Source organism: Alkalibacillus silvisoli, assembly GCF_039521975.1.
GTDB classification, from domain to species: Bacteria; Bacillota; Bacilli; order Bacillales; family Alkalibacillaceae; genus Alkalibacillus; species Alkalibacillus silvisoli.
Genome location: NZ_BAAACZ010000003.1, coordinates 115,343 through 173,013, shown reverse-complemented (window position 1 = coordinate 173,013; position 57,671 = coordinate 115,343). Strand labels below are relative to the sequence as shown.

Annotated in this window: 54 protein-coding genes, 1 CRISPR repeat array, 1 riboswitch and 2 other annotated features (2 of these 58 running past the window's edge); of the genes, 27 read left to right on the top strand and 27 right to left on the bottom strand. The window is 37.1% G+C overall.

Features of this window, described 5'->3' with window-relative positions:
- Positions 1-1,838, bottom strand: partial view of an aconitate hydratase gene (locus ABDZ63_RS01590; protein ID WP_343781328.1) — the 5' portion only. Its footprint begins 124 nt before the window's first position; the window shows 1,838 of its 1,962 coding nt (coding positions 1-1,838); the start codon lies at positions 1,836-1,838; its stop codon lies beyond the left edge, outside the window.
- Positions 1,839-2,093: 255 nt separating this feature from the next.
- Here ABDZ63_RS01590 and ABDZ63_RS01585 point away from each other — a divergent pair, with 255 nt between their 5' ends.
- Complete coding sequence (locus tag ABDZ63_RS01585; RefSeq protein WP_343781327.1) at positions 2,094-2,201, top strand: putative holin-like toxin; 108 nt, start codon at positions 2,094-2,096, stop codon at positions 2,199-2,201.
- A gap of 37 nt (positions 2,202-2,238) precedes the next feature.
- Here ABDZ63_RS01585 and ABDZ63_RS01580 read toward each other — a convergent pair whose 3' ends face one another.
- From ABDZ63_RS01580 to ABDZ63_RS01560, 5 genes are all read right to left on the bottom strand, one after another.
- Positions 2,239-2,817 (bottom strand): GNAT family N-acetyltransferase, encoded by a 579-nt coding sequence (locus tag ABDZ63_RS01580; RefSeq protein ID WP_343781326.1) that lies wholly within the window; start codon positions 2,815-2,817, stop codon positions 2,239-2,241.
- Positions 2,818-3,263: 446 nt separating this feature from the next.
- Positions 3,264-3,413 (bottom strand): hypothetical protein, encoded by a 150-nt coding sequence (locus ABDZ63_RS01575; RefSeq protein WP_343781325.1) that lies wholly within the window; start codon positions 3,411-3,413, stop codon positions 3,264-3,266.
- Between the two features lie 155 nt (positions 3,414-3,568).
- Entirely contained in the window at positions 3,569-4,075 is a 507-nt protein-coding gene (locus tag ABDZ63_RS01570) for a PadR family transcriptional regulator (protein WP_343781324.1), read from the bottom strand.
- A 4-nt stretch (positions 4,076-4,079) separates the two neighbouring features.
- A complete protein-coding gene (locus tag ABDZ63_RS01565; RefSeq protein ID WP_343781323.1) occupies positions 4,080-6,545 on the bottom strand; it encodes an FtsX-like permease family protein in 2,466 nt (821 codons plus the stop codon).
- Positions 6,514-7,233 carry an ABC transporter ATP-binding protein gene (locus tag ABDZ63_RS01560; RefSeq protein ID WP_343781322.1) on the bottom strand — a complete coding sequence of 240 codons (720 nt, stop codon included), beginning with the start codon at positions 7,231-7,233 and terminating at the stop codon, positions 6,514-6,516. Before ABDZ63_RS01560 ends, ABDZ63_RS01565 begins: the two co-directional genes overlap by 32 nt.
- Positions 7,234-7,887: 654 nt before the next feature.
- Between ABDZ63_RS01560 and ABDZ63_RS01555 the strand changes: the two genes are divergently transcribed.
- A complete protein-coding gene (locus tag ABDZ63_RS01555) occupies positions 7,888-8,430 on the top strand; it encodes an LOG family protein (protein ID WP_343781321.1) in 543 nt (180 codons plus the stop codon).
- A gap of 5 nt (positions 8,431-8,435) precedes the next feature.
- On the opposite strand, the gene ABDZ63_RS01550 is transcribed toward ABDZ63_RS01555, so the two are convergent.
- The gene (locus tag ABDZ63_RS01550) at positions 8,436-8,990 is read right to left on the bottom strand and encodes a histidine phosphatase family protein (RefSeq protein WP_343781320.1); all 555 of its coding nucleotides are present in this window, start codon (positions 8,988-8,990) and stop codon (positions 8,436-8,438) included.
- A gap of 210 nt (positions 8,991-9,200) precedes the next feature.
- Between ABDZ63_RS01550 and ABDZ63_RS01545 the strand changes: the two genes are divergently transcribed.
- From ABDZ63_RS01545 to ABDZ63_RS01530, 4 genes are all read left to right on the top strand, one after another.
- On the top strand, positions 9,201-10,925 hold the full coding sequence (locus ABDZ63_RS01545; RefSeq protein ID WP_425541926.1) for an aromatic amino acid hydroxylase: 1,725 nt from the start codon (positions 9,201-9,203) through the stop codon (positions 10,923-10,925).
- Positions 10,926-11,043: 118 nt separating this feature from the next.
- Positions 11,044-11,454: a hypothetical protein gene (locus tag ABDZ63_RS01540; protein ID WP_343781318.1), complete on the top strand. Its 411-nt coding sequence runs from the start codon at positions 11,044-11,046 to the stop codon at positions 11,452-11,454.
- A gap of 665 nt (positions 11,455-12,119) precedes the next feature.
- Positions 12,120-12,311, top strand: a complete 192-nt coding sequence (locus ABDZ63_RS01535; RefSeq protein WP_343781317.1) for a YfhD family protein — start codon at positions 12,120-12,122, stop codon at positions 12,309-12,311.
- Between the two features lie 174 nt (positions 12,312-12,485).
- On the top strand, positions 12,486-13,925 hold the full coding sequence (locus tag ABDZ63_RS01530; protein ID WP_343781316.1) for an LVIVD repeat-containing protein: 1,440 nt from the start codon (positions 12,486-12,488) through the stop codon (positions 13,923-13,925).
- A 166-nt stretch (positions 13,926-14,091) separates the two neighbouring features.
- Positions 14,092-15,651: a CRISPR direct-repeat array (repeat unit 32 nt; unit sequence ATTTCAATCCACGCACCCACATGGGGTGCGAC).
- A 160-nt stretch (positions 15,652-15,811) separates the two neighbouring features.
- Here ABDZ63_RS01530 and cas2 read toward each other — a convergent pair.
- From cas2 to ABDZ63_RS01485, 9 genes are all read right to left on the bottom strand, one after another.
- Entirely contained in the window at positions 15,812-16,102 is a 291-nt protein-coding gene (cas2, locus tag ABDZ63_RS01525) for a CRISPR-associated endonuclease Cas2 (protein ID WP_343781315.1), read from the bottom strand.
- Between the two features lie 13 nt (positions 16,103-16,115).
- Complete coding sequence (cas1c, locus tag ABDZ63_RS01520) at positions 16,116-17,147, bottom strand: type I-C CRISPR-associated endonuclease Cas1c (RefSeq protein ID WP_343781314.1); 1,032 nt, start codon at positions 17,145-17,147, stop codon at positions 16,116-16,118.
- Positions 17,144-17,803 carry a CRISPR-associated protein Cas4 gene (gene cas4 / locus ABDZ63_RS01515; RefSeq protein WP_343781312.1) on the bottom strand — a complete coding sequence of 220 codons (660 nt, stop codon included), beginning with the start codon at positions 17,801-17,803 and terminating at the stop codon, positions 17,144-17,146. The genes cas1c and cas4 overlap by 4 nt, the downstream gene beginning before the upstream one ends.
- A complete protein-coding gene (gene cas7c, locus ABDZ63_RS01510) occupies positions 17,790-18,635 on the bottom strand; it encodes a type I-C CRISPR-associated protein Cas7/Csd2 (protein WP_343781311.1) in 846 nt (281 codons plus the stop codon). Before cas7c ends, cas4 begins: the two co-directional genes overlap by 14 nt.
- A 12-nt stretch (positions 18,636-18,647) precedes the next feature.
- The gene (cas8c, locus tag ABDZ63_RS01505; RefSeq protein ID WP_343781310.1) at positions 18,648-20,552 is read right to left on the bottom strand and encodes a type I-C CRISPR-associated protein Cas8c/Csd1; all 1,905 of its coding nucleotides are present in this window, start codon (positions 20,550-20,552) and stop codon (positions 18,648-18,650) included.
- 2 nt (positions 20,553-20,554) lie between these two features.
- Positions 20,555-21,280 carry a type I-C CRISPR-associated protein Cas5c gene (cas5c, locus tag ABDZ63_RS01500; protein WP_343781309.1) on the bottom strand — a complete coding sequence of 242 codons (726 nt, stop codon included), beginning with the start codon at positions 21,278-21,280 and terminating at the stop codon, positions 20,555-20,557.
- Between the two features lie 20 nt (positions 21,281-21,300).
- Positions 21,301-23,697 (bottom strand): CRISPR-associated helicase Cas3', encoded by a 2,397-nt coding sequence (gene cas3, locus ABDZ63_RS01495; RefSeq protein WP_343781308.1) that lies wholly within the window; start codon positions 23,695-23,697, stop codon positions 21,301-21,303.
- A 254-nt stretch (positions 23,698-23,951) separates the two neighbouring features.
- Positions 23,952-26,351 carry a heavy metal translocating P-type ATPase gene (locus tag ABDZ63_RS01490; RefSeq protein WP_343781307.1) on the bottom strand — a complete coding sequence of 800 codons (2,400 nt, stop codon included), beginning with the start codon at positions 26,349-26,351 and terminating at the stop codon, positions 23,952-23,954.
- A 15-nt stretch (positions 26,352-26,366) separates the two neighbouring features.
- On the bottom strand, positions 26,367-26,666 hold the full coding sequence (locus ABDZ63_RS01485; protein ID WP_343781465.1) for a metal-sensitive transcriptional regulator: 300 nt from the start codon (positions 26,664-26,666) through the stop codon (positions 26,367-26,369).
- 239 nt (positions 26,667-26,905) lie between these two features.
- Between ABDZ63_RS01485 and ABDZ63_RS01480 the strand changes: the two genes are divergently transcribed.
- Positions 26,906-27,472 carry a hypothetical protein gene (locus tag ABDZ63_RS01480; protein WP_343781306.1) on the top strand — a complete coding sequence of 189 codons (567 nt, stop codon included), beginning with the start codon at positions 26,906-26,908 and terminating at the stop codon, positions 27,470-27,472.
- A 16-nt stretch (positions 27,473-27,488) separates the two neighbouring features.
- Here ABDZ63_RS01480 and ABDZ63_RS01475 read toward each other — a convergent pair whose 3' ends face one another.
- The 4 genes from ABDZ63_RS01475 to ABDZ63_RS01460 all read right to left on the bottom strand — a co-directional run bounded on the left by ABDZ63_RS01475 (position 27,489) and on the right by ABDZ63_RS01460 (position 30,847).
- A complete protein-coding gene (locus tag ABDZ63_RS01475; RefSeq protein ID WP_343781305.1) occupies positions 27,489-28,136 on the bottom strand; it encodes a permease prefix domain 1-containing protein in 648 nt (215 codons plus the stop codon).
- Positions 28,126-28,476, bottom strand: a complete 351-nt coding sequence (locus tag ABDZ63_RS01470) for a PadR family transcriptional regulator (RefSeq protein ID WP_343781303.1) — start codon at positions 28,474-28,476, stop codon at positions 28,126-28,128. The genes ABDZ63_RS01475 and ABDZ63_RS01470 overlap by 11 nt, the downstream gene beginning before the upstream one ends.
- A 214-nt stretch (positions 28,477-28,690) precedes the next feature.
- On the bottom strand, positions 28,691-30,187 hold the full coding sequence (locus ABDZ63_RS01465) for an aldehyde dehydrogenase family protein (protein WP_343781302.1): 1,497 nt from the start codon (positions 30,185-30,187) through the stop codon (positions 28,691-28,693).
- Between the two features lie 15 nt (positions 30,188-30,202).
- Complete coding sequence (locus ABDZ63_RS01460; protein ID WP_343781301.1) at positions 30,203-30,847, bottom strand: HD domain-containing protein; 645 nt, start codon at positions 30,845-30,847, stop codon at positions 30,203-30,205.
- 80 nt (positions 30,848-30,927) lie between these two features.
- A riboswitch (TPP riboswitch) is annotated at positions 30,928-31,032 on the top strand.
- Positions 31,033-31,169: 137 nt separating this feature from the next.
- Here ABDZ63_RS01460 and ABDZ63_RS01455 point away from each other — a divergent pair.
- The 4 genes from ABDZ63_RS01455 to ABDZ63_RS01440 are packed head-to-tail and all read left to right on the top strand — an operon-like array spanning position 31,170 to position 34,713.
- Positions 31,170-31,757 (top strand): YkoF family thiamine/hydroxymethylpyrimidine-binding protein, encoded by a 588-nt coding sequence (locus ABDZ63_RS01455; RefSeq protein ID WP_343781300.1) that lies wholly within the window; start codon positions 31,170-31,172, stop codon positions 31,755-31,757.
- Between the two features lie 14 nt (positions 31,758-31,771).
- Positions 31,772-32,380, top strand: coding sequence for an ECF transporter S component (locus ABDZ63_RS01450; RefSeq protein WP_343781299.1), 609 nt, complete (start codon positions 31,772-31,774; stop codon positions 32,378-32,380).
- Complete coding sequence (locus tag ABDZ63_RS01445) at positions 32,367-33,947, top strand: ABC transporter ATP-binding protein (RefSeq protein ID WP_343781464.1); 1,581 nt, start codon at positions 32,367-32,369, stop codon at positions 33,945-33,947. Before ABDZ63_RS01450 ends, ABDZ63_RS01445 begins: the two co-directional genes overlap by 14 nt.
- Positions 33,931-34,713 carry an energy-coupling factor transporter transmembrane component T family protein gene (locus ABDZ63_RS01440; RefSeq protein WP_343781297.1) on the top strand — a complete coding sequence of 261 codons (783 nt, stop codon included), beginning with the start codon at positions 33,931-33,933 and terminating at the stop codon, positions 34,711-34,713. The genes ABDZ63_RS01445 and ABDZ63_RS01440 overlap by 17 nt, the downstream gene beginning before the upstream one ends.
- A gap of 333 nt (positions 34,714-35,046) precedes the next feature.
- On the opposite strand, the gene ABDZ63_RS01435 is transcribed toward ABDZ63_RS01440, so the two are convergent.
- Positions 35,047-36,813 (bottom strand): glycerophosphodiester phosphodiesterase family protein, encoded by a 1,767-nt coding sequence (locus ABDZ63_RS01435; protein WP_343781296.1) that lies wholly within the window; start codon positions 36,811-36,813, stop codon positions 35,047-35,049.
- A 248-nt stretch (positions 36,814-37,061) separates the two neighbouring features.
- Positions 37,062-37,310: a binding site (T-box leader), on the top strand.
- 57 nt (positions 37,311-37,367) lie between these two features.
- Positions 37,368-37,660 (top strand) — a binding site (T-box leader).
- Between the two features lie 57 nt (positions 37,661-37,717).
- On the opposite strand from ABDZ63_RS01435, the gene trpE reads away from it, so the two are divergent.
- The 14 genes from trpE (at position 37,718) to ABDZ63_RS01370 (ending at position 50,160) form a co-directional block, all read left to right on the top strand.
- The gene (trpE, locus tag ABDZ63_RS01430) at positions 37,718-39,097 is read left to right on the top strand and encodes an anthranilate synthase component I (RefSeq protein ID WP_343781295.1); all 1,380 of its coding nucleotides are present in this window, start codon (positions 37,718-37,720) and stop codon (positions 39,095-39,097) included.
- Positions 39,094-39,705: an anthranilate synthase component II gene (locus ABDZ63_RS01425; protein ID WP_343781293.1), complete on the top strand. Its 612-nt coding sequence runs from the start codon at positions 39,094-39,096 to the stop codon at positions 39,703-39,705. Before trpE ends, ABDZ63_RS01425 begins: the two co-directional genes overlap by 4 nt.
- The gene (trpD, locus tag ABDZ63_RS01420) at positions 39,677-40,705 is read left to right on the top strand and encodes an anthranilate phosphoribosyltransferase (RefSeq protein ID WP_343781292.1); all 1,029 of its coding nucleotides are present in this window, start codon (positions 39,677-39,679) and stop codon (positions 40,703-40,705) included. The genes ABDZ63_RS01425 and trpD overlap by 29 nt, the downstream gene beginning before the upstream one ends.
- On the top strand, positions 40,705-41,499 hold the full coding sequence (trpC, locus tag ABDZ63_RS01415) for an indole-3-glycerol phosphate synthase TrpC (protein ID WP_343781291.1): 795 nt from the start codon (positions 40,705-40,707) through the stop codon (positions 41,497-41,499). Before trpD ends, trpC begins: the two co-directional genes overlap by 1 nt.
- Before the next feature lie 15 nt (positions 41,500-41,514).
- Positions 41,515-42,132 (top strand): phosphoribosylanthranilate isomerase, encoded by a 618-nt coding sequence (locus ABDZ63_RS01410; RefSeq protein ID WP_343781289.1) that lies wholly within the window; start codon positions 41,515-41,517, stop codon positions 42,130-42,132.
- Entirely contained in the window at positions 42,129-43,319 is a 1,191-nt protein-coding gene (gene trpB, locus ABDZ63_RS01405) for a tryptophan synthase subunit beta (protein WP_343781288.1), read from the top strand. Before ABDZ63_RS01410 ends, trpB begins: the two co-directional genes overlap by 4 nt.
- 11 nt (positions 43,320-43,330) lie before the next feature.
- Positions 43,331-44,119 (top strand): tryptophan synthase subunit alpha, encoded by a 789-nt coding sequence (trpA, locus tag ABDZ63_RS01400; protein WP_343781287.1) that lies wholly within the window; start codon positions 43,331-43,333, stop codon positions 44,117-44,119.
- 24 nt (positions 44,120-44,143) lie between these two features.
- The gene (locus tag ABDZ63_RS01395) at positions 44,144-44,884 is read left to right on the top strand and encodes a sulfite exporter TauE/SafE family protein (RefSeq protein ID WP_343781285.1); all 741 of its coding nucleotides are present in this window, start codon (positions 44,144-44,146) and stop codon (positions 44,882-44,884) included.
- Positions 44,885-45,176: 292 nt separating this feature from the next.
- Positions 45,177-45,260: a putative holin-like toxin gene (locus tag ABDZ63_RS15805; protein ID WP_425541928.1), complete on the top strand. Its 84-nt coding sequence runs from the start codon at positions 45,177-45,179 to the stop codon at positions 45,258-45,260.
- A 461-nt stretch (positions 45,261-45,721) separates the two neighbouring features.
- Positions 45,722-46,672, top strand: coding sequence for an ABC transporter permease (locus tag ABDZ63_RS01390; protein WP_343781284.1), 951 nt, complete (start codon positions 45,722-45,724; stop codon positions 46,670-46,672).
- A complete protein-coding gene (locus ABDZ63_RS01385) occupies positions 46,665-47,612 on the top strand; it encodes an iron chelate uptake ABC transporter family permease subunit (RefSeq protein ID WP_343781283.1) in 948 nt (315 codons plus the stop codon). Before ABDZ63_RS01390 ends, ABDZ63_RS01385 begins: the two co-directional genes overlap by 8 nt.
- Complete coding sequence (locus ABDZ63_RS01380; protein WP_343781282.1) at positions 47,609-48,367, top strand: iron ABC transporter ATP-binding protein; 759 nt, start codon at positions 47,609-47,611, stop codon at positions 48,365-48,367. Before ABDZ63_RS01385 ends, ABDZ63_RS01380 begins: the two co-directional genes overlap by 4 nt.
- A 22-nt stretch (positions 48,368-48,389) precedes the next feature.
- Positions 48,390-49,313 (top strand): siderophore ABC transporter substrate-binding protein, encoded by a 924-nt coding sequence (locus tag ABDZ63_RS01375; RefSeq protein WP_343781281.1) that lies wholly within the window; start codon positions 48,390-48,392, stop codon positions 49,311-49,313.
- A 19-nt stretch (positions 49,314-49,332) separates the two neighbouring features.
- Positions 49,333-50,160 (top strand): MerR family transcriptional regulator, encoded by an 828-nt coding sequence (locus ABDZ63_RS01370; RefSeq protein ID WP_343781280.1) that lies wholly within the window; start codon positions 49,333-49,335, stop codon positions 50,158-50,160.
- Between the two features lie 119 nt (positions 50,161-50,279).
- On the opposite strand, the gene ABDZ63_RS01365 is transcribed toward ABDZ63_RS01370, so the two are convergent.
- On the bottom strand, positions 50,280-50,522 hold the full coding sequence (locus tag ABDZ63_RS01365) for a hypothetical protein (protein ID WP_343781278.1): 243 nt from the start codon (positions 50,520-50,522) through the stop codon (positions 50,280-50,282).
- A 242-nt stretch (positions 50,523-50,764) separates the two neighbouring features.
- Between ABDZ63_RS01365 and ABDZ63_RS01360 the strand changes: the two genes are divergently transcribed.
- On the top strand, positions 50,765-51,694 hold the full coding sequence (locus tag ABDZ63_RS01360) for an ATP-grasp domain-containing protein (RefSeq protein ID WP_343781277.1): 930 nt from the start codon (positions 50,765-50,767) through the stop codon (positions 51,692-51,694).
- Between the two features lie 560 nt (positions 51,695-52,254).
- On the opposite strand, the gene ABDZ63_RS01355 is transcribed toward ABDZ63_RS01360, so the two are convergent.
- The 4 genes from ABDZ63_RS01355 to ABDZ63_RS01340 form a co-directional block, all read right to left on the bottom strand.
- Positions 52,255-53,541 (bottom strand): alpha/beta hydrolase, encoded by a 1,287-nt coding sequence (locus ABDZ63_RS01355; protein ID WP_343781276.1) that lies wholly within the window; start codon positions 53,539-53,541, stop codon positions 52,255-52,257.
- Between the two features lie 35 nt (positions 53,542-53,576).
- A complete protein-coding gene (locus ABDZ63_RS01350) occupies positions 53,577-54,068 on the bottom strand; it encodes a DUF456 domain-containing protein (RefSeq protein ID WP_343781275.1) in 492 nt (163 codons plus the stop codon).
- 20 nt (positions 54,069-54,088) lie between these two features.
- Positions 54,089-54,634, bottom strand: a complete 546-nt coding sequence (locus tag ABDZ63_RS01345; protein WP_343781274.1) for a Rossmann-fold NAD(P)-binding domain-containing protein — start codon at positions 54,632-54,634, stop codon at positions 54,089-54,091.
- Between the two features lie 267 nt (positions 54,635-54,901).
- On the bottom strand, positions 54,902-55,552 hold the full coding sequence (locus ABDZ63_RS01340) for a DUF3889 domain-containing protein (RefSeq protein WP_343781273.1): 651 nt from the start codon (positions 55,550-55,552) through the stop codon (positions 54,902-54,904).
- A gap of 197 nt (positions 55,553-55,749) precedes the next feature.
- Here ABDZ63_RS01340 and htpX point away from each other — a divergent pair, with 197 nt between their 5' ends.
- Positions 55,750-56,655 (top strand): protease HtpX, encoded by a 906-nt coding sequence (gene htpX, locus ABDZ63_RS01335; protein ID WP_343781272.1) that lies wholly within the window; start codon positions 55,750-55,752, stop codon positions 56,653-56,655.
- 51 nt (positions 56,656-56,706) lie between these two features.
- Here htpX and ABDZ63_RS01330 read toward each other — a convergent pair whose 3' ends face one another.
- A protein-coding gene (locus ABDZ63_RS01330; RefSeq protein ID WP_343781270.1) for a hypothetical protein crosses the window boundary here: on the bottom strand, positions 56,707-57,671 show its 3' portion. 460 nt of this gene lie beyond the right edge of the window; 965 of the gene's 1,425 nt are visible here — the last part of the coding sequence; its start codon lies beyond the right edge, outside the window; its stop codon occupies positions 56,707-56,709.

The following is a 57,671-nucleotide window of genomic DNA, read 5'->3' as shown; positions in this document are numbered from 1 at the left end:
ACTTCAAATTCATTTGACTTTTTCACTTTTGAACGAACTTGTTCAAACTCTAATACATCACCTTGTTCAAGTTTGTCATACTCACTTTCATCTTTAAATGTTAAAGGTAAAATACCAAAGTTAATCAAGTTTTGTAGGTGAATACGTGCAAAGTCTTTTACAATGACAGATTTTAATCCTAAATAACGAGGAGCTAATGCTGCGTGCTCACGACTTGAACCTTGGCCATAGTTATAGCCACCCACAACTGCGTGACCACTTTCATCACGAAGTTTCATTGCGCGCTCATAATAACTATCATCGACAATTTCGAACGTGAATGTACTAATTCTTGGTAAATTACTCCGATACGGCAGGACACGCGAACCACCAGCTAAAATCTCATCAGTTGAGATATTGTCACCCATCTTTAAGAGAACAGGTACTTCAAACTGATCTTTTAATGGAGCCATGCTAGGAATTGAACTAATGTTAGGTCCTTTCTCCAACTCGACTTTCATCCCATCAGTAGCTGTTAATGGCTCTTCTAATAATCCTTGTTCTTTTTTGAAATCGACTTTCTTAGGTTCTTGGACATTAGGATAATCCATATCTAATGTTCTCGGATCTGTTATTTCTCCCGTTAAAGCAGAGGCTGCTGCTGTTTCAGGACTACATAAGAACACACTATCTTCTTTCGTTCCTGAACGCCCAGGGAAATTACGCGGTGTCGTTCTTAAACTATTACGACCTGATGCTGGCGCTTGCCCCATTCCAATACAACCATTACAACCTGCTTGGTGTAAACGACCACCTGCTGAGAGTAGACTCGCAATATGTCCATCATCAACTAGTTGCGTTAAAATTTGACGAGATGATGGGTTAATATCTAATGACAACCCTTGTGCTATATGTTTTCCTTTCACAATTTCTCCGACAATCGCAAAATCGCGATAACCCGGGTTAGCCGAAGAACCTATATAGGACTGATAAATTGCCTCACCTGCTACTTCACTCACTGGAACAACATTACCTGGACTAGATGGCTTAGCGATTAACGGTTCAATTTGAGATAAATCAATTTCTTCATGTAAATCATAAGTCGCATCAGGATCAGCTGTAATCTCGACCCAATCCTCTTCACGACCTTGAACACTTAAGAAGTTTTTAATCTCTTGATCAGATGGGAAGACTGATGCGGTCGCACCAAGCTCTGCTCCCATATTCGCAATGACGTGACGGTCCATAGCAGAAAGCTCTTCAACGCCTGGTCCGTAATACTCAATCACTTTACCAACACCGCCTTTAACATCATACCGGCGAAGCATTTCTAAAATCACATCTTTCGCACTGACCCAATCCGGTAGTTTCCCTGTTAACTTTACACCCCATACTTGCGGCATTTTAATGTAATAAGGTTCCCCTGCAATAGCAAGAGCAACATCAATACCACCCGCACCCATCGCTAGCATTCCCATACAACCATTGGCACAAGTATGACTATCTGAACCTAACAATGTTCTACCTGGAATAGCTAATTTTTGCATATGGACTGGGTGACTAACCCCATTACCAGGGCGACTATAATAAAGCCCAAAACGATTTGCTGCACTACGTAAGAACATATGGTCATCTGCATTCCTGTAGTCATCTTGAATTAAATTATGGTCAACATACTGAGCTGATGCTTCAGTCTTTGCCTGATCGACACCCATTGCTTCAAGCTCTAACATAACCATCGTACCTGTAGCATCCTGCGTTAAGGTTTGATCGATTTTTAAACCAATTTCTTCACCTGGTTCCATCTGCCCTGAAACTAAATGTTCTTTAATTAATTTCTGTGTCACATTCATTTTCACAAGAACATTACCCCTTTCTACTCATTCCGTACCTTAATAATTAGCCTTACTATTAAAATTACCCACACTTCATGTTTATTAAACAGGACCACTTAAGATACATACCATTAATATAATGCTCAATTGAGAACTATTTTACACAGACAAATAGGTAAGAAGTCATTATTTATCGTTCTTACTTTACGAACATACGTTCTTGTTTTATACTATAGACAACCTTAAAGCATGAAGTAACTCTAGGAGGTGTCGCTTCAAGTGGAAACATATGGATTTTTATTAGTTATGATAGGGTTCGGTTCATTTGTCGTTACGTTACTATCTTTAATCATTCAAATAATCAATTCCATCACTAAAAAGAAGTAGCTCCTTGACATAGTTCTGTAAGGAGCTACTTAATTCTTTAGAGCCTTTTTGTATAACAACTACATTCATAAATTCGTTCAAACTTATTTTTAATGTCTGGTTCATTACCAAGATAGTGAGCAAATGACGACAGAACTTTTACTTCCGGTATTTTTGAATCAATGAAATAATGACTCTCTTCACCACTAATATAGACTTGATTATAAGAGCTTACCTTCTGAAAGCCTTGCTTTTCATACCAAGCGTTTACCCACTGATCATCTCTTGTCCAAGCTTCAATATAACTAAGGCCTCTCTGTTTTACTTTCTCTTCAGCATAACGGAGTAGCTTTTCACCTATCCCTTGACGTTGGTGATCTGGGTGAACCGCAATATGCCACATCATCGCACCTAATCCATCACTAGCTGTACATACTTCTTGTTCTTTTTCTTCTAACTCAAGGTCTAATAAACCAACAACCTGCCCCTTTTCTTCCACTACGATTTCGATTGATGGATTTTCGTAAGTTTCCTTTTCTTGCAATACGTTATCATAATAAGCTGTATCTAAAAACGATAAGACACGGCATCTTAACCAACTTACTTCATCTTTTGGTTGATAGCATCTAACATTCATTGGCACACCCCTCTTAAATTATATCTTTAAAATTATTTCGCCTTAAATTGGCTGAATCCTGCTAGATGTATAAATGTAGCTTTGGAATAAAGTTTAATTAAAATCGTCTCACTAACACGCATTTTGTGTTAAATAAATAAAATCCGTTTTGAAAAAAAAGCTTAATCAAAAACACATAGTAAACCTACATTTACATTTTACAATTATAGGATCATTAGAAGGAAAATTTCACAAAAACCGATTGGGCTAATAATGGACACCAACAGAAATGACATTGGGTAATTACTGCTGTTCTGCCCGAATAGCCTGTCGATCGGACACTGACTACTTAGAAAAGGATTCCGACTTTTTAGAAGCAAGGAAAACAAGGTCTTAATTAACATTTCCGACTAACAAGACTAATTATAGATAATCTATGGTGTAGATTATAACAATTAATACCTAACTTATTCATTTGTATTATTAAACAATAAGATTTTAAGTACGTAGCCAATACCTAGACCAATCAGTACCCCAGGAAAAGCATTATCAAATATTAAACCTACTCCCGCCCCAATAATCACACAAGCATAGATAATAATATCGTCTTTCTTCAAAATAGGATTCCCCTTTTAAATTCGTGATAAAGTAGAAAGTCTAATAACAGTATAAAAGGATTTACGTAAGGTCACTTTCAATTAATTTAAATATTGCACGGCATTTAGTTTGATAGTGGCAAAGGTTTCTAAAAAGAGTAAACCTTTGCCTAGAATTATGACCGATTTCGATTTTCGACCTGATTAATCCAGTTTAAATCTGCTTCTAAATGCAAGAGCGTACTAGTGATTAATAAATACCTATTCTCATCACCTTGAAGAAGAAATTCCGTTTTTAATTTAGTCAATTCCATGACATCTTTCATAATCATTGCTTTTTGTTGCTCAAGTATCTCATTCTCCTGTTCGAAACTAATCTTACGAGCACAACTCCATTTGAAATGGAAGTCGTCCTTATTAGAACAATAGGGTACAGGTTCCAATAACCAATTTTTCAACTCTATTTTACCTTCCGCACTTATTTTATAAAGTTTCCTTTCTTGGTCATCCATTCCTGCAGATAAGACTAATTGGTCACGTATTAAACGGTCGAGAGTAGTATAAATTTGTCCAGGGTTAATTTTTTCTTTCATTCCTAGAAGGTACTCTAGCTCTATTTTTAACTCATACCCATGATTTTTTTTTAGGGATAGCATTGTTAATATTCCGTATTTAACCGACATTTGTTCAACCTTCTTTAAGTGATGTTATAATATTTATTTTACTAGCCGTAGTACTAGAAATCCAAGAAGCGAAGAGACTTAGAGAAACACCTGCAATTAACACCAGTATAATATTCTCTAAAGGTAGTTGAAAGGATATAAATCCTTCCAACAGTTTGGACTGGCTGGTGACATAAATTAAAATCGCACCCGAAACTATACCTCCAATAACTCCTGACAATCCTATAAGTAGTCCTTCTCCAATTATCATTTTTTTAACTTGCTGTTTAGTAAAACCAAGTGCTCGCATCGTTCCAATCTCGGAGGTGCGCTCCAAAGTGTTCATTAAAAGGGTATTAGCTGTGCCAATACTGGATAGTCCTATGATTAAAACTAACATGGTTAATATTAACTCGTTCATTCCAGACAACGATGAAGTAGTTGATTTAATTTCATCTTCAATTGTTTCAACCTTTGAAAGATGGTTGCTAAAATCCATCCACAAATGCTCCCGTAGTTGTTCACCATTATATCCGTCATTTAATGTTAGTAGCATGTCAAAACTATTCTCCCATCCGAATTCATTAGTTAAGTGATTCTCATCCATAAATGCTACGTATCCTGAGTAATGCGATGTATTAACAACGTCAATGACTTCAATTTGTTGTACACCAGAAGGGGTATTAAGGTAAATGTTTTCACCAACATCTCCTCCCCATTCATCAAATGCCCGTTTACCAAGAAGAATGGATGGTTCCTTGGATAAATCATTATATAGTTGCTCTTTTTCGGAATCCTCAAATAAGGTCGGCCCCTCATTTTCAACAGCTAATATTGAGAATTCTCTTTTTTTTCCATCAATTGTTTCCCATGTAATCGGCGTAGCTTCCATTAAAGATTCAACATTTGAAACAGAATCATAAGAAAGCAATTTCTCTCTATCTTCATTAGACCACTGCACTTCTGATGTCACTCTTAGGTCGCCTCCATAGGTATTTCTAATTTCATTTTCATAACCCTCAGGAGCAGATTCTATAACTGCGCTTAGTAACAATATGACTGTTATCCCAACAGCAAGAATAGCAGCAGTATTGGCATTTCTATTTAATTGTTGTGTAACGCTTCTAGATGCCAGAATTCCACTATAACCGAAGAATACCTTCAAGATAGGTTTAAGTACCCAACTCAAACCATATAACAGCATTGGAAACAACAGAATGATGCTTGCTAAAATAGCTATATAAGAGCTGGGGTGATCAATAAATATAAAAGAAAACAAACCAGCTCCTACAACACCTCTAAATAGGTGTTGCTTCGGCGATGAATGCGTGTGATTTGCAGTTTTTAATGTTAATAACACCGAAGTTTTCCCCGCATTGTAAATAGGAAATAAAGAAGAAACAACAGGAAATAAAATTCCAATTACAACAGCTGTTAATACAGGTATTCCCCAATTTAAAGTATAAACCATTTCAAACTCAAACACACCAAGCAACGTTTGCATAAACATATCTCCGAGCCAAATTCCTATGGGTACCCCCAAAGCTGTACCTATTAATGCCAAAAGTAGTACTTCAATAAGAATAAGTTTGGAAACAGAACTTTGCAGATAACCAAAGCTCTTCATTATCGCAAACTCCTTTTTCCTCTCCATAACACTTGTGTAAATCATATTAAAAACAATGAATCCACTGATAAATATGGATAACCAAGCAATTAAGTAAAAGAAAGTATAGAGCTCCCCAATATCGTTACTTTGTCGATCGTCAGCAACTACTGGCTGTACATATACATTTGAATTAAGAAACTCGTTCTGAAGAGATTCAAAGAGTTGTTGTCCGTCTTCATTTGTTTGAAACCTTACATATGAAAGCTCGTTATCCATACCAGTCCACTCTCTTAACAATTCAAGCGGAGCCATAATGCGAAAGCTGGTTGATTCAGCTCCTTCCCAATCACTGGGGCCAGCAAGCAGCTGTGTATATTCAACAATGGCGGAAACCTTGGCTTCTCCCAAGTCGGCAAACCGAATTGTATCTCCTACCTTTTTATTTAACTGATTTGCAACGACTTCTGATATTACCAACCCTTCATTATCTAAACTACCTTCAATCACGGGAAGTTTTAGTAAAGAACTAGTTTGATTATTCACGCCTGTAATTCTTACAGATCTTTGATTTAGGGATTGATCACCTTCAAGTTCAAAGAAAGCTTGTTTATCCAGCGCGATCAATGTTTCCGTAACAGCTGGACTGGTCGAAATCGATGAAACCGCATCTTCAGAGTAAGTATGTTGATCGCTTAGAACCCAGTAATCCGCATTGGCTACATACATTTGCTCATAATAATTGAAAACATCATTTGTTGTTTTGTCTGCAATCAACATGGATGTTACAAACGCTATGCCCAAGATAATCCCAAGTAAGGAAATGAAAAAACGTTTTTTATTTTGTGTTATATTACGCCATGAAATTCGCCACATATTCAGCATAACTATCATCCTTCCTAGAAATCACTTGATCAACAATTCCATCTTTAAAAAGTATAATTCGATCTGCGAACCCAGCTGCGAAAATATCATGTGTTACCATTATGATTGTTTGATTATTTTCTCGATTAAATCTTGATATTAATCCAAGTATCTCCTCAGCTTTACTTCTATCTAAATTTCCTGTTGGTTCATCAGCTAATAGAACCGCAGGGTTATTGACCAGCGCCCGGGCTATAGCGACTCGTTGTTGTTGACCACCACTGAGTAAATTAGCTCGTCTACGGCCAAGTCCTTTCAATCCAACAGAATCAAGTAGCTCTAAAATCATTTGGTTTTTTTCTTTAGTCAAACTTCCATCCGCATGAAGAGGAAAGGCTATATTTTCTTCCACAGTTAAGGTAGGTAGTAGCTGATAATTTTGAAAAATAAAACCTATGTATTTTCTACGGAATATTGTTCTTTCTTTTTCCGTCATATTACTTAAATAACGTTGATTTATTAATATATCTCCTTCAGTCGGTATATCAAGCCCCCCTAAAAGTTGGAGTAATGTACTTTTTCCAGAACCACTTGGCCCCATTATAGCCACGAACTCTCCTTCTTCGACATTCAAATTAACGCCTTTTAACACTTGAGTTTTTTCTTGACCCTGCAAAAATTCCTTTGTTAGATTACTAAGTTTAATCATATTAATTCCCTCCATTTTTTACTCACTTCATTATATACTAAGTATATAATGAAGTGAAATAAAAACCACAAATAATATTGAAATAACATAATTTATCTTTCATAAAACCAAAAAACACCCCGCAAATATTACATACTTAGTATATACCGTTAGGCGTGTCATGTTAAGTATGAATTGTTCGGGTATTCGGAATTAGTATAGAATTACATTATTCACCTTTTTGCTGTAGCTTTGAAATAAAGTTTGATCGGTATTTCCTGAAACTGTTTTACCTTTTAACACCTTAGCATCTAAGTGATTATGCTTGAATGTATTCAGGGCAGCATCTGTCCTCCTAAAACTCTTCTTTCAGAAGATTAATGATTGAAGCGGGTGAAAAAGAAAAAGAAGCGGCTCTTTCGAGTCGCTCCTTCGTTTCGTTCATTTGATCATATAAGGTTTCTATATCTTTGACTGCAGAGTAACCCTCACATACATATCATTGTCTCGCCCTGTTTTGGAAAGCTGACTTCCATTTTGGAAAGCCAAAGTTCCTTTGGGAAAGGAAGACTTTCAGGGGGACAACATAAAGTAAGTGATATACTTTTGTTACATAATCGTAGTAACATGTGAATAAAAATAATAAACATCATAATAAAGAAATGGAGATATTCGATGAAAAGGGTTGCGGTTTTTTGTGGTTCTAGAGATGGGCATGATCCTATTTATATGCAGAAATCCAAACAATTAGGTGAAGTTTTAGCTAAACATAATATTGAATTAGTTTACGGTGGAGGGATTGTCGGCTGTATGGGCGCCGTTTCTGAAGGTGTGTTAGAAAATGACGGAAAAGCAATAGGGGTTATACCTGAAAAATTATTGACAGTCGAAATTGCCAATGAAGCCTTAACTGAATTACATGTTGTTGAGACAATGCACGACCGAAAAGCCATGATGGCACGACTAGCAGATGCATTTATTGCCTTACCAGGTGGTGCTGGAACTTTAGAAGAGTGGTTTGAGGTGATGACTTGGGCACAAATTGGCTATCACGAGAAACCATGCGCCTTACTTAATGTTAATGATTATTATACTCCATTATTACAATTATTTGACCATATGATTGAACAAGGATTTGTTGATCAATTAAATAAAGATATCATTATGATGCAAGAAGAACCTGAAATATTAATTGAACAAATTATGAAGGGGCTATAGTTTTCCTATAGCTCCTTTTGTCCTTTCCATAAACGCTTTATTTCACGACGGTTTAAATTAATCTCATAAACATCTGGATTCGTTAACCTTTCCCATTCCTCAAACCCAAAAGTTTGATCAAAATGATTTAAGATTAACGAAATTAAGTTTCCATGCGACACGAGAATCGTAGCTTTATGTGAGCTCAGTTTAACATCTGATATTACTTTCATTGCCCGCTCTAATGCTTCTCTACTCGATTCCCCACCAGAATACGTTAAATCGAAATCTTTATATGTTTCCTTTAAACAGTTCTTAAAGTCGGATAAATTTTCACTACTTAAAGTCCTTTCACGTAAATCATCACTAATTAGTAAGTCCAAGTGATGCATTTCAGCTGTTGGAACAATGGACTGAATTGCCCGCTCAAACGGACTAGCCATAATTTGGTCCACTCTTTTATCTGAGAAGAACTGCTTTAACTCTTCTGCTTGGAGTTTCCCTGAATCAGTTAAGGAGCAACTTGCTTCTTGTCCAGTAGCCTCACAATGCCTAACCAGATAAATAATTGAATCACTCATTTCCCTCTCCCCCCTTTTCACGGTCCAATTTTATCCTACTTATACGGTAAAATTCACATAATGTCAATTTAATTTAAAACCGAAACTCAAAAATCCCTTGACTTATTAAAGAAAATCATGATAAATTGTTTCTTAAAACAACACTTACTTTAATGAGTAAAAGCGTTTAAGCAAGCAAGTTAAAAAGTGTTAAATGAAATGGGGATGTCTATGAAAACAATTCAATCTAAAACCGTTCCAAAGCATTTAAGGAAATATACAGCCGAACAACATTATGAACACTACTCGGCTATTAACCATGCTGTTTGGCGTTACGTTATGCGTCAAAACCATAACTTACTGAAAAATATAGCTCATGAAGCTTATACTGATGGACTAAAAGCTTCCTCAATATCAATAGATCAGATTCCAAATGTTGGTGAGATGAATGAAAGCTTAGCACCTTTTGGTTGGGGAGCTGCAACCATTGATGGCTTCATTCCAGGTGTTTCCTTTTTTGAATTTCAAGCACAAGGCATTTTACCTGTCGTTAACGAAATACGTAAACTTGACAACATTCTATATACACCAGCACCTGACATTATTCACGAAGCAGCTGGACATGCACCTATTTTAGCAGACCCAGAGTACTCTTTTTTCGTTAAACGATTTGGCGAAATAGGCATGAAGGCTCTAGCAACAAAAGAAGAACATGACCACTTCGAAGCTGTACGTGCATATTCCAACCTTTTAGAGAAAGGCGATGCTACAGAGGAAGAAATTGAAGTAGCCAAGCAAAAGGTTGATGAATGTGAAGCTAAAATAACTGAACTATCAGAAGCACAAATTGTTGGACGCTTCTACTGGTGGACTGTTGAATTTGGATTAATCGGTGAATTAAATAACCCTAAAATTTACGGTGCAGGTTTACTTTCATCTGTTGGTGAAGGGGCAAATGCTTTAAGTGATGAGGTAGAAAAGATTCCTTTCGATATGGAGGAAGTGATTAACACTGGATTTGACATTACAAAACCACAACCGCACCTTTTCGTATGTAAAGACTTCAAGCAATTACTTGATGCAGCTGAACAATTCGCAACAACAATGTCCTTTATGAAAGGGGGTACTGAAAGCCTGGAAAAAGCTGTACGTTCAGCTAACACTGCTACAGCTGAGTATAGTTCTGGGCTACAAGTAACAGGAGTTATAAGCGAATTATTAAAAGACGAACAAGGAGAAGCTATATACTTAAAAACAAATGGAAACACTGCCTTGGCTGTAAACAACCAACAAATATCAGGCCATGGAACTGACACTCATGCTGATGGATTTGGTGCACCAATTGGAAATTTAATAGGTGTGAGTCAACCATTAGAAGATTTAAACGAAGAAGAATTAAAGTCAGTAGGTGTTTCAATTAATAAGCATACAGATCTAAACTTCGAAAACGGAATTCAAGTAAGTGGTCAAATTACTAATATTGTGCGTGAAAATGGTAAGGTTATTTTACTTTCATTCGAGAACTGTTCAGTCACATATGGTGAAACGTTATTATTTTCACCTGAGTGGGGTACGTTTGATATGGCTGTTGGTAGTGAGATCGTGTCTGTATTCGCAGGTGCTGCAGATGGTGAGAATTACTACACAGTTGACGATGAACAAAAGACACCAATACCTGAACAAACACAAATCGAGTTAAATGAACTTTACTCGCGAGTAAGAAACATTCGTGACAATGAATCAGGCAATTTAGCCTCTGACCTAAATACCATTTACGAACAATTAAAAGAAAATCACAAGAAAGATTGGCTCCTTCGACTAGAAATGTTTGAGTTATTAAGTGAACACGATGAAGAAACGACATTGAAGAAAAAACTTCTTGAAGAATTAAATGAACTAAAGAAAGAAAATAAAGAATACGAAACATTAATTGAGCGTGGATTATCAATTATCTAATCAACCTTAAAAGAGGAAAGTGAACGCCGACTTTCCTCTTTTATTTACGCTCATTCAATTTCCTTATATATAAGACTGTGATAGGATATCTGTATAATAATCAAAACAGGTGATCACATTGCTTATACGTAAATTTTATGCTTATTTACTAACATCCACTATATTAATACCTATTATGACACTCATCTTATTAACAACAAGTGATATTCCCCTATCCATTCTAATTCCTATTGTCGGTTTATATGTTTTAGGTGGGCTATTTTCATTCGGGGTTCCAACTTCTGTTTTAAGTGATGTATTAACAGAAAAAGCTAGTCCAGACAAGCGTTCGAAGCTTGCTTTGATTCTACATACGTTATTTGGCATGAGTTTCATTTTTGTATTAGGTTTATTAGCTGATGCTAACTCACTCTTTAATGACTTTGCCGTCTTTTGGTCTAGTATGTATTTATTCTTCTTTAGTGCAACACTGGCAGCTATTCTGTTTTGGACATTTGATGAATGGGTTAGAAAGAAACGTGGCCGATAACTCTTTAGGGTCGGCCTTTTAATGGATCATAAATTGTTGTTTGAGCGTAAATAAAAGACGCTTAGATAAAAAAGCTGTCTAAACCTGACTCATCAACTACTAGCCCAACTTCTATACACCCTAAAATAACTCCTTTCACCATCAGCTTTTAACTTTCCAATCACATGTCAATCAAATTGCTTTGAACCAGCATGAGTCTGACACTAATACATTCAAACCAATGTCATTCCAGTCATGCACTCTCTTTGATTCATTCTTATTTGAAGGTCTTGTTACGTCGATATTTTAAACAATCATTTTCTTATGGGTCACGTCTGAATCAGACTTAACTCGAATTTATGATGAAATAATGCTAACTGACTCAAGAATCAACATATCTATAGCTAAAATGTTCGAGTTATAAGGAATTGGACGCAACCCGATTCTCCTTCCACCGACAAATTCTCACTATTTCCTAGGTAATAAACATAATTATTACAAATTGAGCTTTTTAAATTCAACAAGTTAAACGCCATATTTGACATATAGTCTCTTACATTATAACTGAAACAGGAGCAGTTTCTTGCTTCCAATCGATAACAACAATACGAAAGCCGTTTCTTTTCATAACTCTATACAGAACTTCACATACTATAACGGATTCCATCAAAGTGAGGTGACAAAGCATGGGTAAGGATGAACACAAACGAAAAAGCCGCAAACCCCTTGGACAAACACCAAAAAACGAACAGCTTGAAGCCCGCGATGTAGAGTTCGCTGAAGATATAGCTGATAGCGCTGACCTTGAAGCACAGCGTCGTTCACAAGATGCTGAAGAGCGTGCAAGACAACAACAAAATACTCGTCGCAAGTTTTAACTGAAATTATGTGACCGTCATACGGCGGTCACTTTTTTGTGGAAATAAATTGGGATATGGTTAATTAGACTGTCGAAATAATAAGGCTATATGCATATTAACTATTTCAATTAAATCTATTAAACTATTAAATATAGTGAATATTCACTCAATTAATTACTAGGAGGAATGTCTATGAAAAAACGAAAACTTATTATGACTTCAGCTTTATCGGGTGCATTAGTTTTTTCAATTTTCACCCCAACAACATTTGCACACGACTTCTTAGACGGATCTGACTTAAACAAAGGTGAAAGAACTTTATTCACTGAAGAGGAGATGGAAGCCTTAGGAACGCCTCATGTTGAAGGTGACAAAAACGTTAAATTTCTTGATGAAGCTGCTGCTTTACAGTTAGAAGAAATTCGTGATGGAGTCCAAAATAACGCAGCAGATGTCTATTCACACAAAGGGTTTGGCTACGTTGGTACACATACTGCAGGCGGTGGTGATGGTGGCGTACGTGTATTTGATTTACAAGACCCCGAAAACCCAGAAGAAGTTGCTGTTTTCGCCCATGATGACATCCCTGGCACTTGGCATGAAAAAGTAATCGTTAAATCGATTAACACACCTGAATTTAACGGTGATTTAGCTGTAGTCAGTGTTCAACAGTTAGATCGCACTGCTGATACTGCAGGCGGTTTCCTACTTTATGATGTAACTGATCCGTACGATCCTAAAAAACTCGGTTACTCAGAAGTTTATGATAATACAAACGGCACTCATGAATTATATTTAACGACACAAGGTAATCGCGCTTTAGTATTAACCGCAAACCCTTATGCAGATTTATATAGTGACGGAGAAGAACATGACTTTCAAATTGTCGACGTATCAGACCCTACAAACCCTGAAAAATTATGGGAGTTTGACCCTCGAACTTTACCTGAGGTATCTGATGATTTTGATGGGTATAATTGGGAATCCCCAGACGGAAAGACTCGTCCAGTATTCGCACATAGTGTGATCACTGATAATAACGGCAAGCATGCCTATGTATCCATGTGGGATTTAGGTACAATGATCTTCAATATTGAAGATCCTGAGAACCCTGAATATTTAGGTCGCACAGACTTCGCATCTGATCAACAAGGGTCCGCACACTCAGCAGCCTTAGCTAGAGGCGGAAACATTTTAATTGAGACGAGAGAAGTTTATGTGCCTGTTCGTGAAGGTTATGAAGAAGCTTACGGTTATACAAGAATATTTGACATCAAGGATCCAAGCAACCCAGAGCTTTTAAGTGAGTTTACGACAGATTTAACTTTCCAGGTTGAAGATGGAACAACTTTCGCCAATACGGTACACGACCCTAAAGTTAGAGGGAATACTTTATACCTTTCTCATTATGCTGGTGGCGTATATGCTGTAGACATCAGTGACCCCGCTAATCCAACCCAGGTAGGACAATACAAGCCAGATCAAGCGGACGTTTGGGGCGTCTTTGTAGACCGTAACTTTGTTCTTGCATCTGATATGGGTCAGGGCTTAAAAGTTTTAACTAAAAATAATAGAGGTGGTAATGGTAAAGGGAATGGAAACGGTCAAGGACAAGCTCCAATAAGTAATTAAATGTCTTTCTCTAAAAGGTGATCGCTTTATCTGCGGTCACCTTTTATTGTTAAAAATAAAGACAAAGGCTAAAAAAGATTTCGGCGTTAGATGAAGTGTTTAATGTGAGGTTACAAACAATGAACAACTTTGTATGTTATATTCATAACTAAAATCACAGAGTGCTATTCAACCCGTCGCACCCACATGGGGTGCGACCTGATGAATTGAGAGAATATAATAACGAATTAAGAATTTCAATCCACGCACCCACATGGGGTGCGACATGTGCTAGATCCTAATACGAGGAGTGATAGTAAATATTTCAATCCACGCACCCACATGGGGTGCGACCCAATGAGCCTACTCCTGCTGATGAACAAAAGCAATTTCAATCCACGCACCCACATGGGGTGCGACGTTTCCTTCACCCTCATCAGACTCAAATAAATAAATTTCAATCCACGCACCCACATGGGGTGCGACCCTTGCAGTTAGTTCTAAACGGTCATTTTCTATATTTCAATCCACGCACCCACATGGGGTGCGACTGATGCCATTTGACGTAAATTTAAACCCATATTATTTCAATCCACGCACCCACATGGGGTGCGACAATGATCAAATTAAAGCTATTACTTTATTAAACATTTCAATCCACGCACCCACATGGGGTGCGACTACCCCCTTTGGATTGTGTCTGTACGCACAAACTATTTCAATCCACGCACCCACATGGGGTGCGACAGTTGCGGAGGGTTCAATTCTTAGGTGGTTATAAATTTCAATCCACGCACCCACATGGGGTGCGACGTGAGGTTAACTTTCTTTTCAGCTTCATCATACGCTTATTTCAATCCACGCACCCACATGGGGTGCGACAAAACGATATTGTTTACGATTCATTTTCTTATTCAATTTCAATCCACGCACCCACATGGGGTGCGACATGAAGGACACCAAAAAGTCTACTACCTCAACAAAATTTCAATCCACGCACCCACATGGGGTGCGACTTGATAGAGCGTTAAGCGATATAAATTTAATTTTATTTCAATCCACGCACCCACATGGGGTGCGACGGCGGTTTTGAGTTAAAACATTATGGTGCTGATGTATTTCAATCCACGCACCCACATGGGGTGCGACGCATTTGAGTAGCGTCATCATAAAAGTCGGTTATCATTTCAATCCACGCACCCACATGGGGTGCGACGTATTGCACACTTAAAGACGTACGGTTCAGTTGATATTTCAATCCACGCACCCACATGGGGTGCGACAATGGCGAGGTTGGTGTTGAGGTCACGTTATTACATATTTCAATCCACGCACCCACATGGGGTGCGACCGTACACAAGACGCTATGCACTATCAGCCGTTATATTTCAATCCACGCACCCACATGGGGTGCGACCCTACCTATCTTTAATCGAACGTGGCGAAAGACATTTCAATCCACGCACCCACATGGGGTGCGACATTATTCACACCACATATTATAGCCGTAAGTAAAATTTCAATCCACGCACCCACATGGGGTGCGACATTCAAAAGAGGATTATAGTATTTTACAAAAGATATTTCAATCCACGCACCCACATGGGGTGCGACGAAGCAATCGACATATACGACAAAAGTATTAACTGATTTCAATCCACGCACCCACATGGGGTGCGACGTACATGTATGATGCCAATATTCTAACCGTTTTGATTTCAATCCACGCACCCACATGGGGTGCGACGGCGATTTTTGGGTAAAAAGAACTGTACATATCTAATTTTTCTAACCAAAAACACCATTTACCTCATGCCATTATGTAACAAAATGACATAAAGTACATTTAATAGGTTATTTCAAGGTGCGAATCCTACCTAAAAAACATGTTCAATATTTATTCGCACTCACATAAATAATGTATCTTCTAAATCAACTGAATCTTTAGTCCCAATATGAACAACTTTTGACTTATAGTTTTCTCCCAAGTTATAAAATCTCAAACTATCTTCTTCCTCATTAATAATATCAGTCAGTTTATACTTTAGCTGCTTTAGTTCTGTAGAATTAACAATACATTCGAACACAGAGTTTTGGACCCTCAATCCATAGTCCTGACAAACCTTAGCTACCCTTCTCAAACGTTTAATACCCGCTGGATCTATGGTGCTTACATCATACGTAATAACTACCAACATTCCTATTTAACACCTACTTCCATAAAAAAGGTGGATACTCTTCTATATCACCTCTAATATAACGAGCCAACAACATAGCTTGAGCATGTGGTACTAACCCCCAACTAATACTTTCTCCAAGATAAGGGTGCTTTATCTTTTCCTGCTTTCGATCTTGCCAAGCCTTAAGAAATTTCTTCCTTCCTTCATCTGTAAAGATTACTGCGTTGTTTTCCTTAATTGTAAAATCCTTCTTACTTATAATTTTCTTATTAATTAAAGAAATTACAAACCGATCAGCATATACACCTCTTAACTCTTCCATTAAATCTAAAGATAGCGATGCGCGGCCTGGTCTATCCCTATGAAGAAAACCAACATAGGCATCTAAACCAACACCTTCTAGTGCTGATGCTGTATCATTGGCAAGAAGCGTATATGCAAATGATAGCATAGCATTTACTTTATCTAAAGGTGGCCTTCTATTTCTGCCTTTGAAGAAAAAGTCTTCCTTCTGTTGTAAAATCATATTGTCGAACACTTTATTATATAAAATAGCTCCTTGGCCTTCATAACCCCTTAATAGATCCAAGTCTTTTGTTTCACGTATTTCCAAAATTAGTTCAGATAACTTTTTAGATATACCTTTTAAATTAGAAACATCAACCCTCAATGGATAATCCCTAGTCATTCTCTCTAAAATCCATTTATTATTGTACAGCTTCCCAATAATAAAATTTCTTGCAACTAATACACTTTGTGTTTCATCATCTGACTTTCTATACTGTTCTTTTCTAAGAACCACATTACCTCTACTTTCCCCTATTACTCTAGCTAGAAAACGACCATTCTTCGTTAAGAATACAAGAGAAATATCTTTTTGCGCACAAGCACTCATTAACGCAGGGCTCGCACCGCTGTAACCGAATGTAAATACTGATTCCAAGTTATGAAGAGGAACCCGTCCAATTTGTTTCTTTTCTTGTTTTACAACAATATTCTCCCCATTTAAACTTAAATACACATCTGGACTGGTCACAAAAAGAGTATTCAATAATTTCTTCATTCATTTATTTTCCTTTCAATATAACTACTAGGAGACTGTCGGTTGAGTAGTTCAGGTAAACATATATTTTGTAATGAACAGCTTTCACAAAAAGAACCTGTCTTTACTTTAGGTGTATGTTTTTTATTGAAGTACAAGTGCATTTCTTCAAACATTTTCTTAACATGTAATTTATCATTTTCAGTTATAGGTACTTCCACTCGTTTTCTAATTTCATTGTAATATATATAACCAACTCTAACCTCAACCAACAACATTTCCTCTATACACATAGCTTGAGCAACCAGCTGTAATATATCTGATTTATCCTTTTTGGGCTTCCCTCGTTTATACTCGATAGGTATAGGTTTATATGTTTTGCTTGATCCCTGAATAGGTACTCCATTTTCATCCTCTTGAAATTCAACAACATCACATACTCCAGTTACTCGTAATTCATTTGACTTTACAGGTAAAGCTCGTACTAGTAATTTATCGTTTCTCTTTTCACGAACGAATGGTTGGTCTGCTTTTTTATGAACTCGTTGACCTTCAACTGTTCTAACATTCTCACTCCATTGTTGTTCAACATGGATTAATGCCCACTGCCTTTTACAAAACAAAAAGTGTTGAATTCCAGATAACAACAGGAAGTTTTCTTCATTATTGTCCTTCATAAACGCTAGGCTCTAGCCCTTCAAGTCCCTTTAGCTTAATATCGAAATCTTCTATGGACTTTGGTTCATCAATTTTAGGATTAATCTCCAATGAACGGTGTACTTTAGCCGATGAATATTGACCCATCTTTGAATTATGTTCCCACCAATAAACTTTGTTAATTTCCATACTTCCATCTGGTCTAGCAGAGGAGGCATCATTTTCAAATAAAGTAATTAATGTTGTTTTTATTTTTTCGGCATCATCTTTTGAAAAGCCAGTCTTCTCAGCTAATTGGGTGTTAATACTGCCATAAAAAACATAAACGCCAAAATCAACTCGATGTTTCATCCCCATTGTGTCAGAACCCTTTTTATCTGAAGTTGTTGAGTTTACACTTTTTGTAATTTGTACACTAGAAATATCAATTGGATTTATACTTACTGCTGGATGTATAGATACTGGGCCTCTTACACCAACAGATAGAACATCACCTTTAAATGCAAATACTTGTCCAAAACTTCTAACATCTAACCAAGTTTTACTAGCGATGTCCATAAATAAGTCCTTATTTTTATCCTTATCAGCCTGTTTTAGTTCTGAAACAGCATCAGCTCTTTCTTTTAGACTTTTAAACCCATCATGAGCTCTATCATCTGATTGCACAAAAATGGATTCTCCCATATCTTGTAATCTATTTCTTACTTTTCTTTTTAAAGCAACATCAGAAACTTCACCATAACCATCATAATTTTGTCTTGGTCTGTTTCCATTTAATGGATCACCATTAGGGTTGGCGTTGCTTACAGTAAAAATTACAGCAAAATCAATTTTATGGTTTAGATTTGTCATTTTACATTCCTCCTAATCGTTCTTATTAGATTTTTGTCTTTCTTCTTTACTTTTATATAGTTCATGTCGTTGACTATAAAAGCCTAATAAATATAAACCACTTAACTTTTTGTTATTAAAGTCAGAGACATCAATTTGAGATGCGACTTCATCTATCAATCGACTATAATATACGCCGTTACTTCCTAGTCTCGCCTGATAAGGTTGTAGATTTGCCTGTATAATACCCCAAGTTCTCGCAGGGTGTTGTGCAAAAGTATTCATATAACGCAAGGCATTTGAAGCACGATCATCTTCACTAGAAAGAGCCCTTCTTTCTAGGACATCTGCAATTGCTAATAATCTACCAAACAAGTAATCTCGGTTTGTGTTATTTGGATCTAGCGACACATTATATTCCCCCTTCTGATCTAAGTGCTTTTTAGTAATTGCACAAGTAATACTCAATACTTTTCGCCATTCCCATTGATCCATTGAGATTGGATTTGATGCTCTATGATACAAATTTCTATAGAGATCTATTGGAATTCTTTGCCCGTCTATTACACACGGAAGTAGTCTTTCCACAGTGTCTTTAATCACTTTCTTATTGGCATTACGTCCATAAGCTGCCTCAGCAATATCTCGACTTGATGGAGCGCCGTCAAAATTTTTCCCCTTTTTATACTTGTGCAACCATGTACATGTATGATGCCAATATTCTAACCGTTTTAAATACTCTTCTTGTGTTAAGTTACGATAATAAAGCACTGAAAGCCGCCCTTTAGAAAAGGCTTCTAATATTATCACATTCACCTTAGCTTGATATTGTAAGTTACTTTTATAACCGGCTAATGCCTTGTTAACCTCGTTTGCAAATATTTCATGTGTTTTGTTCTGATTCTCTTCAACTTGAACACCTTTATTGTACTCAAAACCTATCTCTTCAAATAATGATACGATATCATCTTGTGGGAATGGAACAGTTGGTTGGTCATCCCCCCAAACTAAAAACACTCGTCCATCTATTTGTTTACCTTGCTTATTAATTAGCCACTTCAAAGCATTATGTGCCTTTTGTGACACATCATAGCTAATATTAGCTACGTCTTCACCCTTTTCGAACCTACCTCTGTAAGTGTATCCAGATGAATCATTGGCTGAAATTAACTTGGCATTTGCGGCATTTGGATGAATGCCGCTTGAGTGTTTGCTTGCTTTAGGAATAAGATTACCGGAAACGTAACAAATATCATTACTCGATAGTTTTGTTTTATAAAAGTTAATATAAGAGTTATAGATATCTAGATCATTCCAAACCCTTGCCGTTAATTTCATAGGCTGATGTACATCAAAGCGAACAAACACTTTATCTTGAGTTTCATTTAAAACCTTAAATATCTCTGGTTTATCTCCATATTTATCAGCCGTATTCTTATCCCATTTATATATTAATTTTCCATACTCATCTAAATGCAAAACTGAATACTGAACTAAATCTTGTATTAATCTGCCTTGTTTCAAGTATCTATAAATTGCTTTAATATAATTATGTGAGTAGTCAGAGTCAGCCCATTCTTTCAAATTATTGATATAGAGCTGATGTGGTAAATCTTTTGCACTGACTTTACCACCAAATTTATCAAAATCCCCTGCTGTATACATAAGTTTATCATGCAATGGATGCGGTACTGGTTTACTAGTCCGGCTGAAGGATTCCTCAGAGCATGGGACAACTGTTGTTGAATTTTCTTTATCAATCACTTTTGCAGAATAAAAGTTACCTTCAAGATCAACAACAACTTCTACTTGAGCATTTTGCGTAGTATGCCCAATTGGTAGTAGTGTATATTCGCTACCATTCTTTCGTAATTCAACTTTACCAACCTGATCTAAGTTATTCTCATATGTTTGATACAAATCATTTAACCAGCCCAATATTACTTACCCTCCTTCCCCGAAAACACTTCATTATACAAATCATCAACTGGCTCAATACTGTCCCCACTGAAAGGTTTAGCTGATAAACTCTTAATTGACCTTACAATTTCACAATCATCGGGTCTTATGAAAGTTATATAGCCATTTCTCATTACAGGTTGCCATAATCGCGCTTCTAGTTGGTCACTTCCAGTTTCATCGGGATAATTCAGCCCATGTACCATAGTGCCAAGGTGAATTTCTCCATACTGATCATAGTATCCTTCTCCAGTACCGAATTCACATTCTTCTACATAAGCTTGGCATTCCCTTGCCCCGAGGAATATATCCCGTCTACCACCGACTTTTACACTCCGTTTGGCGATATTATGATGCTTGTGTTCATTACGGTCAAAAGCTAAATCTGGTCTATTTTTATTAAAGATAAAGTGAGCCTTTACTTGGTATTTAACATCTTTTAAATACGTATAATTGGCTAGATCGTTTTCATTTTTTTGATACTTAATGGGTCTGATACCCTTAGACTCCATCTTAATCGGTTTCATAATTCTAACTTCATCAATAATCCACATTATAGTAGGTTTCCAGTAAATTGATTCAACAACTCCTTTTAAAGCTTGGTACGTTGGAACCTGATAAGATAGCTTTTCTCCCCCCATTTTTGTAACTGGATCAGTAAAAAGTGCATAACTACCAAAGACTTCAAATTCTATTTGATTCCTCAAAATCTCACCTCGCAAATTTTTCAAATGAAAGACGTGTCCATTTGTCCTTCTCCCTCAACCATTAATCCAAAAAATTGGTCATAAGCATTCTCTCTTAAGACTAATACTTTCCCATTAAATAGTGGGATTAAATTATTGTCTTTACTAAGCCCATCAAGTTCATGTTGATAAACATTAATTAAGTATGGTTGTAGTTGCTTAAATAATGTCGACATTTGTTTAATACTTAAATCTTCATTCAAATCAGCTATTAATTCCTTACCTGCTCCATATGGTACTAATACAGATGTTGAGTGATCATCTATTACATTGAAATATTTCCCCACAGTATCATAGCTAGTAGCTAAATTCAGAGGGAATTTTTTGTTATGATAATTCTCATAATGTATTTTGTATTTAGCATTCGTTGTGATTAAATTATATAAACTATCACTTAAATCAGGAATGTGGTAATCTAGTTCTAAATTCATTTTTGTGAAGTACTCTTCAAAGTAAAAAGCCATCACTTCAGATGAAAGTAACTTTTCTGACCCGATATCTTTTAGAATTTTTTGGGTGATTTCCGCTCCGACCTTAATAGCCTTTAATTTGTTTAAGACTTCCTCACGATGATTAATAATATATACATTCTTGCAGTCGTAATCACCGTGGCGATTACACCTTCCAGCTGCTTGAGCGATCGAATCGAGACCAGCAAGAGAGCGTATAACCGAGTTAAAGCTTATATCAACCCCCGCTTCAATTAATTGTGTACTTAAACAAATAACCTTTTCTCCCTGCTCAAGAGCTTTTCTAACAGCTCCTAATGTTTCTTGTCGATGTTTTGCACACATTGATGTACTCAAGTGAAAGACATATGCATCTGTATCTTTCTCTTTTAACGTTTGATATAAATCTCTTACCACAGTTTTAGTATTTAGAATTACTAATACATTGTTTTCTCTATTCAGAGTATCTCGTACAAAAGAAGCTAGCGTTTCAGTATCCCAACCATTAGGTGTCGTTTTATCCTTTATTTCTACTCGCTTAAAATTCTGATTCACTTCATCTAGGTCTTGAACTATTTCACCATCAATTGTTTGAATGTTGTGTTTAACTTTATCTAGCGCTGGTTGAGTAGCTGTACACAATAATATACTCGAATTAGCAATGTACTTTAGAAAGTTTAAAGATTCATTAAATAGGGATACACAATGGATAGGTAGCGCTTGTACTTCATCAAATATGATAACAGCATTTGATAAGTTATGAAGCCTTCTGATATTACGGGTACCACTTGAGTAAAAAGTATTTAAATATTGAACCATTGTTGTAAAAATAATAGGTGAATCCCAATTGTCTTTAGCTAATGTTACTGACTTATTCTTCACATAATTATCTGGCTGTTCTTTGTTATGAGTGATTCTATCATCCTGAATAATATTTGAGTGATGTTCAAGTATATTTATATCGTCTTCTAATATCTCTCTAACTTCCTGAGCATTTTGTTCTATAATTGTTGTAAAGGGAACAACATAAATAATTCTATCTTTCTTATACTTTATTGCATGTTTTAAAGCATATCTTAAAGAGGCTAAAGTTTTTCCCCCACCTGTTGGAATTGATAAAGTATAAATGCCTGATGGTTTATATGCGTGCTCCTCACATTGACTAGACATTTCCGACCTTAAAGCATTAATTCGGTTAACTTGACCATTTTTTTGCAAAACTTCTATATGTTGAATTAATTTTTTATAATATTGTTCAAATAATTCGTTGTTGTTTTGATGTAAGTTTAACTTAACATTATCTTCAAAACTCATTGTGTCTAAACGGTCAGCATCAATTAAACAACTAAATAAAATCATAGTTAAGAATGTTAGGGCTTTCAAAGGGTGTATTGTATTGTTCTCCTTTAAAAGTTTGATTAACTCTTTTTCTGCTACATCCAACTTCCCTTCTATTTCCTCTAAACGTTTGGTCGATTCTTCAAAAAATTCTTGTACTTCTGCGTAATTATCTAACTGTTTGTCTATTACTCTCCTTAAAACATCTGATGATGCATTAGGTGTTAGAAAATCTCTTAACCCAGAATGGTGAGAAAGTATAATATTAACCAACATCTCTACAATAATTCTTTTTGTAGGAGACTGATCTTCTTTATAGAATTTTTCATACAACCACTTACCTCCAGCCGTTGAATGGTCCACGCTCCCCCTTTTTGGTGGATTTTCTGGATTATCGACTACTTCAATAATATACTCCTTAAATTCATTTGAGTATTTACCCATGTCATGTAATAATCCAGCAATTGCAGCTAGGTGACTTAAATTTAGTTTTTTACCAAATTGTGATGAAATTTGAGCAACATTGTCCAAATGCTCATCAACACTTTGTACTTGTTTATCAGAATTTCTAATATGAGCGATAAAATCCACATTAAACACCTGACTTTTCGCTTAGTTATTTAATCTTATTTACATAAATAATATATCACAAAATTCTAAAGATTTCCACTATATGGTACCAATACATTACTTTTGAGGCATCATTGTTATGATTCAACGGACAAATTGTTTATTTCAATAAACATTCACCTTCTATCTAATAATAATTACGTATGGTAAACTAAAAGGCTGCCGATGAATATCGACAGCCTTAATAATAAACTCTTATAATCAAACCTTTACACCTAAACACTCTGCCTTTTCAACCTCAATGCATTAGTCAATACCGACACTGAACTAAAAGCCATAGCCGCACCAGCTACCCAAGGTGCTAATAAGCCTAGTGCTGCAACTGGTATGCTTGCTGAGTTGTAGAAAAATGCCCAGAATAAGTTTTGACGAATGTTACGCATTGTCTTCTTACTTAATTTAATCGCTTTTGGAATGTTAGTTAAGTCGCCACCAACTAGTGTGACATCAGCCGCTTCAATCGCAACATCTGTCCCTGTTCCGATCGCCATTCCGATATCTGCAATGGCTAATGCAGGGGCATCGTTAATACCATCACCGACCATCGCGACTTTTTTACCTTCTTTTTGAAGCTTCTCTACTTGGTCAGCTTTGTGCTGTGGTAGTACTTCTGCAATTACATTCTCCTCTGGTATACCTACTTCTCGTGCTACTGCCTTAGCCGTTCTTGTATTGTCTCCTGTCATCATGTAGACATCAATTGCGTCTTTTTGGAGGTGATCAATTGCTTCTTTGGATGTTGATTTGACTGTATCTGCAATGGCAATGACAAAACGTAACTGCCCGTCAATGGCTGCTAATACAGCTGTCTTCCCTTCTTCTTCAAACTGCCTCAAGTCATTCTCCGCTCCAGATACATCAATGCTTTGCTCTGTTAATAACTTGCGTGTTCCGACTAAAACATTAGATTCTTCAATTGACGCTTGAACACCATGACCTGTAATGGCTTCAAATGATGCTGGTTGATCGACTTCAATCCCTTGTTCTGTAGCATAGGCGACAACGGCTTCAGCAAGCGGATGTTCTGAGCGTTTTTCTGCTGCTGCTATATAAGCAAAGTCTTTACCATCACCAGAAATCGTTTTAACATCTGTAACACGAGGACGCCCTTCTGTAATCGTCCCTGTTTTATCTAACAATACAGCTTCAATACCTTGTGTCCCCTCTAGGTATTCTCCACCTTTAAATAAAATACCATTCTCAGCACCGCGACCCGTACCAACCATAATCGAAGTTGGTGTTGCAAGGCCTAAAGCACACGGACAAGCGATAACTAATACAGCAACTGAAGCAGTTAAAGCTGTTGCCCAAACTCCTGGGTTAACTATAAAGAACCAAGTCACAAACGTAATAATCGCAATAACAACAACAATTGGCACGAATTTATTGGTAATTTTATCTACCATTCGTTGTATTGGCGCTTTTGATCCTTGTGCATCTTCAACAATTTTAATGATCCCAGCTAATGCCGTGTCTTTACCTACCTTTTCAGCAACCAATGTGATGGTACCGTTTTTATTAATGGTTGAGCCGATGACGGTATCTTCTTGCTGCTTATCAACTGGAATAGCTTCACCAGTAATCATCGACTCATCAATGGATGTTGCTCCTTCAATAACTTGACCGTCGACAGGAATCTTCTCTCCGGGACGAACTACAATATAGTCACCGACTTGAACTTGTTCTAATGGTAATTTCACTTCTTCTCCGTCTCTTAGTACTGTAGCTTCTTTTGCCTGTAAATTGAGTAATTGTTTAATCGCAATCGTTGTACGACCTTTGGCGATTGCTTCTAAATATTTACCTAATACGACTAGTGTAATAATAATCGCACTTGCTTCATAATACAATTCAGCATGATGCACAGTACCAACTTGCCATAAAATTGACTGAACAAAACTATACATAAACGCTGCCGTTGTACCTAATGCGACTAGAACATCCATATTAGCACTTTTATTAACGAGTGAACGATAAGCTCCTTTATAAAATTGAGCACCAATGTAAAATTGAACGACAGCTGCTAAAACAAATTGTGTCCAAGGGTATTCAATCCAAGCAGGTGCTGATAAATTAGTCTCAAATGGCATATGGCTAAGCATCGTTAAAAGTAACGGTACAGAAAAAATCGCTGCTATTATAAATTTGCGCTTCTGGTTACGAATCTCTTTTTCCTTTGAAGATTCTTTCTCTTCTTGGTCTTGTTTTAATAAGGCTTCAAACCCAAGCTTTTTAACTTTCTCCTGAATCTCTTCTATAGATACCATCCCCGGGGTATATGCAATCGTTCCAGATTCAGTCGTTAAATTAATATTCGCTTCATTTATACCATCCATTCGTGATAAACCTTTTTCGATCCGTGTTGAACACGCAGCACACGTCATACCACGAATATCTAATTCTACTTTTTCCTCTTTCACGCCGTAGCCTAGTTTGTCAATTTTTCCAATAACATCATCTACTGACACTTGATCCTCATCATATTTAACATCCGCTCGTTCCATTGATAGATTAACGTTCGCTTCAACACCATCCATTTTGTTCAGTACTTTCTCTATTCGTGTAGAGCAGGCGGCACATGTCATTCCTTCAACATTAAGTCTTGATTCTTTCATCACTCACCCACCTTTCTATGATTTCGTAAACTGTTGTACGACTTTCATCAGTTCATCCATATATTCTTCCCCATCACCTTGCTTAGCCGCTTGGTGTACGCACATACGCGCATGGCGTTCCATCATCGAGTATCCTACTTTATTTAATGCAGCACTTACTGCTGATATTTGAACCAATACATCCACACAATAGCGATCTTCTTCGATCATTTTTTGTAAACCACGTACTTGACCTTCAATTCGTTTTAAACGGTTAAGCATTTGTTCCTTTTCATTATTGGTACGCGGAACAACTGGTGCTTCATCTTGAACCATTTTCGAATCTTGATTTTCATTTCCTGTCAATATCTACACCTCCTAAAGAGTTTCTAATTTTACTATACCCCCCTATAGTATATTTGTCAATAAATAAACTAACCTCTATATTGGAGTCAAATTAATCTTCTCTGAAATCAGGATACTACATACCCCTACCAAGTATAAAAAGTGGCACAAAACAATCATACTTGTTTAGCTTTTTCATAAAATTATTAAAGAGAAGGGGGACTAGCCTGATGACTGGTTTAATTTATTCGATCACTGTAGTAAGCCTGAACCTACTAATCTTATTTTTTGTTATGCATTATAATAAGTCTAAAGCGTTAAGCATGGAAATGATGGTACTGGTTATGGCATCTAGTATGACATTCGGTTTTGTTTATGGCTTTTTATTCGGAATAGTACTTGAACATAACTTATTATTAAGTACATTAGTGAGTTGTGGGGTAGCTGCGATCACTGGGGTATTAATGGGGGTATTTTCTGATGGAGTCGCACAAATTGAAGCGACCTTTACAGGAATTATGTCCGCTATGATGGGAGCCATGTTAGTCGTGATGTTACCCCTAAAAGAAGGATTATTTATTTTACTAATTGGATTATTACTCTTAACTGGGACTACATTTTTCATAGCAACTGCTCTCATTAAAAAGAACAACCCACACCTGACTTCAAGGCGCGAGTTGTTACTATTAGGCATAGCCTGTGCTACGATGATGATCATCTTTTTCACTTATCCTTCTGGTCAAGAGCCTGTTCATGAAGAACTAGACAATCACCATGAACACGCTTCAAACATTTAGTTAATAAGCTCTAATTTCACTCTTTTCGGCGGCGAACTTTAGTCGTTAATAATAATGCTAACAACAAGCCAAATCCAATAACAAAAAATATAGTGAAGGATGAGACTGCAATAAACATTTCACCTGTTGCTAGACCTGAAGTTAACGACACGAATATGGCAAATAATATGACCCCAACTGCAACAGCATAAAGGCCTGCGCGAATTCGTTCCATCGCATATAACCTAGCAGATTCTCTTGTTAATAGTCCATACGTAAGAATAGTACCTCCTATTACGACAAAGATACCTGTCCCTGGTATAGCAACAGCTTCAACTTCCATAAACGCTAGGCTTAATGACATAAGCAACCCAAATAAGATCAAAACAGTTCCGACAACCAAAGCTCCAGCTGCAATCCGATTTGTCATGGATGAGTACACTTGCTGTTTCGCTTGATCTTTTCCGTGTTCGCGCATATCTTCTACTAATCCACTCAAATCCCCCATTGATGCTTGCGCTTCTTGAAGCGCTTCTTCATCAGTCATACCTTCTGATTTATAATCAGTAATTCTTTCATGCATGTTGGTTACTAATTCTTGCTTTAAGTCAAACAATTGCTGACTTTCTCCGACATCTTTAAATAAATCATCAACATATTTATTAACTTGTCGATTAAGACTCATACTCATTTCCTCCCTTAATCATTTGTTCTAATACCTTTTTCGCAAATTCCCATTCTTTCTTACTTTCTTCGTAGCGAGCTACCCCTTCTTCTGTAATACGATAATATTTCCTTCGTCCACCTTGCGTTTCATCACCCCAATACGATTCAATGAAGCCCTCTTTTTGTAAGCGACGAAAAGCTGTGTATAGCGTTGCTTCTTTCAGTTCATATTGGTTGTCACTGAGCTCAATGATCTTCTTATAAATTTCATAACCATAACTATCACCTTGGCGAAGGATATTAAGAATAATGGTGGATGTGTGACCACGTATCAAATCAGTTGAAATATTACTAGCCATATCTTTTCACCTCTTTAAGTATATCTTATAACACATTACTGTGTCTGTCAAAGTAATATGTTATAAAAAATAACCACTCAAATTTAAAAGAGGTCAACATCGATCGATCTTTATGATAAATGGTCGAAATTCAATTTAAATGAGCTAAACTCAAAATAAATGAGCGAACGCCTAATTATATGGGCGTTCGCTCATTTACCATCAAAAAGAGAATTTAAAACTTATAATTTAAACTAATCATTTTCCGGTTCACCATTTCTTGAATGGCATACTTAACACCTTCATAACCATACCCAGAGTTTTTCCTACCTCCATACGGCATATGATCAAATCGTAAAGTCGGTAGGTCATTAATTAGCACTTGTCCGACATTTAACTCATGACCAAATTGCAGCGCTTGTTTCATATTATTGGTAAAAACACCTGCGTTCAAGCCATATTGACTATGATTAATTGAATTAATTGCTTCTTCACTATTTCTTACTGTATTAATAATTACGACAGGTCCGAATGCTTCTTCTTTGTAAATTTTCGCTTCACGCGGTACATCTTTTAGAATGGTTGGTTCTAACCCACCTTCAACTTGCAAAGAACCGGCTACGACTGATGCTCCTAATTGTTTCGCTTCTTCAATCCACTCTAAAAGTCGCTCTTGTGATGGTTCATCTATTAAATTCGACAAGTCTGTTGTTTCATCTAACGGATCACCATAGACTAGCTTTTCTGTCTCTTGTTTAAATAAATCAATAAATTCATCAATAATTTGTTCGTGAACATAAATGCGTTGGGTACTAATACAAACTTGACCATTATAAGAAAAGGAACCTGTTACAGCTTGTTTCGCAATGTCATCTACGCGAGTCTTTTGGCTTTGATCAATGTAGAGCGCTGAGTTATTCCCTAATTCTAACGTCACTTTTTTAAGCCCTGCTTGCGATTTAATCTCACGTCCTACCTCTGGACTTCCTGTAAAGGTCACCTTTTTAATTGCTTTACTATTAAGTAATACCTCACCTAATCTCGGTCCATCACCTGTCACAACAAGGTAAGCATCTTCAGGTAAACCGGCTTCTACTAATGCTTCACGTAGTAAGATTGCTGAGAGCGGCGTTTTTTCAGCGGGTTTGACGATGATTGCATTACCAGCAGCAATAGCTGGACCAACTTTATGAACTACTAAATTAAGTGGGAAGTTAAATGGTGTAATCGCACCAATTACGCCAATAGGTTCAAAAATTGTATAGGCATCTCTTCCTGCCCCATTTGGTGCTGCATCTAATGGAATTGATTCACCTTCAAGTTTACGAGCCTCAATCGCTGAAAATTTTAATGTTTGAACGGTTCGGTCGACTTCACCCAACGCATACTTCATCGGTTTACCTGCTTCTTTAGCCACTGTCTCAGCAAAAATACGTTTGTGACCCGATACAATTTGACTCACTTTATCTAAGATCTCTGAACGCTCAAATGCTGTCATGTACCGCACCTTTTCAAATCCATCTTCTGCTCTACTAATTGCTTGTTCCATTTGTTCTCCACGACATTCGGGAATTCTTATAATTTCCTCTTTGGTATGTGGGTTCATTAAAGCATAAGTTTCAGCCGCTTCTTCACTCAACTTTTCTATATATCCGTTATAGTTTAACATGATTCGATCACACCCTCTCTCGTATTGTTCTCTACTTTTAGTATTCCACACATTTAATGTCATTTAACTTTAGACTATTCAATTCTTCCCTTCCCATTCCCCATAAAACTGTTCTAAAAATTGATTCATAAATTGGTGACGCTGTTGTGCAATACGATAACCCTCTGATGTATTCATTAACGATTTTAGGTTAAGTAATTTTTCATAAAAGTGATTAATCGCTGTTCCTTGTTTACTCCGGTAGCGCTCTTGTGTCATGTTCAGTTCCGCTTCTTCTTCTGGATTATGGATTAAATTCCCTTTAGAGCCGGCAAAAGCAAAACACCTTGCAATGCCAATAGCCCCAATCGCATCTAACCGATCAGCATCTTGAACGACTTTCGCTTCTTTAGTTGCTAATGATTGTTGGCCATGTTTATAAGAAATCGTCTGAATGATCGTTAAAATCTGCTGTTGTTCATGCTCTGTGACGGGTTGTTCACTCAACCAGTCTTGAATTTCACTTAGACCTTTAGCCTCATCCATTACAACCTTCTCATCGGCTAAATCATGAAGTAAAGCAGCCATCGTACAGACGAACAGATCAGCACATTCAATCCGAGCAATTCTCCTCGTCATTTCAACAACACGAGAGATATGCCACCAATCATGTCCAGTCCCTTCTCGTTCTAATTTCTCTTTAACAAACTGTTTCGTTATATTGATTATAAAATCTCGGTCCATAAAACTTACCTTTCTTTTTTGGTTTACAAACGTTAATAGATTTATTATGCTATAAGTATAACAAAACTGCATACGTGAGTTACAAGCACTAGGGGAGCTACAGCGATGTGGCTGAGAAGGTGTAGGCCTGACCCTTATGACCCGATCTAGATAATACTAGCGTGGGGAAGTGTGGTGAAGCTATATGTCTAAATTCATGATTAACACAAGCTGAACTGCATTCCCCTAAGGATGCAGTTTTTTTATTGTTGGAAAAGGGAATGGTTCAGTCCATGACCTAAAAATTACAATTATTATTAATACTTTTAAGGAGGAGATTTTCATGACAAATCAATGTGGAACAAGTAGAATCGCGGGGTGTCAATTTACACTTTACCCAATGAGCGATCAGTTTGTCGATATTATTTTATCATCATTAGATGAAGTCGATAGCTCAAAAGTGTGGAAAGAAACAGATGACGTCACAACATGTGTCCGCGGAAAGATGGTACACGTTTTTGATGTGACAAAAGCGATTTTCCTTCATGCAGCTAAAACGGGTGAACATGTTGCGATGAGTGGTACGTTTTCAATCGGTTGTCCTGGTGATAACGAGGCGGACGTTTATATGGCAGAGACAGATGAACCTATGAATCTAGAAAAATCTCAAACCATTAACCAACAAGCAGGCTGTAAATTTTCATTATATCCATTAGGGCACGAAGACTATATGGATAAAATCTATCAACAAATCGACTTATCAAAAGCACGCGGTGTTAGAGTCAGTGCATCACACTATATGACGCGATTAGATGGTGATGTTAAGGATATCTTTAACGCTATTGAAGAAGCGTTTGAAAGTGTTCAAGAAGAAGTATCACACACGACTATGACGTTCACAATCTCAGCGAACAGTCCGTCAAATAAATAATTTGGAGGTTAACGATGACTAATAAATGGCACCTTAAAGAAATCGTTTTATTATCCATTTTAGGTGTAGTGTTTGCCGTAATCTACCTTCTAGCCTTTGGTATTGGTGAAGGCTTAGTTAGTATTTTAACACCGTTTGGATTAGGACCACTTGGTTATGAGTTTATTTTTGGAATCTGGTTTATCGTTTCAATTATTGCTGCCTATATTATTAGAAAACCTGGCGCTGCTTTCACTTCAGAATTGATTGCTGGTATAGTGCAGGTCTTAATTGGTAGCCCAGCAGGACCCATGTTAATCATTAGTGCAGCTATTCAAGGTTTCGGAGCTGAATTCGCATTCGCTGTAACGAAATGGCGTGACTACCGCTTACGTGTTTTAGTAGCTGCTGGTGTATCCGCGGCTGTATTCAGCTTCATGTGGCACTTCTATACTTCCGGTTTCTTCACGCTTGCTATGTGGTTAGTCGTTACGATCTTAGTCGTACGTATGATAAGCGGTGCCCTATTAGCCGGCTTATTAGGCAAGTGGATTAGCGATCAATTAGCTAAAACAGGGGTACTTCGTGGTTATGCTTTAGGAAAGGAGCTGCAAACGAAACGTGGAAAAAATGACGCAGCTTAAACCACTGATCGAAGTGAGCGGGTTCTCGTTTGATTATGAACAATTAGATGAACCGTTAATCTCAGAAGTTAGCTTCACTCTGAACGAAGGTGAAACGACGCTATTAATGGGGCCAAGTGGGTCTGGTAAATCAAGCATTTCACTTTGTTTAAACGGATTATACCCTGATGCAGTAGAAGGTGCTTCATCAGGGGACATCTTCTTTAAGGGTCAAAACATTAAGCAATTTGACAAAGGTCAGCTTAATCAACACATCGGAATTGTTTTCCAAGACCCTGAAAGCCAATTTTGTATGATTACGGTGGAAAATGAACTAGCTTTCACATTAGAGAACATCCAAACACCACGAGAGGAAATAGAAACTAAAATTGATCAAATATTAGAATCTGTCGAAATGCTAGATTACAAATACAGCAATATACATGAACTTTCAGGTGGGCAGAAACAAAAAATTGCTCTAGCATCTGTCTTGTTGTTAGAGCCAGAACTATTAATATTAGATGAACCCACCGCTAATTTAGACCCTGTTTCAAGTCTTGAGTTCATAGAATTAATCAAAACGATTAATGAAACTACCAACAAAACTGTACTCATTATTGAACACCAAGCGGATGACTGGCTATCCTTTACTGACCGCGTACTCGTCCTTAATATCAACGGACAGCTAATAGCTAATGAAGAGGCGGAAACGCTTTTTAATAGACAAAAACAGTTACTAGAAAATGAAGGGGTATTTATTCCAAAAGCATATCAAGATGAAATCACTCACCCTTCTTCTAAAGTGAACCATTCTTCTACCGAGCTTTGCTTAACCATTAATAACCTTACTTTCAAGAGAAAAAAACAAACGATATTAACTAACCTTAATATGCAATTAAATAAGGGTGAGATGGTAGCGATTGTTGGGGAAAATGGTGCGGGTAAATCGACTTTACTACAATTAATGGCGGGTATTTTAAAGCCGAAGTGTGGCGATATTACCTTTTTAAACGAGTCACTAACAAAATGGAAAGAACAGGAGCTAAGACAACATATGGGGTTTGTTTTTCAAAATCCTGAACACCAATTTATTACTGATACAGTTTATGATGAGGTTTCGTTTGGGATGAGGCTCAATGATTATGATGAAAAGGCGATTAAAGAACGAACAGATAACTTATTAAGTCATTTTCAATTAAGCAATCATAAATGGAATAACCCTTTTTCATTAAGTGGTGGCCAAAAAAGACGGCTAAGTGTTGCGACAATGTTGGATGAAACACCTGATTTACTTTTATTTGATGAACCAACTTTTGGTCAAGATGCGAAGACAACAAACGAACTGATGAATATCGTTAAAGACCTTCAATCAAGAGGAACAACAATCGTTTTTGTGACACATGATATGGATTTAGTTGATTTATATTGTGATCAAGTCTATGTCATCAATAACCACAAGCTTGCTTTTGATGGCCAACCACACAAACTGTGGGAACAAACGGAGCTAATCAAAGATGCAAGGCTACGACTACCTGTTCGTCTTGATCGCGTACAAAAGGTGGGTGAAACTTATGATCTCGTCCATTAACCCAACTGTTAAAGCTGGCACTGTCCTCATCCCGGGTGTCTTGCTTGGATTAATGTTTGATATATTCACTCCATTAGTTTATTTAATCTTTATTATCTTAGTGACATTTATTTTTACAGATATATCACTTAAACGTTACCTACTGATCTTCACTCCATTTGTCATATTTGTGCTATCTTTCGCTTGGGCAAGAATGCTTTATACAAGTGAAACTTTCCAAGGGGGATCCGTTTTATTTGAATTCTGGCACTTTGAAGTCACCACTGGTGCAGTACAAGTAGCTATCAGCCTTGCATTAAGATCGTTATGTTTTATCGCTTTATCCTTACTTTTCATATTAACAACAGATTCAACCAAATTTATGCTTAGCTTAATGCAACAGTTAAAAGTCTCACCCAAGATCACCTATGGCGTACTAGCAGGATACCGATTCCTACCTACTTTCAAGCATGAACTTGAAATCTTACGTCAAGCCCATAGAATCCGTGGTGTAGGGCGCGCAAAAGGGATTAAAGGACGCATTCAACAATTCCGCCGTTACTCAATCCCACTCTTAGCAAACGCAATCCGTAAAGCTGAACGCGTTGCTAATGCGATGGAGTCAAAAGGCTTTACAGGCGATCGAAACAGAACACATTATCATGAAATGAAAGTTCGTAAACGGGATTGGGTGTTTTTCGGTAGTATGGTCGGCACTTTTTTCTTAGTTGTGTTTATGTCTTACTACTTGGGCTATCTAAACATTTTCGGAAGAGATATCAATTAAAAGAGCTGAGGGCATTGGATGAATGACGAAGGGTTGATAGCTTGTGTGACAGGTTAACAGTTATTCATGCCGAATCAAAATGCGAATATTGCTGATCGATGAATATTTTTGTCCTTCCGCTAAAAGCTTAAATCGTCGTGATCGCTACGCTTAAGCCACCACATCATGTGGAAGTACGCCCTGTTCGTCTTCAGGAAAACACACGTCGGTTGGTATTTTATTGGCGTTCAAGCTTTTTTTGATAAAGTAGCATCTAAACACAAAAATCCGAACGCGTTCATTGATGATGAATCGTTCGGATTTTCCTTTATTACAATTCTAGATCGATCTATTCTAATCACTCAACTCAAACATCCTTAACACAACATCAGGTGTTTTCGTAATAATACCATCAACATCGTATTGTAATACATGGTTTGCGGTACGGTCGATATTCGTTGACCAGACCCATATTCCCCGACCATCACTACGAGCTTCTTGAACAAGGTTCTCTGAAAGCATTGTTTGATGAACAGTATAAAAGTCCACATCTAGACGTGATAAATCACCAACAGCAGTGAATAAAATCTGCCCAATATGAACATCTTCATTTAATTTTCTAATCTCTTGTAGCACATCGTTATTAAATGCCTGCACATAAAGATCATTCTCTGCTTCATACCTTTCAACTAAATCGACAATTTCACGCGCTAACTCTTCTTCATTCTCATCTGGCTTAAGGTCCAACAATAAGCGAACACCAGAGTCTTGAGCTAATTCAATGACATCTTCTAGCTTTGGAATCGGCTCCCCGGTAAATTCTTCTTTGAAAGATGAACCAATTTCTAAGTGAGATAACTCTTCATAATTTAAATCTGAAACTCGATCTGCTACGCCAGCCATCCGCATTAAGCTCATGTCATGGTGTAATACAGCTACGCCATCCCTCGTTAACTGTATATCTATTTCAATCACATTAATCCCTTGTTCAATAGCGGACTCTACTCCACTCATTGAATTTTCAGGTGCATTAACCGAATCACCACGGTGAGATGCTACTTCTACGTTCCAATCTAAATAAACGAAACTACCACTAACCGTCTGATTATAAGCAAATACACCCGTCACATATACAACTAAGATTAACACGATTAAATATCGTTTAGTTTTAAAAAATGAGAATGCTTTCCTTTCACCTTTGGCTAGCTTATTACTTTCTACAATATGCAGTTGATCTTCTATCTTCTCTTGGTCTTGTTTAAATTGGTAAAACAATCTCGTCAAAATGATTATGTTGATTGGAATTAAGACAAGTGTCGACAAGGATGCCACAACACTTGAGAATGTGACTAAGTAATGCTCAATTAAATCACCAATAATTGTGCCGACCATAACAGACGGAATCATTGAAATTAAATAAATTAACGAAGCACTTAAAACAAAGATTAATAAATTAATACCAATCAGGTTAACTAATACTGATTTTTTATTTCGCTTCGTTAATTGCATACTTTCTTTAATTGCTTTTCTAGCATTTAAACGATCAATGACAATAAAATGAATGACAAAAATCCATCTCAAAATAATATAAAGTACTAAGATTAACACACCAAAATAGATTGCGAGTGAAATGTATGATAAAGATAAGTGCCCAGAATATAAAATATCCATATTCAAGTCATACACAATTCGATCTATTGGCGTCTCAACAAAGGGAACTAACAAGAATAAAACCATAATTAACGGTAATGCACTAATACTGATTAGCTTTGTCGTTCGAGATAAAGCTGTTAAAAATGCATTCGCGATCGTAATCGATTGATTAAAGATTTGTTGTTGGGCAATGACAATGAAAACGCCAAATTGAATAAAAAGGAACGCAAAAACAATTAGTCCAACTAATGCTAAAGCTATGGCACCAGAATAACTAAGTGCAATGCTATAAACATCATGATTAATAACAGTAGGAGCTCCAATTAACATAAGTAGGCGATTAAAGAAAAATGAGCTCATTGGAATAAATAATAAGCTCGTTAATACCATATAAATTAATGCGAATGATAAATGTTTTGGATATGTATTTTTAAAATCATTTAAGCTTTGTCTAATTAAGTGAATCATTTAATCCTCCATTGAGAAAAACTTAGTCATAGCAAATTAATAACAAAAACCCTGAACTTTTCACATAAATTAATTCTTTGATCAAGTTAAAGTTACTTTATGAACCTTTCCCTGTATTAATCTATGCTAAACTAATGAAATTGGAAATACAATCCGGTAACGTCATTAAACTTTTTAAAATTTATGTTATTAAACTGTTGACAAAACATAATTATTTAACATATGATAATATTCAAATCTTAAAACACGGATCGGCATTGATGAAGAGAAGTAATTTAGTTAGTCTCTACAGAGAGCTAGTGGTTGCTGGAAACTAGTGTGAACAACTAAACGAATGGACTTCGGAGCCTCCAACCGAACGTTTTTTAAAACAATTAAGGTTGGCGAAAGTCTCATCGTTACAAGAGACACGTATTAAAGCGCATAGCTTAGATACGACTTAAGTGGACTGTATAAACAGTCAACAAAGGTGGCACCACGGGTTTCCCGTCCTTTTTTACTAAGGATGGGAGGCCCTTTTTATTTAGGTCTAGCTTTAAACAATCAAGTTATAAATTAAATCGTTGAGTAAGAGGAGTAGGCGATGTGGATTCGCTACAGAGAGCTAGCGATGCTGAGAAGCTAGCGTGATACAAATCGTTGAATGGACTTACGAGAGGTTACCTGAAATTGAAGTATGGTAACTCGGCTTCCACCGTTAACAGGATAGGGTATCGGAAGGAACTTTAATCTTCCCCTTTTGTACAACAAAGCTTAAATCCTTCCCGTACCCGAAAAAAGAGTGGGATCAGTATATTTATTATACTTTCCAACCTGAGGTGGTACCGCGATTATAATCGTCCTCTGTATACACAAATTGTGTGTGCAGGGGACTTTTTTTATACCCAAACTTAGGAGGTTTACTATGACACATTATCGTTATAAAACCCTTGAAGCCGATCACTATACACCTATATCTATTTATTTGGCATTAGAAGGTCAAAGAAAGTTTTTACTTGAAAGCTCGCTTAAACATGAAGAAACAGGAAGGTATTCATTTATCGGAGTAGATCCTTACTACGAATTTATTGCTAATGGCAATACGGCTAAAGGAATTAACTTACTGACCAACAAAACAAAAACATTCACAAACGACCCTATTGAAGCACTTAAATCTTTAATTGTTCATGATGTCACTTTACCGTTTGATATCCCTTTCTTAGCTGGTGGTGTTGGTTATATAGCATATGACATTGCTAAACAGTTTGAAAATATAGGAATTGAAAAGCATGACGATCTAAACATGCCCGATATACACCTTATGTTCTATGAAAAAGTCATTGTCTATGACCACTTGTTACAAGTCGTTCATTGTATCGCTTTTGACCGCTGGCTTACCAATGAGAGTCTTGACCTTGATTTAGAACTAAATTATTTAATAAGACAAATAGAAGATCAAAAGTCACCTGATTTATCAACGTTTCATTTAAGTAGCTTTCAATCGAACTTCTCAAAGGAGCAGTACGAGAATAAAGTGAACACAATTAAAAAGAGAATTACAGAGGGTGAAGTCTTTCAAGTAGTATTATCTCAAAGACTGACAGCCCAATACGAAGGTAATCCGTTTAGCTATTACAGGCAACTAAGAAAGAACAATCCATCACCCTATATGTATTATATTGACTTTCAAGAATATTGCATTCTAGGTACATCTCCAGAAAGCTTAGTTAAAGTAAATGATGGCCAAGTTACAACTAACCCAATTGCCGGAACTCGTAAGCGTGGCCAAACCAAAGCTGAGGATCAATTACTAGAAAAAGAATTGATTTCAGATGAAAAAGAGATTGCTGAACATCAAATGCTTGTTGATTTAGGGAGAAATGATATCGGAAGAGTGGCCCAACCAGGTACGATTCATTTAAATAAATATATGGCCGTCGAAAGATATCGTTATGTCATGCATATCGTTTCAGAAGTTACAGGTCAAATTGATGACAAACTCTCACCACTTGACGCTTTAAAAGCTTGCATACCTGCCGGGACTGTTAGCGGAGCACCGAAAATTCGTGCGATGCAAATCATCAATCAGTTAGAACCAAATAAACGCGGTGCCTATTCTGGGGCTGTCGGATACTTATCGATTAACGGCAATCTCGACTTCGCCCTCGCAATTCGAACGATGGTTTTAAAAGACGGGAAAGCTCATGTTCAAGCAGGGGCTGGTGTTGTATATGATTCAGACCCAGAAAGCGAGTATGAAGAAACACTGAATAAAGCGAAGGCTCTTTTGGAGGTGACGAAATGATTTTATTAATTGATCACTATGATTCTTTTACCTACAACTTATATCAATATCTTGAAGAGTGTGATGAATCAGTGATTGTGAGAAGACATGATCAGATTACACGTCAGGAGATTGAACAAATGAATGTTGCAGCGATTGTCCTGTCACCAGGTCCGGGAAAACCAAAAGATTATCCAAATTCAATTAAAATGATTAAAGACTTTTATCAAGAAATACCTATTCTCGGCATCTGTTTAGGCCACCAAATGATTGGATTAGCGTTTGGAGCTGAAGTTAAACAGGCGAAAACTATTATGCATGGCAAGAGATCCCTCATACTTCATAAGGGATATGGATTATTTGAATACATGAGTCAGCCTTTAGAAATGATGCGTTATCATTCGTTAGTTATTAATGAACAAACATTGCCGCCTTACTTCAAACGATTAGCAATCGCAATGGATGACAGGGAGTTAATGGCTATTCAACATGACCAACACCCCTTATTTGGCGTTCAATTCCACCCCGAATCAATAGGCTCTAAGGAAGGTAAGAATTTATTAAAACGCTTTATAAATCTAATGAGAAAGGAGACTAACAATGCAACATTACCTTCAAAAATTACTTAACGGTAACAAGTTAACACAGGATGAAATGACTATTGTCGCACACAGTTTATTTAATGAAGAGATCTCAGATAGCGAAGTCGCTTCGGTTTTAACCGCTTTAAAAGTAAGAGGTGAATCTGTCGAGGAGATTACTGCAATTGTTGAAGTACTACGTGAAAAGGCAATGCCCATTACGAAGGCGTTAAATAACGTGATGGACAATTGCGGTACAGGTGGTGATGGGATTAAAAGCTTTAATGTCAGTACAACTTCCGCCTTCGTCTTAGCTGGAGCTGGTGCTAAAGTAGCAAAGCACGGTAACCGTAGCGTATCCAGTCGTACAGGAAGTGCAGATGTTTTAGAAGAATTAGGTGTTGCGCTTGATTTTACAAGTGATGAAGTTGAGCATTTAATCGATACTAACGGGATTGCCTTTCTATTCGCACCTTACGTTCACCATCAGTTAAAACGCATTATGAAAGTACGCCAAGAATTAAGTGTGCCGACTATTTTTAATTTAATTGGTCCACTAATTAATCCTGTCGCGTTAGAAACACAGTTTTTAGGTGTTTACCGTCGTGACATGCTCATGAAAATGGCTGCTGTATTAAACAAACTAGGACGAAAACGAAGTATCGTCGTAAATGGGGCTGGTCATATGGATGAAGCATCATTAGCAGGAGAAAACCACTTTGTCTTACTAGAAGAAGGCGAACTCATACCTTTCACTCTACATCCTAGCGAAGTTGGATTGAACACTTATTCAAATGAAAATATTGTTGGTGGTGATGCAAAAGTCAATGCGCAAATCTTACTCGATGTTCTACACGGAAAACCAAGTCCTTATTACGAAACAACCTTATTCAACGCTGGAATTGGCCTGTTCTCATCAGGAATTGCCACTTCAATCAAAGATGGAGTCGACCTAGCCCGTAAAAGTATTGAAACTGGATGCGCTTTAGAGAAACTTAACCACTTAATTGACTATAGTCAGAAGCGAAAAAAAAAGGAGATTTCATAATGAAGACGATTTTAGACCGGATTTTAGAAGAGAAACAGAAAGAAGTAGAACGGCTTAAAAATGAATCCAAACGAGAGCTGTCCATATCATCAACAGGGATTCAAAGTAGGCCATCTTTATATGATACCTTTCGCCAGTCTGATCAGTTATCTGTCATTGCCGAAATTAAACGCGCTTCTCCTTCAAAGGGTGATATCAATATTGGCATAAAACCTAAAGAGCAAGCCCACATTTACGAACAAGGTGGTGCCAGTGCTATATCTGTCTTAACGGACACACCTTTCTTTAAAGGAACGATGAACGACTTAACAGAAGTTCGTCAAACAGTCGAACTTCCTTTACTGTGTAAAGACTTTATCATTGATGAAGTTCAAATTGATCGCGCTAAAATAGCTGGTGCCAATGTCATCTTACTAATAGCAGCTGCTCTCTCAAAAGAGCGACTGGCGATGTTATTTAATTACGCAACACAATTAGGGCTTGAAGTTTTGTTTGAGGTTCATAACCAAACTGAGCTAGAAGTAGCGCTTGAGCTTGATGTTAAAATTATCGGCATTAACAACCGTGATTTAAAAACATTTAATGTCGACCTAACTACTACAGAACGATTAATCTCTCAAATTGAAGACCCCAATAGAGTCGTTATTAGTGAAAGTGGTATTACCTCTTGTGAAGATGCAGAGTTTGTCTCTCAAGCTGGTGCAAACGGTATTTTAGTCGGTGAAACACTTATGCAATCAAGTAATGTTGAATCAGAACTAGAAAAACTTAAGGTTAAAAGGTCAACTGTATAACGAGGAGGAGTTAATATGACCAGAGTCAAAATATGTGGAATTCGCCATACCGAAAACGCTATAGAAGCCACTAAAAGAGGGGCTGATATGATCGGCTTTGTCTTCGCTAAAAGTAAACGACAAGTTACCGTCGAACAAGCCAAACAGATCGCCTCCTCCCTCCCAACTAACATTAAAAAAGTGGGTGTCTTCGTTAACGCTAGTCAAGAAGAGTTAGAGGCGACTGCCCATTCAGTTGGACTCGACTATGTTCAACTACATGGTGATGAGTCCCTTAAGTTTTGCCAACAGTTGAGTATTCCATATATCAAATCATTCCGAGTCCAATCAAAAGATGACTTAGAACAAACGAAACAATATAATGATGCGGATTATATACTTTTAGATAGTGCAACAGGTCCATACCGGGGCGGTAATGGTACTCAATTTGATTGGCAAATACTTAATGACCTTCCATTTGAACACGAACGGTTAATTCTTGCTGGTGGCCTAAACCAAGATAATGTGAAATATGCCATTTCACAAACAACACCAAAAGTAGTCGATGTATCTAGTGGCGTTGAGTTTGAAGGTCATAAAAGTAATCAATTAATTAATCAATTTATTCAATCTGTAAAGGAGTGTTCGAAATGAATTATATACAACCTGACCTAGGTGGGATGTTCGGCCAATATGGTGGGCGTTTCGTACCTGAAACATTAATGGGCGCAGTAAAAGAATTAGACGAAGCCTACGAGGAAGCCTTACAAGATGAAAGCTTTAATGAACGTTTTCATTACTTATTAAAACAGTATATCGGCAGGGAAAATCCATTATATTATGCCGAGAACTTATCTAAAGAAATAGGTGGAGCGAAAATATATTTAAAACGAGAAGACCTTAATCACACCGGAGCGCATAAAATTAACAACACAATTGGGCAAGCATTACTAGCTGAACGCATGGGTAAACGAAAGGTTGTTGCTGAAACAGGTGCTGGACAACATGGTGTTGCGACTGCTACTGTTTGCGCTTTACTCAATTTAGAATGTGTGATCTTTATGGGGACTGAGGATATTAAACGTCAGAAATTAAACGTCTTTAGAATGGAATTACTTGGTGCAGAAGTTAAACCTGTTGATCAAGGTAGTGCGACATTAAAGGATGCTGTTAATGAAGCACTGCGTTATTGGGTAAGCCATGTTGAAGATACACATTATGTAATGGGCTCTGTGTTAGGCCCTCACCCGTTTCCGAAAATGGTTCGTGATTTTCAAAGTGTCATTGGTAAAGAGACAAAAAAGCAGCACTATGAAGCTGAAAACACCTTACCAGATGCAATCGTTGCTTGTGTTGGTGGTGGTAGTAACGCGATGGGGATGTTTTATCCTTTCATAGAAGATGAATCTGTACAATTGTTGGGTGTTGAAGCAGCTGGAAGAGGTATAGAAACAGATCAACACGCTGCAACATTAACGAAAGGCTCTGTTGGTATTTTACACGGAACGATGATGTATTTATTACAAGATCAGTTTGGTCAAGTACAAGAAGCTAGTTCGATTTCTGCTGGACTAGATTACCCCGGTGTCGGCCCAGAGCATAGTCACTTAAAAGATTTAAAACGTGTTAAATACCATTCTATTACTGATGATGAAGCTCTTAATGCGTTTCAACAATTATCACGAACTGAAGGAATTATCCCAGCCTTAGAAAGCTCACATGCAGTAGCTGAAGCTATTAATCTAGCCAAAGAAATGAATGAAACAGAAACAATTGTCATTTGTTTATCAGGTCGTGGTGATAAAGACGTCGAATCAGTCAAACACTACTTAGGCTATTAAGGAGGATAACAATGGTTAACAGATCACATGGAAAACTTTACTTAGAGGACGTGTTAACAACTACTATTAATAAAGGAGAGAAAGTATTTATACCGTATATCATGGCTGGTGATGGCGGCTTAGATCACTTCATTCCCACATTACAAAAGTTGGACCAAGCGGGTGCTACAGCAATAGAAATTGGGATCCCCTTTTCAGACCCTGTAGCGGATGGACCAACAATTCAAGAAGCAAGTAAAAGGGCCAAAGAACACGGGGTGACCCTTCAAGCGATTATTGATATACTAAAGCAAGAACGAGATACGATTAAGGCTCCTATTATTTTCATGACTTATATAAATCCAATCTATAAATATGGGATTGAAAGATTGATGAAAGAAGTAAAAGAGGCCGGAGTAGATGGATTAATTATCCCTGACTTACCACTAGAACACTTAAGCTTAATTGAAGATGCTCGTACAAAAGCAGGTATTGCATTAATACAGCTCGTCTCGCTAACAAGCTCAAGAAAGCGCATGAAAGAAATCGCATCCGCTTCTGAAGGCTTCTTATATGCAGTGACTGTTAATGGCATTACAGGCGCAAGGCAATCATTCAATGAGGATTTACAAGAACATTTTAATGATCTTAAATCAGTAAGTCCTACTCCCGTATTAGCTGGGTTTGGGATTTCTACAAAAGAACATGTTAAACAAATGACTTCTTTTAGTGATGGTGTGATTGTGGGTAGTCAAATCATTAAATTACTTCAAAATGATGATATGGGAGAAATAAAACAATTAATCGAAGCAAAAGATTAGTAGCTTAGAAAGTAGTGAGTCCCCATGTTAGATTTAGTTATTTTATTCTTTGTTGGCGTATTTGCAACTATATTAGGAACTTTAGCTGGGGGCGGTGGCTTAGTTAGTCTACCGGCCATGTTAGCTTTAGGAATTCCTGTCCACTCTGCCATTGGTGCTAATAAAGTAACGAATTCAATCAGCTCATTTGTTACGTTTATTATGGTATTACAACACAAAGGCGTCACGATTAAAGAAGGACTTAAAATTATTCCAGTCAGTTTAGGTGGTGGAATAGCTGGGGGCATGATTGCATCAGCACTACCACCTGACTTAATGTACCAAATCGCAATCGGCCTATTAATAGTCGCGTTTTTATTTTCATTTATAAGTAAAGCCGACTTCTCTGGTAAAAACCAGTTTCATTTCAAGACGCGTGGTACACCGTTATTATTTGGAATTGGCATGTATGATGGCATGTTTGGTCCTGGTCAGGGAACATTAATGCTCTATGTCTTCTCATATTTAAAAATCGCATACTACCGCGCAGTCGGCTTAATGCGTATTGCAACTTTTGCTAGTTGTTTTGGTGCAGCTATTAGTTTCATAGCCGCTGGTCATATTATTTGGTCCATTACATTCACATTAATGGCAGGGTCTCTCATAGGGGCTCAAGCTGGTGTTCGTTTGGCAGGCCAACTCAACCCGAACCATATTAAACCACTACTTAGAATTGTGACTGCAGCCCTAATAATATATATTTTAATGGACAATATATTTTTATAGTTCAATAGAATGATTTTTAACTTGTACACCGTGAGAAGACATGAAGACCTTATATTTGATATATGAACTTTGACTCAGAATGTATGCTGAAATAAGTCAACCTTCATAGCGAATATTAGCGAAAATTCATACCGAACTACTTAAAGCCCTCTAAAATACATGTATTTAGAGGGCTTTGTAAGGACAAAGGATTATCTCTTTCAAATATACAAAATTTTCTTAATAATTATGTTACAATAAAGTTGTACAATAAGGCTCTCATGGGTGGTGGCTAACTCACTGAAAGAGGGTGATGCCTATGACTGTTTTTGAAACGCTCTTCTTAATGGTCTCTTTCGGATCATTAGTTGCAGCCATTCTGTCAGTTGGAAAGTGAGTAACCACCCATCAGCCTGGTGAGCCTGGGTGATTACTTAAATACCTGAGTGAGCCGCTCCTCTAAGAGAGCTATTGTACACGGCCATTGATGTTAGCGCATCAATGGCCTTCTTTGGCAGACCACTTTCCATCTATTTTACCCCAAATTATTTTAAAATCAAGGTATTTAAGTTCATAACCATTTACCTCAAATAAATTTCATAAAAACCATCTCCCCCATTATACTATATAACGAACAGAAAATAAGTCCTATTTGAAATTTTTTTACGCACACACCGTTTAATATATGAAATGTCATATTAATATATGACGAATTTCCATTTAAAAAGGTTAATTGAAAATAATTCTCATTTTCTTATTGACTCTCCACCCACTGGAGAGTATATTATTTAATTGGTATTGATAATCATTATCAATTATCTTGAGAACAAGAATTTCACAGGAGAAAGTTTGTGTCGTATGAAATTAAAGTATTTAGTTTTTCTATTGATTATTTTGTCAATAGTTTCCCTATTCATTGGGGCATCAAACATTAGCATATCTGAACTCGGTCATCTAACTGAACAACAAAGACAAATCCTAATTCAAAGTCGAATCCCCAGGTTAGTTAGCATATTAATTGCCGGCGCAACGATGGCTGTTTGTGGTTTAATTATGCAGCAATTAAGTCGAAACAAATTTGTCTCCCCAACAACTGCAGGGACAATGGACTCAGCAAGACTTGGGATTCTTGTTTCTCTACTTGTTTTCTCATCGGCGAGTCCAATGCAACAAGCGTTTACCGCTATGGTGTTTGCGGTTTTAGGCACTATGATCTTTATGAAAATCCTTGAGAAAATTAAATTTAAAGATGCGATTTTCATTCCGCTTGTTGGCATTATGTTTGGTAATATTATTGGTTCCATTACAACATTCTTTGCTTATCAACACGACTTAATCCAAAGTATGACAGCATGGCTGCAAGGCGATTTCTCTATGATTCTAAGAGGGCGCTATGAACTGTTGTACATAAGTATTCCGCTCCTAGCTATTGCGTATTTGTATGCCAATAAGTTCACAATTGCTGGAATGGGTGAAGATTTCTCTACCAATTTAGGGATGAGCTATAAGCATATTGTTAACCTTGGTCTGATCATTGTAGCTATTGCAACTTCAGTAGTTGTTCTAACAGTTGGTTTAATTCCATTCTTAGGTTTGATCATACCTAACATTGTCTCAATTTATCGTGGAGACCATTTACGAAAGAACTTACCCCACACTGCTCTATTAGGTGCGGTGTTCGTGTTAGCTTGTGACATTTTAGGTCGTGTTGTCATTTATCCATATGAAATACCAATTGGCTTGACGGTTGGCGTAATTGGTAGTGGTGTGTTTATTTACTTGTTACTAAGGAGAAGGGCTTATGCGTAATCGAACAAAACTGATCATACTTGCACTAATTGCTTTAGCACTTACAGCCATCTTCTTATTCTTTGGACTAAATGAGCATTGGGGATATGTATTACCAAGGCGTACGATGAAGATATTGGCGATTATTTTAACAGGGAGCGCGATCGCTTTTGCAACAGTGATCTTCCAAACCGTCACGAATAATCGCATTTTAACACCTAGTATTATCGGACTCGATTCACTTTACTTGCTGATCCAAACCGGGCTCATCTTTATATTCGGGTCAACACATTTAACCATTATGAATCAACATTTTAATTTCTTTCTATCTGTTGGGCTTATGATTATTTTTGCTCTCTTACTCTACCATTTTCTATTTAAAAAAGAAGGGCAAAATATTTACTTCTTATTATTAATAGGGTTAATCTTTGGAACCTTTTTCAGCAGCTTATCAGAGTTTATGCAAGTATTAATTGACCCTAATGAGTTTCAGTTTGTTCAAGACCAAATGTTTGCTAGCTTTAACAACGTCAATACAGACTTGTTTTACATTGCATTAGTTGGCATGGGATTAACTATTCTCTACTTCTTAAGGTATGCGAAATATTTAAATGTTATTTCACTAGGTAAAGATCAAGCAATCAATCTAGGTGTAGAGTATGATCATATCGTAAGACAAATCTTTATTATCGTAGCGATTCTTATATCAATCGCAACCGTATTAGTTGGGCCGATTACGTTTTTAGGCTTGCTTGTAGCAAACGTAGCCTATGAGTTTTTAAAAAACTATCGACACAAAGAGCTGATCTTAGGTGCTATTTTAGTTAGCATCATTGCCTTAGTTGGTGGTCAGCTAATCGTTGAGCGAGTCTTTACATTTTCAACAACCGTCAGTGTCATTATTAACTTTGTCGGTGGTGTGTACTTCATTTATCTACTGTTAAAGGAGAGTCGAGCATGATTGAAGTAAAAGAGTTATCTAAGAAATATGGTGATAAAACGGTCGTTAATAACGTTTCTGTCAATATCCAAAGAGGGAAAATCACTTCTTTTATTGGTCCGAATGGTGCTGGTAAAAGTACTTTACTATCAGCTGTTAGTCGACTCATTAAATATGACATAGGTGAGGTTAATATAGACCAGCATAAAATGTCACAATGGAAAAATCGCGAACTCGCGAAAAAGATGGCCATTCTAAAACAATCAAATCATATCACCGTACGACTCACCGTACGTGAACTCGTCTCATTTGGTCGTTTTCCTTATTCTCAAGGTCATTTGACAGATGAAGATATACGACACATTGATGAAGCTATTTCTTTTATGGAATTACAAGAGTTAGAGAATCAATACCTTGATCAATTAAGTGGCGGTCAAAAACAAAGAGCTCACATAGCAATGGTCATTGCTCAAGACACCGAATACATTTTACTCGATGAACCACTTAACAACTTAGATATGAAACACGCTGTGCAAATTATGAAAGTACTACGCCGACTTGTCGATGAGTTAGGTAAAACGGTCGTCATTGTTATTCACGATATTAATTTTGCATCCTTTTACTCTGATTACATCGTTGCATTAAAAGACGGAGCCATTCTTAAACAAGGTCCAGTAGATGACATCATTGAAGAAGCAACATTAAAAGAAATATATGATATGGAAATACCCGTTACACAAATGAACCGTTGTAAAGTGTGTGTGTATTTTGGTTAATAAATAACAGAGGTGATTTATAATGAAAAAAATAATGATATTATGTGGTTTAATTTTACTTACTTTAACAGCATGTGGAACATCTGAGCAAGGTGAGGAAACAACAGGTGAAACTGTTACCATTGACCATGAGCTAGGTGAGGCTGTTGTTGATGCGAATCCAGAAAGTGTTGTCGTGTTTGACTTAGGTATGCTAGATACATTAGATCAATTTGACTTACCAGTAACAGGTGTACCTAAAGATAACTTACCATCTTATTTATCTCATTATGAAAGTGATGAATACGAACATGTAGGTGGATTAAAAGAACCAGACTTTGAAGCAATTTATAGTATGGACCCTGATTTAATTATTATTTCTGGAAGACAATCAGACCAATACGAAGAGTTAAATGATATCGCTCCTACTGTATATGTAGAGTTAGATTCTCTGAACTATATGGACTCCTTTTCTAATAACGTTGGAATTATTGGTGAGATCTTTAACATTGAAGATGAAGTTGGCGAAACAGTTGAATCGATCCAAGCTGAAGTAGATGAAGTGAATGAAATGGCTACTTCTAGTGAGCAAACCGGTTTAATTACTTTAGCAACTGGTGGTAATGTAAATGCTTATGGACCCGGTTCACGCTTTGGTATTATTCACGATACTTTAGGCGTAACACCAGCTGATGAAAGCATTGATGTTGCAACTCACGGCCAAAACATTTCATTTGAATTCATAGTCGACAAAGACCCAGACTTCTTATTTGTTATCGATCGTGATGCAGTTGTTGAAGGTGAAGCTGCCGCGAAAGAAACCATTGAAAATAGTTTAACTGAAAACACAACTGCCTATCAAAATGACCAAATCTTTTACTTAAACCCTGAATATTGGTACTTAGCTGATGGTGGAGTACAATCTGTATCAGAGATGATTAATGAAATTAAAGATGCCATAGAATAAACCGTACGAGGTGGCAAACATGAAGGATCGCTTTACAATAGGAGAAATCGCAAAATTACACAACATTTCTGTTAAAACTTTAAGGTATTACGATGAAATCGAACTGTTTAAACCAATTGAGGTGGACCAACATAACAATTATCGCTACTATTCAACTGCTCAGTTCGAGCACTTAAATACCATTAATTATTTAAGAAACTTAGGTGTTCCATTAAAAGAAATTAAAAAACAATTCGACGAACCTGACCTTGACTACTTTTTAAATATTTTAAAAAAGCAACAACAAGTAACAGCTGAAAGAATTCGCGACCTTCAAAATATAAATGAGCGCGTTATAAACCGAATTAATGAGCTTGAATGGGCGAAAAGTAACCATCAATATGGAATACCATTCATTAAAGATATTAATGAACGCCAAATTATTCAATTAAATAAAAAAATCAGTTCGCACCCTGAACTAGAGCTTTCCATTCGAAAGTTAGAAAACATTGCGAGGTTAAAATCGTCAATATTTATTGGGTCAGTTGGTGTCACGTTACCAATTGAACAGATAAAAAATAATAACTTTAAGGAATATAACTCAATCTTTTTACTAGTCGAAGAGGAAAATATTGCACCAGACTTCAAAACTACACTCCCCTCTGGTCAGTATGCTTGTATCTATTGTAATGAAGAGCGAATTCACTCAAGTCAATATTACGACAAATTACTTGAGTTTATTGAGAATAACCATTTAAAGATAAACGGAGATGCAATCGAACGCACGATCATCGACCATTACATGACCCATAAACCTGAAGAATATTTTTCAGAAATCCAAATCCCTATAACTCGCCCAAGTTCTTAAGGGATAGTTGCACTAATACAGGTAAGATCCTGTTTTCTACCCCGCCCCCTTCACAAAAACAATTCAAAGAGGCTCTCTTAGGCAAGAGAGCCTCTTTGATACTTATGTAATGAAGTACACTAATAAAAGATTCTTCCTTTTTTCCGTTCTCTACTTAATAACCATAAACCAATCAACCATATGACGACACCCACTTGCCAAAGTCCTCGTTCTGGTGTTTCAAATAGAACATAAGCTATAAGGTCTAACACCGTTTCCCATTCTACTGACGGATAAACAATAAGAGTGAAAATAGTTGGGATAATACCGAGAAGAACAGAGAGGAAGCCGATTACAATTAAAACTTTTGCGATTAACTTCAAACCTATATTCCCCCAATAATCATCATTAAACTCTCTAGAGTCTTTACATACAATGACATAAACGCCGAATATTCAGACTTTTGTATTATTGTAGCATACATTTAGTTATATAACAGACTTACTTCAAAGTAACTTGTAATTTATCAATTTAATTTGGCTTTCAAGGGTGTTTTATTTCAAAATTAATCATTTTCAAATATACTATTAAACAGATTGGAATAATACAGAAAAGGGGTTATCATATGGATTCTAAAATATATATCATTCATGAAAATTCAGAATGGACAGAACCACTTCTTAAAGCATTAGATGAGCTTAATGCTCCTTATGAAGACTGGCATATCCATGAAGGTCACATTGACTTAACTGAAGCGCCACCTACTGGCGTATTTTACAACAGAATGAGTGCATCTTCTCATACACGCGGGCATCGTTTTGCGCCTGAATTCACATCAGCAATCTTAGCATGGTTAGAGGAACATGATCGTGTCGTTCTAAACAATAGCCACGCATTAGATCTTGAAATCAACAAAGCAAGACAGTATAGTAAACTACAAAAAGCTGGCATTAAAACACCGAAAACATTAGTAACAGTCGGAAAACAACAACTAATTGATGCAGCACACAAAATGGAGAAGCCTTTTATAACAAAACATAATCGCGCTGGTAAAGGGCTTGGGGTCCAATTATTTCACACCACTGAAGCTTTAGAAAACTATGTATATAGTGACCAATTTGAAGAACCAATCGATGGCATTACTTTATTACAACAATATATTGAATCACCTGAGGCATCCATTACGCGCTGTGAGTTTATTGGTGGTAAGTTTTTTTATGCGGTTAAGGTTGATACATCTGAAGGGTTCGAACTATGTCCTGCAGATGCATGTACCATTGACGATCAATTCTGCATGACGACTGAAAACACTCGCGAGAAGTTCCAAATTATTAGTGACTTTAACCACCCAATCATCAAACAATACGAGCAGTTTTTAGCTAGAAATGGCATTCATTTTGCAGGAATTGAATTTATTCAAAATACAGATGGCGAATTATTCACTTACGATGTCAACACTAATACGAATTACAACTCTGACGCTGAAAGTAAAGTCAATCAATATGGTATGAAAGAAATTGCCAAAACACTTAACGAACAATTAAAAGCTCTATAGAAAAACTAGAGTTATATTATGAGTCTAGAACAGAGAGCTGAATCTTTTTTTAAGGCTCTGTTAAAGCTTAGTGTTGATTATTTAAAAGCTTGCTCTAAGTTGTTGTATTGTGATGAGCGAAGGTGGCGACTCCTGGTCGACTAAAGTCGGCCACGTCCTGTGGCCAACGTCGACATTAGACCGTCCGGGTCGTCACAGGAATAGCACGAGTCTCGAGACCCCACAGGCAGTGTTTTCCTGCCGAGAGATGCACCTTTAGTCTGGCTAGTAACGCTCCGAAGTAGGCTTCCTCGGTGCAAAACACTAAGATGTTTAATCGATGAAGCTGTTTGGCTCGAGCCGTGCTGCGGCAAAGAAAACACTGCGACAAATGACCGTAGGGAAGTTTGAGCAGATGTTGCACTTGTGCCCTGCGGGTGAAAGCGTCCACCGAAAGCGAATCACAATAACAACAACGGACTTTAACAGAGCGTTTTTTAAAAGCGCAAAAATCCGAACGAATTCATTTAAGATGAATCGTTCGGATCTTTTAATAAGACAACTAATTTTGTCCTAACCTTCTATTCTACTCGTGCATTAACATAGTTTTGTATCGCTTCAACCAATTCTTCTGATAATGGTAATGAAGGATCGTTATATGAAGAGAGGTCATCCGGGTTTGATGAATCTTTTAACACATGATTCATCCCTTCTACTATAACAAGTTCAGCATCACCATGTGCCTCAGCTAAGTTTTCAGCATCTTCTTCAAATATTTGCGTGTCATGTGTACCTTGAACAATTAACGCCGGTACTTCTACAGACGCCATAATTTCAGTAGGTTCATACGTTAACCAAGTCGATAAGAATGGTTGAACAGTTGGTCTGAATAAACTATATAAATCCGTACTCACTTCTTCAACAATTTCCCCTTCTGACAATTTCTCTATTATCATTTCTGCTTCTTCCATTAAATCCTCAGGTAACTGAAGCGATAATTGATCATGTAACACTTCATCCATTGACCTACCCGCTCCAGCAAGTGACACAAACCCATCTATATTAACTTGTAAAGCTGCTAAACTACCAATTAAAGCACCTTGACTATGTCCAACAATAATCACTTCATCAAATTGTTCTTCATTTTTTATTTTTTGTAACCACTTAACAGCATCCTCAACTAAATCTTCTATAGCTAATTCTTCTTCTGGAATCGTCACTTCACTGTTTTCACCAGCACCACGCTTACTATACCTTAAACTTGCTATTCCCTCATCAGCTAAAGTTTCAGCGATCATTTTTAAACTATCATTTTCCATACCAGGAGAGTTACCATTACGATCTGTCGGACCTGAACCTGGAATTATTAACGCAATCGTAGAGGCAGCTTCATCACTAGGCTGTAGGAATTCACCTTGTAAAGGACCAAATTCAGTCTCTACAGTCATCCAATCAATTTCTTCTTGCTCCTCTTTAGCTACTAACTCCCCTCTTTCTAATTTAAAATCAAACGTATGTCCTTGTTGAGTGAAGTCTCCTTCAATAGCAGCTTCTTCTAGCAATTCGCCCTCAAACTCAATGAACTGACCGGGAATCTCCATTTCAAAGCTAACGAAACCCTCATCAGCTTCAAGTTCTGAAAGCGGATAGCGGTCAATGCCTTGAACAGGTATACTTATAAAGCCAACCACTTCCTCTTCTTCGTCTTCCTCAAAACTCACTTCGATATCTAGCGGGATTTCTGGCACTTCAATCGTACCATTCCAATCACCAATTAATTCAGACATCGTATCACGTACATCTTCTGTTTCTTCCTCAACTGTACAGCCTACAACAAACAGCAACAGCGTTATTAACAATAGCTTCACTGGGCAATACCTCTCTTAACTTTTATTAAATTACATCAAAAAATCACCATTACAATAAACCAAACAATCATGATCGTTAATACAACGAATTTAGCTAACGCACCACTAAGGAACCCTAAAAATGAGCCAATTGAAGCTTGAACGGCTTCTTCAAAGGTCCGCTTCTGTAACATTTCCACTGCGAACACAGCCGCTACTGGAACAATTAAAATACCTAGAGGTGGTACAACAAACGATCCAACGATCACACCAATTGCAGCGGCCCATTCACCTTGTTTCGACCCACCGTACTTTTTGACGAAATAACTATTGGCAATAATATCGGCAACAATAACAATGATCGTTAAAATGGCCATTGAAAACCAAAAGAAAGGTGTTAATACATTTTGGTTGATTCCAAAATGGTAAACGAGGAAACCTCCCCAAATGACGAGTGGTGCAGGTATAACTGGAAATATAATACCAGCATAACTTAATAAAAACAATGCAATAACAGCAATCCACCATAAAATTTCTACAAAATCCACAACATTCACTCATTTCTTGTTTACGGGCGTTTATCCCAAGGTTCAAGTGTCCCAACAATATACTCATATTGCTTAAGTGTGATCGCTTCTATAACACCGTTTGAAATCTCACTGTGAGTCAGCCACCTAGAACCTTCTTCATCTAGTTTAAACCCTAATTGAACTTGATGATAAATACATTGATTTGGCGTATTTATTCGTTCTTTAATATCACTAAGGTTCGAACGACTCCCTACGACATGAAATAAATCCCACTTACCTGTATCGTCTTCCATCATTAAGTTAATTATAACAGATAATGGGTCTTTCCTAGGTACACGATGAATCCATGCTACAACTACATCAATCGTACCTTTCTCTTTAACCGCTTTTTTAACCTGTTTATCTAATTGTTTTTCGTTTTTATAATCCACTATTATGGGGTTGATATTTGAAGATTCACAAGTTAGTTTGTCCATCTTATATTTAGTTCGACCAATAACGGACACACATTCTGCTTGTTCAGAAAGCCACAAAGATGTTTCATACAACATCCCTGTCCCACCAATAACTAATACATGCCTCATACCTATCATCACCCTTCACTCGTAAAATTTCGACTTTACTATACTTAAATCCTTCTAATAGTATGTAAATTGTGCCTGATGAAGTATTGTTAAAATACGAACATTCTATGCCTTATGTAAGATGAGCAGTTACCCGAGCGGCATTTTATCAGCGTTCAACCTGTTTTATCAGCGCTCTATCGAAACACAAAAATCCGAACGTATTCATTTATGATGAATCGTTCGGATTTTCTATTATGGCAACTATTTTTGTCCGACCTCTCTTTGTTAACTGTTGTTGAGTTCTACTTCTTCAAGATCAAACGAAATAACCCGATTCGTTTGCGGATTGTATTCAACTCGACCTCTAACTTTTACCCGCTCCTCATCTGACTCGACAATAAATTCATATGTTTCCCGGCGTCGTTCAATAGAAATCTCTTCTTCCCCTACAAATTCGTAGTCTGTCACTTCATAACGCGGATAGGCTACTTGGAGCACTTCTATCAAGTATTTACCAAACTCCTCTTCCTCAAGTTCAGGTGACGCCATGATTTCGATATCTATAATACCAAAATCTAAATCAGCCCCTAAAGCTAAAAAGGCCTGTCGGTGTAAATTCAAGCGATGCTGTGGATATCCACCTACAGTATCGACGACTTTCACTAAGATTTCACGGCCAGTACTTGGGAATTTAACTTTTAACATTTCTCCACATTCATACGGACTATCTTCACTCACTGCAGTTGTCATATACTGAAGGTCTGACCAAGGTATATTACATTTAGTTACCTCCCCACCTTCTGTCCACGTTGCTTGACCTTTGACCCAATTATTATTCTCGCGAGTACTGTCCGGTTGGTAGGTCATAGGAGCATATACATAAGTACATGAACCATTCCTAATCAGATCATTTTCATAATGGTAATAAGGGTTCATTTTCATCCTCCTGGTTTTTACATAAAAATTTTATATTGATGAATCATAATTCTTTGTCATATCATATGTTCACCCACGCTTGGACGGTGACTTATAAATCACGAAACACTCGTGACAATATAGATGTAAACTCGTTTTCCACACACTGTTTTCGTGGTATAATATAAGAGGACAAACAAGAAAGGTAGGGGAAACAAGTGGGTAAGCGAATTTTATTTTTCTTATTAACGAACATTCTCGTTTTAACAACAATTGTCATTGTTTGGTCTGCGATTGTTTCATTTACAGATATTGGGCCGATGTATGATGGTTCTGGTGGTCTAGGGCTTAACTACCTAGCACTAGGTATATTCAGTTTACTAGTCGGTTTCTCAGGTGCCTTCATTTCACTAGCGATCTCTCGTTGGATGGCTAAGAAGATGATGAAGGTTCAAGTGTTAGACCCGAACGACAACTTATCAACAGCTGAACGCCAGTTAGTTGAACGTGTTCATCGTCTTTCACGTGCAGCAGGTTTAATGCATATGCCAGAAGTTGGCGTCTATCGTTCTCAAGAAGTTAACGCGTTTGCAACTGGACCATCTAAAAAGCGTTCTTTAGTTGCTGTTTCTACAGGATTATTACAATCAATGGATGACGATGCAGTTGAGGGCGTGCTAGCTCACGAAGTAGCTCACGTTTCAAATGGTGATATGGTTACGATGACTTTACTACAAGGTGTTATTAACACATTCGTTGTTTTCTTATCACGCGTTGTAGCAGCTGTAGTATCTAATTTTGTGCGCGAAGAGATGCGTATGCTTGTAAACTTTATTTCAATTATCGTTTTCCAAATTTTATTCTCGATCTTAGGAAGCCTTGTCGTTATGGCATACTCACGACACCGAGAATTCCATGCTGACCGTGGCGGTGCTGATTTAGCTGGTAAAGATAAAATGGCACATGCGCTTCGTTCATTAAAGAACACTGTTGCGAATGTAAATGACAATAGCAATGATAGTGCAATTCAAACAATGAAAATCAACAATAAAGGCGGCGTAGCAAGATTATTCTCATCTCACCCAGACTTAGATGAGCGTATTGCTCGCTTAGAACAAAAATAAACAATTATGTAAAAAGGTTGGCACATGTGCCAACCTTTTTTATATTTGAAATCACCAAATCCATAATGCAACTAGAGTCGCAACAATCAAACCACACATGACAGGAATAAAGTTTTTACGTGCAAGCTCCATCACAGATACACCACAGAATCCAGCTACCGCAACTAGCGAGGACCATGCTACAAGAGCACCTCCACCCGTCCAAATCGAACCAAGTTGCCCTAATGCCGCCAATGTCGTAGCATCAACGCCACCTGTTGCTAATGCATGAGATAATGCACCAGTTAAAGGTAAACCAGAAAAGCCTGATCCATCTAAACCAGTAATAATCCCAATTAACAATATCCCAAATGCCGTTAAGAATGCACTTTCAGGAATGGCTGATTGTCCTGTTTCAACAAGTTCAAATAAAAATGCTGGTGCTTGAGCATCATCTAAAGACATAATATCCCCAGAAAACTCGCCACTTCCTAAGAAGAAGAATCCCGCAATTGGAATGACAGGACCCATCGCCTTAAACGCAAATACAAAGCCATTTGTAATATGCTCACTTATTCGATCTAATGCCTTTACTTTACCAAAGGCGAGTGATGCTAAGGCTAATAATAATACTGCGACCCCACCAATAAGTGCCGCACCATCTCCTCCTTCAAATCCCCCAGAGCGCCCACCTGTTATCTTCGTATAGATCATGAAAATCATGATGGCTAACATCGTTAATGGCACCAATATTGCAAAGACTTTTTTCCATTTATGATTTGCGAGTGATTTTGTATCAGTTGAATTCACTTGTTGACCTGGTAACTTTTTTAATTCTTCTTTATTTAGAGGGTCAGTTGGTTTTCTAATTTTCTTTCTATACATTAAATAGGCTATGCTAATTGCTAAAACTCCAGAAACTAATGAGAGTACAAGCGCCTTATCAGCAATAACCCCTGCATCTAACCCTGCAGATGAAGCACTTAAAGTTGGTGCTATTTGCATAATATAATCAGAGGACAAAGCCATACCTTGCC

Excerpts from the sequence above, each read along its gene's own strand:
- ABDZ63_RS01370 (WP_343781280.1), top strand. The coding sequence starts at position 49,333 with ATGAAGGATCGCTTTACAATAGGAGAAATCGCAAAATTACACAACATT.
- cas4 (WP_343781312.1), bottom strand. The coding sequence starts at position 17,803 with ATGAAGGACAATAATGAAGAAAACTTCCTGTTGTTATCTGGAATTCAA.
- ABDZ63_RS01460 (WP_343781301.1), bottom strand. The coding sequence starts at position 30,847 with ATGGACCGAGATTTTATAATCAATATAACGAAACAGTTTGTTAAAGAG.
- ABDZ63_RS01550 (WP_343781320.1), bottom strand. The coding sequence starts at position 8,990 with ATGAGTGATTCAATTATTTATCTGGTTAGGCATTGTGAGGCTACTGGA.
- cas2 (WP_343781315.1), bottom strand. The coding sequence starts at position 16,102 with ATGTTGGTAGTTATTACGTATGATGTAAGCACCATAGATCCAGCGGGT.
- ABDZ63_RS01465 (WP_343781302.1), bottom strand. The coding sequence starts at position 30,187 with ATGACATTAAATGTGTGGAATACTAAAAGTAGAGAACAATACGAGAGA.
- ABDZ63_RS01535 (WP_343781317.1), top strand. The coding sequence starts at position 12,120 with ATGGGTAAGGATGAACACAAACGAAAAAGCCGCAAACCCCTTGGACAA.
- ABDZ63_RS01570 (WP_343781324.1), bottom strand. The coding sequence starts at position 4,075 with ATGTCGGTTAAATACGGAATATTAACAATGCTATCCCTAAAAAAAAAT.
- ABDZ63_RS01490 (WP_343781307.1), bottom strand. The coding sequence starts at position 26,351 with ATGAAAGAATCAAGACTTAATGTTGAAGGAATGACATGTGCCGCCTGC.
- ABDZ63_RS01380 (WP_343781282.1), top strand. The coding sequence starts at position 47,609 with ATGATTGAAGTAAAAGAGTTATCTAAGAAATATGGTGATAAAACGGTC.
- ABDZ63_RS01440 (WP_343781297.1), top strand. The coding sequence starts at position 33,931 with ATGATCTCGTCCATTAACCCAACTGTTAAAGCTGGCACTGTCCTCATC.
- ABDZ63_RS01375 (WP_343781281.1), top strand. The coding sequence starts at position 48,390 with ATGAAAAAAATAATGATATTATGTGGTTTAATTTTACTTACTTTAACA.
- trpA (WP_343781287.1), top strand. The coding sequence starts at position 43,331 with ATGGTTAACAGATCACATGGAAAACTTTACTTAGAGGACGTGTTAACA.
- cas1c (WP_343781314.1), bottom strand. The coding sequence starts at position 17,147 with ATGAAGAAATTATTGAATACTCTTTTTGTGACCAGTCCAGATGTGTAT.
- ABDZ63_RS01410 (WP_343781289.1), top strand. The coding sequence starts at position 41,515 with ATGACCAGAGTCAAAATATGTGGAATTCGCCATACCGAAAACGCTATA.
- ABDZ63_RS01480 (WP_343781306.1), top strand. The coding sequence starts at position 26,906 with ATGACTGGTTTAATTTATTCGATCACTGTAGTAAGCCTGAACCTACTA.
- ABDZ63_RS01455 (WP_343781300.1), top strand. The coding sequence starts at position 31,170 with ATGACAAATCAATGTGGAACAAGTAGAATCGCGGGGTGTCAATTTACA.
- ABDZ63_RS01565 (WP_343781323.1), bottom strand. The coding sequence starts at position 6,545 with ATGCTGAATATGTGGCGAATTTCATGGCGTAATATAACACAAAATAAA.
- ABDZ63_RS01545 (WP_425541926.1), top strand. The coding sequence starts at position 9,201 with ATGAAAACAATTCAATCTAAAACCGTTCCAAAGCATTTAAGGAAATAT.
- ABDZ63_RS01560 (WP_343781322.1), bottom strand. The coding sequence starts at position 7,233 with ATGATTAAACTTAGTAATCTAACAAAGGAATTTTTGCAGGGTCAAGAA.
- ABDZ63_RS01450 (WP_343781299.1), top strand. The coding sequence starts at position 31,772 with ATGACTAATAAATGGCACCTTAAAGAAATCGTTTTATTATCCATTTTA.
- trpD (WP_343781292.1), top strand. The coding sequence starts at position 39,677 with ATGCAACATTACCTTCAAAAATTACTTAACGGTAACAAGTTAACACAG.
- ABDZ63_RS01445 (WP_343781464.1), top strand. The coding sequence starts at position 32,367 with ATGACGCAGCTTAAACCACTGATCGAAGTGAGCGGGTTCTCGTTTGAT.
- ABDZ63_RS01385 (WP_343781283.1), top strand. The coding sequence starts at position 46,665 with ATGCGTAATCGAACAAAACTGATCATACTTGCACTAATTGCTTTAGCA.
- ABDZ63_RS01435 (WP_343781296.1), bottom strand. The coding sequence starts at position 36,813 with ATGATTCACTTAATTAGACAAAGCTTAAATGATTTTAAAAATACATAT.
- ABDZ63_RS01555 (WP_343781321.1), top strand. The coding sequence starts at position 7,888 with ATGAAAAGGGTTGCGGTTTTTTGTGGTTCTAGAGATGGGCATGATCCT.
- ABDZ63_RS01580 (WP_343781326.1), bottom strand. The coding sequence starts at position 2,817 with ATGAATGTTAGATGCTATCAACCAAAAGATGAAGTAAGTTGGTTAAGA.
- trpB (WP_343781288.1), top strand. The coding sequence starts at position 42,129 with ATGAATTATATACAACCTGACCTAGGTGGGATGTTCGGCCAATATGGT.
- ABDZ63_RS01340 (WP_343781273.1), bottom strand. The coding sequence starts at position 55,552 with ATGAACCCTTATTACCATTATGAAAATGATCTGATTAGGAATGGTTCA.
- cas7c (WP_343781311.1), bottom strand. The coding sequence starts at position 18,635 with ATGACAAATCTAAACCATAAAATTGATTTTGCTGTAATTTTTACTGTA.
- ABDZ63_RS01475 (WP_343781305.1), bottom strand. The coding sequence starts at position 28,136 with ATGAGTCTTAATCGACAAGTTAATAAATATGTTGATGATTTATTTAAA.
- ABDZ63_RS01360 (WP_343781277.1), top strand. The coding sequence starts at position 50,765 with ATGGATTCTAAAATATATATCATTCATGAAAATTCAGAATGGACAGAA.
- ABDZ63_RS01425 (WP_343781293.1), top strand. The coding sequence starts at position 39,094 with ATGATTTTATTAATTGATCACTATGATTCTTTTACCTACAACTTATAT.
- trpC (WP_343781291.1), top strand. The coding sequence starts at position 40,705 with ATGAAGACGATTTTAGACCGGATTTTAGAAGAGAAACAGAAAGAAGTA.
- ABDZ63_RS01390 (WP_343781284.1), top strand. The coding sequence starts at position 45,722 with ATGAAATTAAAGTATTTAGTTTTTCTATTGATTATTTTGTCAATAGTT.
- ABDZ63_RS15805 (WP_425541928.1), top strand. The coding sequence starts at position 45,177 with ATGCCTATGACTGTTTTTGAAACGCTCTTCTTAATGGTCTCTTTCGGA.
- ABDZ63_RS01470 (WP_343781303.1), bottom strand. The coding sequence starts at position 28,476 with ATGGCTAGTAATATTTCAACTGATTTGATACGTGGTCACACATCCACC.
- ABDZ63_RS01485 (WP_343781465.1), bottom strand. The coding sequence starts at position 26,666 with ATGGTTCAAGATGAAGCACCAGTTGTTCCGCGTACCAATAATGAAAAG.
- trpE (WP_343781295.1), top strand. The coding sequence starts at position 37,718 with ATGACACATTATCGTTATAAAACCCTTGAAGCCGATCACTATACACCT.
- ABDZ63_RS01345 (WP_343781274.1), bottom strand. The coding sequence starts at position 54,634 with ATGAGGCATGTATTAGTTATTGGTGGGACAGGGATGTTGTATGAAACA.
- ABDZ63_RS01395 (WP_343781285.1), top strand. The coding sequence starts at position 44,144 with ATGTTAGATTTAGTTATTTTATTCTTTGTTGGCGTATTTGCAACTATA.
- ABDZ63_RS01530 (WP_343781316.1), top strand. The coding sequence starts at position 12,486 with ATGAAAAAACGAAAACTTATTATGACTTCAGCTTTATCGGGTGCATTA.